The sequence below is a fragment of the Photobacterium sp. GSS17 genome (assembly GCF_028621875.1).
GTDB lineage: Bacteria > Pseudomonadota > Gammaproteobacteria > Enterobacterales > Vibrionaceae > Photobacterium > Photobacterium ganghwense.
Window position 1 is genome coordinate 345,757 of sequence record NZ_CP117518.1, and the last position, 57,671, is coordinate 403,427.

The 57,671-nt window shown below is 47.5% G+C and carries 49 protein-coding genes and 2 pseudogenes (2 of these 51 only partly in view); 31 read left to right on the forward strand and 20 right to left on the reverse strand.

The window, feature by feature from the left end; genetic code table 11:
* Positions 1–868 carry the 5' portion of a ribosome small subunit-dependent GTPase A gene (gene rsgA / locus PGW97_RS18005; RefSeq protein WP_273860333.1) on the reverse strand. It extends 182 nt beyond the left edge of the window, so only the first 868 of its 1,050 coding nucleotides appear in the window; it begins with the start codon at positions 866–868; its stop codon lies off the left edge, out of view.
* 601 nt (positions 869–1,469) lie between these two features.
* Here rsgA and PGW97_RS18010 point away from each other — a divergent pair.
* Together PGW97_RS18010 and PGW97_RS18015 are read left to right on the forward strand one after the other, a co-directional pair.
* Positions 1,470–3,266 carry an amidohydrolase gene (locus tag PGW97_RS18010; protein ID WP_273860334.1) on the forward strand — a complete coding sequence of 599 codons (1,797 nt, stop codon included), beginning with the start codon at positions 1,470–1,472 and terminating at the stop codon, positions 3,264–3,266.
* A 547-nt stretch (positions 3,267–3,813) separates the two neighbouring features.
* The gene (locus PGW97_RS18015; protein WP_273860335.1) at positions 3,814–5,391 is read left to right on the forward strand and encodes an alkaline phosphatase; all 1,578 of its coding nucleotides are present in this window, start codon (positions 3,814–3,816) and stop codon (positions 5,389–5,391) included.
* Between the two features lie 225 nt (positions 5,392–5,616).
* Here the strand turns inward: PGW97_RS18015 and PGW97_RS18020 are convergent.
* The 5 genes and pseudogenes from PGW97_RS18020 to PGW97_RS18040 form a co-directional block, all read right to left on the reverse strand.
* Positions 5,617–6,460 (reverse strand): annotated as a pseudogene (locus PGW97_RS18020) (SDR family NAD(P)-dependent oxidoreductase).
* 60 nt (positions 6,461–6,520) lie between these two features.
* Positions 6,521–6,827: pseudogene (locus tag PGW97_RS18025) on the reverse strand (DUF1330 domain-containing protein).
* Positions 6,828–7,062: 235 nt separating this feature from the next.
* On the reverse strand, positions 7,063–7,974 hold the full coding sequence (locus tag PGW97_RS18030; RefSeq protein WP_273860336.1) for a LysR family transcriptional regulator: 912 nt from the start codon (positions 7,972–7,974) through the stop codon (positions 7,063–7,065).
* A 57-nt stretch (positions 7,975–8,031) separates the two neighbouring features.
* The gene (locus PGW97_RS18035) at positions 8,032–8,352 is read right to left on the reverse strand and encodes a putative quinol monooxygenase (protein WP_273860337.1); all 321 of its coding nucleotides are present in this window, start codon (positions 8,350–8,352) and stop codon (positions 8,032–8,034) included.
* A 151-nt stretch (positions 8,353–8,503) separates the two neighbouring features.
* Positions 8,504–9,589 carry a zinc-binding alcohol dehydrogenase family protein gene (locus PGW97_RS18040; protein WP_273860338.1) on the reverse strand — a complete coding sequence of 362 codons (1,086 nt, stop codon included), beginning with the start codon at positions 9,587–9,589 and terminating at the stop codon, positions 8,504–8,506.
* Between the two features lie 361 nt (positions 9,590–9,950).
* On the opposite strand from PGW97_RS18040, the gene PGW97_RS18045 reads away from it, so the two are divergent.
* From PGW97_RS18045 to PGW97_RS18070, 6 genes are all read left to right on the forward strand, one after another.
* Positions 9,951–10,505, forward strand: a complete 555-nt coding sequence (locus PGW97_RS18045; RefSeq protein WP_273860339.1) for a Csu type fimbrial protein — start codon at positions 9,951–9,953, stop codon at positions 10,503–10,505.
* Positions 10,506–10,508: 3 nt separating this feature from the next.
* Positions 10,509–11,036, forward strand: coding sequence for a Csu type fimbrial protein (locus tag PGW97_RS18050; RefSeq protein WP_273860340.1), 528 nt, complete (start codon positions 10,509–10,511; stop codon positions 11,034–11,036).
* A gap of 21 nt (positions 11,037–11,057) precedes the next feature.
* Entirely contained in the window at positions 11,058–11,816 is a 759-nt protein-coding gene (locus PGW97_RS18055; RefSeq protein WP_273860341.1) for a fimbrial biogenesis chaperone, read from the forward strand.
* A gap of 118 nt (positions 11,817–11,934) precedes the next feature.
* Positions 11,935–14,289, forward strand: coding sequence for a fimbria/pilus outer membrane usher protein (locus PGW97_RS18060; protein ID WP_273860668.1), 2,355 nt, complete (start codon positions 11,935–11,937; stop codon positions 14,287–14,289).
* A complete protein-coding gene (locus PGW97_RS18065; protein WP_273860342.1) occupies positions 14,286–15,254 on the forward strand; it encodes a Csu type fimbrial protein in 969 nt (322 codons plus the stop codon). The genes PGW97_RS18060 and PGW97_RS18065 overlap by 4 nt, the downstream gene beginning before the upstream one ends.
* A gap of 255 nt (positions 15,255–15,509) precedes the next feature.
* Positions 15,510–16,058: a hypothetical protein gene (locus PGW97_RS18070; protein WP_273860343.1), complete on the forward strand. Its 549-nt coding sequence runs from the start codon at positions 15,510–15,512 to the stop codon at positions 16,056–16,058.
* Between the two features lie 97 nt (positions 16,059–16,155).
* Here PGW97_RS18070 and PGW97_RS18075 read toward each other — a convergent pair whose 3' ends face one another.
* Positions 16,156–16,914, reverse strand: coding sequence for a glutamine amidotransferase-related protein (locus PGW97_RS18075; protein ID WP_273860344.1), 759 nt, complete (start codon positions 16,912–16,914; stop codon positions 16,156–16,158).
* Between the two features lie 80 nt (positions 16,915–16,994).
* Here PGW97_RS18075 and PGW97_RS18080 point away from each other — a divergent pair, with 80 nt between their 5' ends.
* Positions 16,995–17,915: an AraC family transcriptional regulator gene (locus PGW97_RS18080; protein ID WP_443147133.1), complete on the forward strand. Its 921-nt coding sequence runs from the start codon at positions 16,995–16,997 to the stop codon at positions 17,913–17,915.
* Here PGW97_RS18080 and PGW97_RS18085 read toward each other — a convergent pair.
* Positions 17,894–19,318, reverse strand: coding sequence for an aminotransferase-like domain-containing protein (locus tag PGW97_RS18085; protein ID WP_273860345.1), 1,425 nt, complete (start codon positions 19,316–19,318; stop codon positions 17,894–17,896). The genes PGW97_RS18080 and PGW97_RS18085 overlap by 22 nt on opposite strands.
* Before the next feature lie 245 nt (positions 19,319–19,563).
* On the opposite strand from PGW97_RS18085, the gene PGW97_RS18090 reads away from it, so the two are divergent.
* Both PGW97_RS18090 and PGW97_RS18095 read left to right on the forward strand, forming a co-directional pair.
* Positions 19,564–20,547: an EamA family transporter gene (locus PGW97_RS18090; protein ID WP_273860346.1), complete on the forward strand. Its 984-nt coding sequence runs from the start codon at positions 19,564–19,566 to the stop codon at positions 20,545–20,547.
* A gap of 207 nt (positions 20,548–20,754) precedes the next feature.
* Entirely contained in the window at positions 20,755–21,657 is a 903-nt protein-coding gene (locus PGW97_RS18095; protein WP_273860347.1) for a DMT family transporter, read from the forward strand.
* A 117-nt stretch (positions 21,658–21,774) separates the two neighbouring features.
* Here PGW97_RS18095 and PGW97_RS18100 read toward each other — a convergent pair whose 3' ends face one another.
* Together PGW97_RS18100 and PGW97_RS18105 are read right to left on the reverse strand one after the other, a co-directional pair.
* Positions 21,775–22,428, reverse strand: a complete 654-nt coding sequence (locus PGW97_RS18100; protein WP_273860348.1) for a DsbA family oxidoreductase — start codon at positions 22,426–22,428, stop codon at positions 21,775–21,777.
* Positions 22,429–22,787: 359 nt separating this feature from the next.
* Positions 22,788–23,099: a hypothetical protein gene (locus PGW97_RS18105; RefSeq protein WP_047884669.1), complete on the reverse strand. Its 312-nt coding sequence runs from the start codon at positions 23,097–23,099 to the stop codon at positions 22,788–22,790.
* A 403-nt stretch (positions 23,100–23,502) separates the two neighbouring features.
* Here PGW97_RS18105 and PGW97_RS18110 point away from each other — a divergent pair, with 403 nt between their 5' ends.
* Positions 23,503–23,973, forward strand: a complete 471-nt coding sequence (locus tag PGW97_RS18110; RefSeq protein ID WP_273860349.1) for a putative signal transducing protein — start codon at positions 23,503–23,505, stop codon at positions 23,971–23,973.
* 97 nt (positions 23,974–24,070) lie between these two features.
* Here the strand turns inward: PGW97_RS18110 and PGW97_RS18115 are convergent, their stop codons facing one another.
* Both PGW97_RS18115 and PGW97_RS18120 read right to left on the reverse strand, forming a co-directional pair.
* Positions 24,071–25,504: a Na+/H+ antiporter NhaC family protein gene (locus PGW97_RS18115; RefSeq protein ID WP_273860350.1), complete on the reverse strand. Its 1,434-nt coding sequence runs from the start codon at positions 25,502–25,504 to the stop codon at positions 24,071–24,073.
* A 9-nt stretch (positions 25,505–25,513) separates the two neighbouring features.
* Positions 25,514–26,662, reverse strand: a complete 1,149-nt coding sequence (locus PGW97_RS18120) for a trans-sulfuration enzyme family protein (RefSeq protein ID WP_273860351.1) — start codon at positions 26,660–26,662, stop codon at positions 25,514–25,516.
* Positions 26,663–27,343: 681 nt separating this feature from the next.
* Between PGW97_RS18120 and PGW97_RS18125 the strand changes: the two genes are divergently transcribed.
* Positions 27,344–27,739: an H-NS family histone-like protein gene (locus PGW97_RS18125; protein WP_047884665.1), complete on the forward strand. Its 396-nt coding sequence runs from the start codon at positions 27,344–27,346 to the stop codon at positions 27,737–27,739.
* 151 nt (positions 27,740–27,890) lie between these two features.
* Positions 27,891–28,244 (forward strand): glyoxalase/bleomycin resistance/dioxygenase family protein, encoded by a 354-nt coding sequence (locus tag PGW97_RS18130; RefSeq protein WP_207104041.1) that lies wholly within the window; start codon positions 27,891–27,893, stop codon positions 28,242–28,244.
* A 234-nt stretch (positions 28,245–28,478) separates the two neighbouring features.
* On the opposite strand, the gene PGW97_RS18135 is transcribed toward PGW97_RS18130, so the two are convergent.
* Positions 28,479–29,456 (reverse strand): nucleoside hydrolase, encoded by a 978-nt coding sequence (locus PGW97_RS18135; protein WP_273860352.1) that lies wholly within the window; start codon positions 29,454–29,456, stop codon positions 28,479–28,481.
* A 252-nt stretch (positions 29,457–29,708) separates the two neighbouring features.
* Positions 29,709–30,428 (reverse strand): SDR family oxidoreductase, encoded by a 720-nt coding sequence (locus tag PGW97_RS18140; RefSeq protein ID WP_217392456.1) that lies wholly within the window; start codon positions 30,426–30,428, stop codon positions 29,709–29,711.
* 157 nt (positions 30,429–30,585) lie between these two features.
* Here PGW97_RS18140 and PGW97_RS18145 point away from each other — a divergent pair, with 157 nt between their 5' ends.
* From PGW97_RS18145 to PGW97_RS18185, 9 genes are all read left to right on the forward strand, one after another.
* Complete coding sequence (locus PGW97_RS18145) at positions 30,586–31,488, forward strand: LysR family transcriptional regulator (RefSeq protein ID WP_273860353.1); 903 nt, start codon at positions 30,586–30,588, stop codon at positions 31,486–31,488.
* The gene (locus PGW97_RS18150) at positions 31,466–32,113 is read left to right on the forward strand and encodes a hypothetical protein (RefSeq protein ID WP_273860354.1); all 648 of its coding nucleotides are present in this window, start codon (positions 31,466–31,468) and stop codon (positions 32,111–32,113) included. The genes PGW97_RS18145 and PGW97_RS18150 overlap by 23 nt, the downstream gene beginning before the upstream one ends.
* An 806-nt stretch (positions 32,114–32,919) precedes the next feature.
* Positions 32,920–33,768, forward strand: a complete 849-nt coding sequence (locus PGW97_RS18155) for a hypothetical protein (RefSeq protein WP_273860355.1) — start codon at positions 32,920–32,922, stop codon at positions 33,766–33,768.
* Between the two features lie 5 nt (positions 33,769–33,773).
* Positions 33,774–34,466, forward strand: coding sequence for a hypothetical protein (locus PGW97_RS18160; protein ID WP_047884658.1), 693 nt, complete (start codon positions 33,774–33,776; stop codon positions 34,464–34,466).
* The gene (locus tag PGW97_RS18165) at positions 34,466–35,644 is read left to right on the forward strand and encodes a hypothetical protein (RefSeq protein WP_273860356.1); all 1,179 of its coding nucleotides are present in this window, start codon (positions 34,466–34,468) and stop codon (positions 35,642–35,644) included. The genes PGW97_RS18160 and PGW97_RS18165 overlap by 1 nt, the downstream gene beginning before the upstream one ends.
* On the forward strand, positions 35,626–37,026 hold the full coding sequence (locus PGW97_RS18170; protein WP_217392460.1) for a hypothetical protein: 1,401 nt from the start codon (positions 35,626–35,628) through the stop codon (positions 37,024–37,026). Before PGW97_RS18165 ends, PGW97_RS18170 begins: the two co-directional genes overlap by 19 nt.
* 21 nt (positions 37,027–37,047) lie before the next feature.
* A complete protein-coding gene (locus PGW97_RS18175; RefSeq protein ID WP_273860357.1) occupies positions 37,048–38,349 on the forward strand; it encodes a hypothetical protein in 1,302 nt (433 codons plus the stop codon).
* A 10-nt stretch (positions 38,350–38,359) separates the two neighbouring features.
* Positions 38,360–39,112 (forward strand): hypothetical protein, encoded by a 753-nt coding sequence (locus tag PGW97_RS18180; protein ID WP_273860358.1) that lies wholly within the window; start codon positions 38,360–38,362, stop codon positions 39,110–39,112.
* A gap of 85 nt (positions 39,113–39,197) precedes the next feature.
* On the forward strand, positions 39,198–39,818 hold the full coding sequence (locus PGW97_RS18185; protein ID WP_273860359.1) for a hypothetical protein: 621 nt from the start codon (positions 39,198–39,200) through the stop codon (positions 39,816–39,818).
* A gap of 118 nt (positions 39,819–39,936) precedes the next feature.
* Here PGW97_RS18185 and PGW97_RS18190 read toward each other — a convergent pair whose 3' ends face one another.
* From PGW97_RS18190 to PGW97_RS18210, 5 genes are all read right to left on the reverse strand, one after another.
* Positions 39,937–41,214 (reverse strand): NRAMP family divalent metal transporter, encoded by a 1,278-nt coding sequence (locus PGW97_RS18190; RefSeq protein WP_084712518.1) that lies wholly within the window; start codon positions 41,212–41,214, stop codon positions 39,937–39,939.
* A 138-nt stretch (positions 41,215–41,352) separates the two neighbouring features.
* Positions 41,353–42,318, reverse strand: coding sequence for a biotin-dependent carboxyltransferase family protein (locus PGW97_RS18195; protein WP_217392464.1), 966 nt, complete (start codon positions 42,316–42,318; stop codon positions 41,353–41,355).
* The gene (pxpB, locus tag PGW97_RS18200; RefSeq protein ID WP_273860360.1) at positions 42,315–43,088 is read right to left on the reverse strand and encodes a 5-oxoprolinase subunit PxpB; all 774 of its coding nucleotides are present in this window, start codon (positions 43,086–43,088) and stop codon (positions 42,315–42,317) included. Before pxpB ends, PGW97_RS18195 begins: the two co-directional genes overlap by 4 nt.
* Entirely contained in the window at positions 43,085–43,840 is a 756-nt protein-coding gene (locus tag PGW97_RS18205; RefSeq protein WP_273860361.1) for a 5-oxoprolinase subunit PxpA, read from the reverse strand. The genes pxpB and PGW97_RS18205 overlap by 4 nt, the downstream gene beginning before the upstream one ends.
* A 35-nt stretch (positions 43,841–43,875) precedes the next feature.
* Positions 43,876–44,691, reverse strand: a complete 816-nt coding sequence (locus tag PGW97_RS18210; protein WP_273860362.1) for a putative hydro-lyase — start codon at positions 44,689–44,691, stop codon at positions 43,876–43,878.
* Between the two features lie 171 nt (positions 44,692–44,862).
* Here PGW97_RS18210 and PGW97_RS18215 point away from each other — a divergent pair, with 171 nt between their 5' ends.
* The gene (locus PGW97_RS18215) at positions 44,863–45,762 is read left to right on the forward strand and encodes a LysR family transcriptional regulator (protein WP_273860363.1); all 900 of its coding nucleotides are present in this window, start codon (positions 44,863–44,865) and stop codon (positions 45,760–45,762) included.
* A 259-nt stretch (positions 45,763–46,021) separates the two neighbouring features.
* Positions 46,022–47,008: a porphobilinogen synthase gene (gene hemB, locus PGW97_RS18220; RefSeq protein WP_273860364.1), complete on the forward strand. Its 987-nt coding sequence runs from the start codon at positions 46,022–46,024 to the stop codon at positions 47,006–47,008.
* Between the two features lie 186 nt (positions 47,009–47,194).
* On the opposite strand, the gene iolB is transcribed toward hemB, so the two are convergent.
* Positions 47,195–48,019: a 5-deoxy-glucuronate isomerase gene (gene iolB, locus PGW97_RS18225; protein WP_273860365.1), complete on the reverse strand. Its 825-nt coding sequence runs from the start codon at positions 48,017–48,019 to the stop codon at positions 47,195–47,197.
* Between the two features lie 434 nt (positions 48,020–48,453).
* Here iolB and iolD point away from each other — a divergent pair, with 434 nt between their 5' ends.
* The 6 genes from iolD to PGW97_RS18255 form a co-directional block, all read left to right on the forward strand.
* The gene (gene iolD / locus PGW97_RS18230; protein WP_273860366.1) at positions 48,454–50,388 is read left to right on the forward strand and encodes a 3D-(3,5/4)-trihydroxycyclohexane-1,2-dione acylhydrolase (decyclizing); all 1,935 of its coding nucleotides are present in this window, start codon (positions 48,454–48,456) and stop codon (positions 50,386–50,388) included.
* A 402-nt stretch (positions 50,389–50,790) separates the two neighbouring features.
* Positions 50,791–52,701 (forward strand): bifunctional 5-dehydro-2-deoxygluconokinase/5-dehydro-2-deoxyphosphogluconate aldolase, encoded by a 1,911-nt coding sequence (locus PGW97_RS18235; protein WP_273860367.1) that lies wholly within the window; start codon positions 50,791–50,793, stop codon positions 52,699–52,701.
* Positions 52,702–52,735: 34 nt separating this feature from the next.
* Positions 52,736–53,626 carry a myo-inosose-2 dehydratase gene (iolE, locus tag PGW97_RS18240; protein WP_273860368.1) on the forward strand — a complete coding sequence of 297 codons (891 nt, stop codon included), beginning with the start codon at positions 52,736–52,738 and terminating at the stop codon, positions 53,624–53,626.
* Between the two features lie 96 nt (positions 53,627–53,722).
* The gene (locus tag PGW97_RS18245) at positions 53,723–54,487 is read left to right on the forward strand and encodes a sulfite exporter TauE/SafE family protein (RefSeq protein WP_217392473.1); all 765 of its coding nucleotides are present in this window, start codon (positions 53,723–53,725) and stop codon (positions 54,485–54,487) included.
* 447 nt (positions 54,488–54,934) lie between these two features.
* Positions 54,935–55,921 (forward strand): inositol 2-dehydrogenase, encoded by a 987-nt coding sequence (iolG, locus tag PGW97_RS18250; RefSeq protein ID WP_047884645.1) that lies wholly within the window; start codon positions 54,935–54,937, stop codon positions 55,919–55,921.
* Between the two features lie 113 nt (positions 55,922–56,034).
* Positions 56,035–57,671, forward strand: the 5' portion of a protein-coding gene (locus tag PGW97_RS18255) for a solute:sodium symporter family transporter (protein WP_047884644.1). Its footprint extends 61 nt past the window's final position; only the first 1,637 of its 1,698 coding nucleotides appear in the window; the start codon lies at positions 56,035–56,037; its stop codon lies off the right edge, out of view.

Below are 57,671 nucleotides of genomic sequence, written 5' to 3' on the forward strand. Positions count from 1 at the left end.
GAAGTACCGCGCAGCCCGGTTCGCTCTGGTGCTGACAATCACTGAAGCGACATTGTTCTGCCAGTCTGTCGATATCAGCAAACAGTGCATTTAACCCGGCTTCACAGTCTGCAATTTGCAGCTCGCGCATTCCGGGGGTGTCGATCAGAATCGCGCCGCTTGGCATAAAATGCAGCGAGCGGGATGTCGTGGTATGCCGACCCTTGCTGTCATCTTCGCGAATGCCGCTGGTTTGCTGAATGTCATCTCCCATCAGGGTGTTCACCAAGGTGGATTTCCCCACACCGGACGACCCCATGAAAGCCACGGTTTTGCCCGTACCGCACCAGTTATTAAGGACGTCACAACTGGTCGGATCCAGCCCATTGACTGTTTCCACCATCAGAAGCGGATTCAGGCGCTGAACCTCCGCCCGTATCTTGTCATGGTCACCACATAAGTCTTGTTTTGTCAGGACGATCACCGGTTCAACACCGGTTTCACGTGCTAACGCCAGGTAGCGCTCAATCCGGCTGAGGTTGAAGTCATTATTCAGCGAACTGACGATAAATAGGGTATCTACATTGGCGGCGATAAATTGCTCGGCCACTTTGCTCCCGGCTGCCTTGCGGCTGAACAGCGACGAGCGTTCCAGCAGGCGGACGAATTGCTGATTCAGATCCAGCAGCAACCAGTCACCCACAGTCATGGGCGGCATGGCATGGTGCATCGGCAAGTGAACGTCACCCTGTTCGGTTTGGACACTATATCCGCTGCGATGATGCGCCAGTATTCGGCCAATGCGGGTCTGTTCTAAGTCTTCAAGTGTCAGTTGTTGTTGAAATACAGGCTGCCAACCCAGTTGGCTGAGTGTAATTTTGGAATTCATTACTTTTCCCTAAGCATGCAGAATCGCTCTGTATGCAGAAACAGAATATTGAGGGTCAAATGAATACAGATGAACCCCGGTTAAGAGCACCGGGCAAAGAGAAGGGCGTTGAGGGAAGTCAGAAAGTTATATTGGAAAAACGTCCGCTCAGCGATTCATCGTTGCCGGGTGGGTTTTGAATACAATCATCGTGTTCTCCTTATGTTGTAATGAGATAGTGCCGTAGTGAAATAGTGCTGTTGTCAATACGTGTTTTGGTGGTTTAAAACACGAATGTGATGAAGATACTAGCACAGAAAATATTCGGCGCCAGAGGAAAGATAGGCGTTTTGGCTCTGAGTCGTGTTTTTAGAGTTGGTCTTGCTTCACATACGGCGAAAGACCATGGTCACTTCTTCGTGTACCAAGTAGTGTGAATCGGCCATCAATTTCGTCTATGCACTCACATTAATAGTGGAATCTCGCCCTATACAATGAATATGTCTTACTCTGATAAAGAATCCTTCTCAGCAATTCGTTTCAGCGATACGTTGCGTTCGTGCCGTTGTATTTGCGCAGCGTAATGCCGTGACTTGTGTTTTTCATTATCTGGAGACCCCTTATGAGAATTGCTCCCATTGTTATCTCCTTGCTAGCAGCCAGTTCCGCTTATGCTGTCAGTCCTCCGAAGCCCACAGCACAAACCATCTATCTCGGCGGTGATATTGTCACTGTCAACGATAGCGCGCCATCAGTGCAGGCACTGGCGATTAAAAATGGTCGAATATTGGCGCTTGGTAGTGAAGCTGACGTGATGAAGTTACAAGATGAAGAAACTAAAATCGTCGATTTGCATGGAAAAACACTGATTCCGGGGTTCATAGATGCCCATGGCCACGTCTTTAATACCGGGATTCAGGCTTTATCCGCGAATCTGCTGGCTGAGCCTGATGGGTCTGTAGACAGCATATCTGCGTTGCAGGAATCATTGAACGCATGGGCATCAAAACCGCAAAACAAGCAGCATGGCATCATTCTGGGCTTTGGATATGACGACTCACAACTTAAAGAAGGGCGTCATCCTACCCGGCAAGAACTGGATGCGGTGTCAGCAGATCTCCCTGTGATCATCATCCATCAGTCGGGTCACTTGGCCACACTCAATAGCAAGGCGTTAGCCTTGGCAGGTATTGGGCCTGACAGCCAAGATCCTGAAGGGGGAAAAATCCGTCGGGAAGCTGACGGTAAAACACCTAATGGTGTTTTAGAAGAAACGGCTTTCTTTGGCTCGTTACTTCCCATGTTTGCCAAGCTGAGTCCGACAGAAAACGAGGCTATCTTCAAAGCAGGTATGGCACTGTACGCCAGCTTTGGTTACACCACCGCTCAGGAGGGGCGTGCCTCTACTTCTGCCGTTAAAACCATGTATGAGCTAGCACAAAAAGCCAAGTTGCCAATTGATGTGGCAGCCTATGCTGATATTCAGATAGCCCGTGATGTTATTGTTCCACCCTATTACGCCAGCGAATACACGAACGGTTTTCGCGTTGCAGGGGCCAAGCTTAATCTCGATGGCTCTCCTCAGGGTAAGACTGCCTGGCTGACCGAGCCGTATTTGGTTCCGCCAGAAGGACAAGAGGCGGGTTACAAAGGCTATTCCAGTATGAGTGATGAACAGGCCGGTAAATATATCGAACTCGCTCAAAGTAAGGGGTGGCAGTTGCTTACTCATGTCAACGGTGATGCGGCGATTGACCAGTTGATCAAAGGAGTCGAAGCCAGTGAAGAAAAACATGGCAAGCCGGACCGTGGTTTTGTGGCTATCCATGCTCAGACAGCTCGAAAAGATCAGGTGGAGGCGTTTAAACGCCTGGGTATTTTCCCGGCATTTTTCCCGATGCATACCTTTTATTGGGGAGACTGGCACAGTGATTCCGTACTGGGTAAAGAGCGGGCACAGAACATTTCTCCGACCGGGTGGGCGCGTGAATTAGGCATGATCTTTACCTCTCACCACGATTCTCCGGTGGCGTTACCTGACTCAATGCGAGTTTATTATGCTACGGTCAACCGTGTGAGCCGGACAGGTCGCCTTATCGGGCCGGATCAGCGGGTGTCATCGCTTGAAGGGCTGAAATCACAAACTCTGTGGGCGGCGACTCAATACAAGGAAGAGCAAAACAAAGGTTCACTTGAGGTCGGTAAATTGGCGGATCTGGTTGTTCTTTCTGCCAATCCGCTGAAAGTGGAACCTGAAAAACTGGCCGATATCCGTGTTGAAGAGACCATCAAAGAAGGGGTCACCGTCTATCGCAGCGATGAGCAAGCCAATAACGGAGGATGTATAGAATCCGCGCGGTGCAGTGCTGTTGCCACTACCGCGATGGTTGAATCTGGTTTGATGCATCATGCGCATTAGGTCGATGGTCTAAAGGCTTTGGTTAACAATACCTATCATCAAGGGCAAGCTATTGCCCTTGTTTTTTTCGGTTTTGCTTTTTGTTTTTTGGGAGGGGGTAATTTAGATATTCTGTGAAAGCCGCTTATTGGATAATGGAATGAGTTATGAAATTAATATTTAGATGACTCATTTGCGAGTTATTTTCCCATTCATGTCGTGGTATTCGAGCATCGTCTTTTTGTTAAGTTTGGTAGCTTGGTCGATATAAAAAGGCGAAAATTGAACGCCTTATTAGCCTTTCAAATCATAAAATAAGCGTAATGATTTCGATTTTTTCCTAACATTTTTTAGGGTAAGTGATTATTGATAAATACTTAATTATTAAGGCTTATTTTATTTTAAATCTGATGATGTTTGCTCCTGGCCTGATTTCAGAGCTGGTTGTTTAAATGATTGTTGATTGGATGCCGGTGATCGTTGTCCTTAGAAAAACTTTTGATGGCTGCAATAAAAACGTAAAAAAAGATTGGTTAACTAGCGCCGCATTTATACATTAGGAACCAAGATGAAACACTTAGTTAAACCTCTCGCTTTCGCTGTAGCCACTTCTACTATTTCCTTTTCAGCACTGTCGGCAGAGATAAAAAACGTTATCTTGATGATCGGTGATGGCATGGGCCCGCAGCAAGTTGGTCTGCTGGAAGCCTACGCAAAGAATGCTCCGCATTCAATCTACAAAGGCGACACTACCGCACTGTATAAACTCGCTCAGGATGGCGTGATCGGCTCATCCATGACGAACCCGGAAGAGTCGATTGTTGTCGATTCAGCCTGTTCAGCAACCATGCTGGCTACGGGCTTACCTACGGCTTCTGAAGTGATTGGCATTAACTCGAACGGCGATCATGTTGAAACCGTTCTTGAAAAAGCCAAACGTGTCGGCAAAGCCACTGGTCTGGTTTCCGATACCCGTCTGACCCACGCGACACCTGCGGCGTTTGCCGCACACCAGCCGCACCGTTCACTGGAAAACGACATTGCATCGGACATGCTGACTACGGGCGCGGATGTCATGTTGTCAGGTGGTCTTCGTCACTGGATTCCACAATCAACCAACGAGAAAGGCGACACTTATAAAGCGCTTGCAACACTGACTCACGGTGATGTGAAGCTGACATCGAAGCGTAAGGATGAGCGCAATCTGCTGACTGAAGCAAAAAATGATGGCTATAGTCTGGCCTTCAACAGAGAGATGCTGGAACAGGCACAAGGTAATAAGTTACTGGGTCTGTTCTCTGATTCAGGCATGAATGACGGTATTGCCTACAGCAATACGAAAAATGACCCGGAACGTACTCAACCATCACTGAAAGAGATGACTGAGAAGGCGATCAACGTACTTTCAAAAGACGAAGATGGTTTCTTCCTGATGGTTGAAGGTGGTCAGATTGATTGGGCTGGTCACAGCAACGATGCAGGCACAATGCTGCATGAAATGCTTAAGTTCGATGAAGCTGTAAATGCCGTTTATAACTGGGCGAAAGATCGTGACGACACGCTAATCATCGTTACGGCTGACCATGAAACCGGTTCCTTCGGCTTCAGCTATTCATCGGCTGATCTGCCAAAACCGGAAAAACGTTCAGGTGAAGCGTTCCAGAAGCAGGATTATGCGCCTAACTTCAACTTCGGTAAGTTTGATATTTTAGATGGTCTTTACAACCAGAAGCTCAGTTATGCTGCGATGTTCAGCGAATTCGATAAGCTGGACAAAAAACAGCAAACGCCTGAAAAACTCGCTGAAATCGTAAATGCCAACAGCGATTTTCCAATCACAGTGGCTCAGGCTACTGACGTTTTGAAGATGAAAAAGAATCCTTACCACGCAGATAACCACAGTTACCTGTCTGCTGAGGACGTACCAGCCATCAATGATTTTGATGCTTTCTTCCCGTACAACGACCGCGGCAACGTACTGGCGCGCCAGCATGCAACCGGTCAGAACACAGTTTGGGGGACGGGCACCCACACACATACTCCTGTCAACGTCTTTGCCTGGGGACCGCTGAAAGAGATTGTGCCGGTTTCAAAAATTATGCACCACTCAGAATTGGGTGAATACATCAAGGGCATGGTGAAATAAGCGTTTGTTTGTCACTTGTTTGCCACTTAGGCGAGCTTTGAATTAAGCCTGATGATGTAGAATTTAGCCTGATGATGTAATTGTGGCTAAGACTAACAGCCCTGAGCGTTTGCCCAGGGCTGTTTTGTTTGTGGCAAATGCATGAGTTTTTCAGTGTGTATTCTTTTTCTTTTTCCTTTGTCTTTGTCTCTTCTGTTTACCCAGCAGTCAACACTAATCTGTTGCTCACGTTAACTCTCTGATAAGCCTTTCAATGCTGTTGACCACTTGCTTTACCTTGTCATCGTTAAGCGCTTGACCGTGTGGTTCAGCAAATCGTTCTAGATCATTATCAAAGTACAAACCATGCGCATGGGCAAACTCTTCAGACAGGGTTGCTCGAACCAGAATATCAGCGCCGAGTCTGAGATCGCCGCCTGCGATGCCAAAAGCTGATTTGACCATCTTGCTGCCCAGTAATGATTTAGGGTTAACGGACACAATCATGGGCCCTTCCGGTTTGTATTTCTGTCCCAGATAGCGAGACCACATTGTCAGGGCCAGCTTGCTCTGCGCATAAGCATTGCTGTCACTCAATGCGTCAGTTTTGTTAGCTGACTCTGTCTTAGTTAGACCAGCCCGGCCTTCCAGTGCCTCGATGCTGACTGGCGCCTGAGCCGCAGACGAAAGATTTATCACTCGGCCTGTCTTGGGTAGCAGAGGCAGTAATGCAGTAGTAAGCAGATACGGCGCAATGGTATTTACAACAAAGCGAATGTCCAGACCATCCGGAGTGATCGTCTGAGGCGCATTGAATACCCCGGCGTTGTTTATCAGTACATCTATTTTGCCAAAGCGCTGTGTGATTTCTTCAACCATCGCGGTCACGGTTTTCAGATCAGAAAGGTCTGCTATGACCGATTCTGCTGTGCCTTCCCCTGCTATGTTGTTCAACTGATTAATCACAGCCGCAACTTTTGAAGGGTTGCGCCCATGAGCGATGACATGGTGACCGAGTGCTATCAGCATTTTTTGCAGTCTCAAAACCAATGCCATCCGTCGCGCCAGTAATCAAAATAACGTTTTGCATAACAGAAATTCCTTATCGATTCTGGTTAACGGTTAACGGTTAACGGTTAACGGTTAACAGCTAGCCCAGATCGTCTTTACCTTCAATCAAAGCGTGATGGCTAACAGAGCCCGCAGTCCGTGCTTTCAAATGGGGGGGGTATATTCCGGGTCATTCATAAAGTCGATCGCTGCCTTATGAGAAGGCCACTCGATAATAATACGCAGTGCAGGAGATTGAGCGTCGCCCTCAAGACGTTCATGACGTCGGTACGAGCTAAGTATTTCCCGCCATATTTTGCAACTAGTCGGTTGGCAGGGCCAATGTATTCTGGAATCCAGTCTTGCACTGTCGGGGTGACCTCCAGCCCGGAATAATAGGTAGACATAGGTGCTCTCCATATTGTTGAGGCTGTTAGATAACGTAACTACAGTCTACTTCATGGCTGAGAAATGATAATGAGGCCCATGCTGGAATGAGTTTTTAGATCTTGTTGATAATACTCATACGAATTAGAGAGAACGTAGCATTGGGTTAGTGAGTTTACGTTATTAAGCTGGTGCAGGTGCTTGGTTACTTTGACATCGCTACGTTGGCACATTTTTATAGTCTGGACCGCGACATTAACGCGGTAACTTCTCACACCGTATCCGCTGATTTTGACACTTCTCTGCCAGAAACTCCCTTAATATCCGTAACTCGGGGGTGAGCTGCCGCCTGTCCGGGCATACCAGATACAAAGGGGCCGGCTCGCCTTGCCAGTCAGTCAGCAGACGAATCAATTTTCCGGCCAATAACTCTTCGCTGACATCCAGTAGAGATTTATAACCAATGCCTTTCCCGGCAACAACCCAGCGCTTTACGACATCCCCATCATTTGCTTTACGGTTTCCGCTAACTTTGACTTCTGTCCAGTCTTGCCCCTGAAAAAAACGCCAGCGCGAATGGTTAGCACTGAATAACATGAAGCTAAGGCAGTTCAGGGCTTCCAGATCGGTAGGATGGCGGATATCTCTGCTGGTTTGCAGGAAATGAGGAGACGCACAAACGACGCGTTGGTTTTCCTGACAAATCGGCAGAGCCACCATGGTGGAATCACCAGGAATACCATAACGAATTGCGGCGTCTACCGGTTCGGTATACATGTTGGTGAGTGAGTCTGACAGCACGACGGAAATGCTGATCTGAGGATGTTGATCCATAAATTCGTCGATCCAGGGAAGGATCAGATTGCGTCCAATGTCGGATGGCATCGACAGCTTGATGTCACCTTGCAGCACATCTTCTTTTTGGTTCAGTAATTGAATGCCTTCTTCAATGGCGTCGACCGCGATCTGACATTTTTCCCGGAATCGCTCACCTTCAGCGGTAATTCGTAAGTTACGTGTCGAGCGCACAAACAGCATGGTATCGAGCTGGGTTTCTAAGCGTTTAATGGTGGCGCTGACAGCGGCTGGCGTCAGATCTAATACATTGGCGGCTTTAGAAAAACTGCCTTGCTTGGCTGTCTCCAGAAACACGTAAAAATCTTGCATGGTTTTCATTGGCAGTTACAGCAGCTGTTCGTGATGATTTTGACGTAAGGGTAGCATTTAGCCGATAAAACGTAAGTAGCTGAGTGTTGATTGTTTCACGAGATTATTCCGGGTGATAAGGTGCCGAAACGCTTCAAGGTGAGGGCTTTTCTGATGAGCATCAAGAGATGCTTGTGAGCACCAAACCTCTTGCATCAAAAACCGATCCGGTGCCTGAGTGTCCTGGTAGAGCTCGTACTGGCAGCAGCCCTCTTCTTGTCGTGTCGGCTCGAGCAGGTTTTGAAGGGCTATCTGCAAAGCGTCTCGTTTATCCGGGTTGGCAATAATTTCTGCGTGTAAATTGATCATGGTATTGGCCTTTTTGTTATTGGCGTTCATTCTGGTGCTCATCTTTTTGAATGGAAAGTGGCTGTGCTTATCCGAGTGTTTATTACTCACTCTGTTGTACATGTATGTGTTCCGTACTCACACCCGCCACTTTCCTGCTCTGTTCTGTCTGTTTTTGGTGTTTAATGTTTATGAATAAGCATTAAAAGCCTTCAAGAACAATTTTTCCTTTGGCCGTTTGAGATTCGATCAGCTGGTGGGCTTTGCGAAGGTTATCTGCATTAATCGCCCCCAAGTTGTTACCCAGCGTGGTTTTCAGTTCACCGTTGTCGATAAGGCGAGCGACTTCGCCCAGTAGTTGATGCTGCTTGATCATATCGTGAGTCTGGAACAGCGAGCGGGTAAACATCAGCTCCCAGTGCAGTGATAGACTTTTTAGTTTCAGCGGCATCGCATCCAGATTTTTGGGGTCATCAATCAGTCCGAATTTGCCCTGCGGCTTGAGTGATTTGATGATTTCCGAATAGTGTTCATCGGTATTGTTCAGGCTAACCACGTAATCAACGTTATCAAAGCCGATGGTTTGCAGTTCTTCGCTCAGCGGGTTGCGGTGATTAATAACATGGTGCGCACCAAGCTGTTCCAGCCACGCGGTGGTTTCAGGGCGGGAAGCCGTACCAATAACAGTCAGATCTGTCAGCTGACGAGCCAGTTGCACCATGATGGAGCCGACACCGCCGGCAGCGCCGATGATCAGAATCGCGGGCTTGTTACCTTCGATGTGTTCTGAACGTTGCACTTCCAGGCGATCAAACAACATTTCCCAGGCGGTAATTGTCGTCAGCGGTAATGCCGCAGCTTCAGCATCGCTAAGGCTAACCGGAGCCAGACTGGTGATACGCTCATCAACCAGCTGGTACTGAGCATTACTGCCGGAGCGAGATAAATCACCGGCATACCAGACACGATCACCGACTGAAAACAGGCTGACCTCATCGCCTACGGCTTTGACAGTGCCAACTGCATCCCAACCCAGCACTTTCCATTCGCCGTCTTGAGCGGACTGATGCTGGCGTATTTTTGTATCAACCGGGTTGACCGAAATCGCTTTCACTTCCACCAAAATATCGTGGCCGATAGCCGTTGGCATCGGCAGAGTGATGTCCTGAAGTGACCCCGCAGGATCTGAGACTTGATTGTTTGCTAAAACATCTGGCAGTGCGTGGGCGTGTTGGTAACCAATGGCTTTCATGGTGCTTTTCTCGTTTGCAGGTGATGGTACAGACATGGCTAATTCTCTCTAAAGCTGGTGTTAATAGTGTGGACAGAAAGAAGTGTAACCATCTGGTGATTTTGATAAATACGACAAAGCAAACAAGACTTTCAACGAAAAATTGAAAATCATGGAATGGCTTTCAGCTGAGGTAAAGTATCAAGGCGAATTTAGCGTGACTTTGCTGTTTGCAAATAGGCGATCTGGCTTATTGTTACTGTTGTTAATAGCCTCTGGTTTTGTTGCTTTGTGGAAGATGCACGATGTTTTTTACAATGAATATGCATCTTGTGGTCTATGTTCAACTATAACTATTACAGAAACTTAGCTTTAAGAGTGGGTGACACTTTTATCGCGGCAATCAATGGAGTTGAATATGGCCAAACCTTATCGTTTCACTGTTTTAACCGTGGCTTTGTTATGCTTGTCCTCTAATAGTTTCTCTGCGAGTGTCAGCGGTACCATTAATGTCAATATATCACTGGAAGCCGGGTGTGTTATTAATGGAAACAACACACTGGACGGTGACTCAGCTATTGACTTTGGTACGCTCAATTTTGGTAGTGTACCTACGGTTTTTGTCCAGCAAGATTCTGCCGTAACTGGTGGGGCCGCTAATGGAATCGCGGTGGTGTGTAGCAGTGGTGTTACGCCATCATTTGCAATTGCAAGCGGGAACAATGATGGCAGTATTGTTGGTGGCGTTGGAAATGGAAATCATACAATGAGTGATGGCTCTGGTAATTACGTTGATTACGCTATTTTCAGCGATCCCGCTCGAAGTAACAGAATCGAAAACAATACCTCAATTCTAATGGCAGTGTTTACGGATACAACACCACAAACCATTGAATTATATGGGCGTGCATATGGAACCAGCAATGTTGCCGGCAGTTATTCTGATACATTGAATGTGACGCTAAGCTGGTAGGCTGTGAAAATTAGTCATGCCGTATCCATCATTGCACTGTTTGTTTTTTCTGCACCAATGGTTACTGCCTCCTCGGATTCATTTAAGGTAACAGCAACCATTGATACCGGGTGTCTGGTGAATGGTTCAGTTAGTGGCTCGTCAACGACAGTCGGGCAAATGGGGGTGCTTGATTTTGGAAGAGTGGCAACTCTCTCTGCGACACAACTAGAGAGCACGGTGACCTACAATTCGTCTCTCATGTTAAGTTGTACTCCGGGAGTGGCAATGAATGTCGCATTGAATGGGGGCTTGTATCAAGAAGATGGGTTGCGGCAAATGAAGCATGTCAGCGAAGATGCCAAGGTGACCTATTTATTGTTCCAGGACTCAGCCAGAACAACAATTTTTGATATTGACGTTCTTTATCCGGTGAATACCACTGATTCACCAAATGATATTCAGGTTCCCATCTGGGGGCTGGCTACAATAACCGGCAATGAAACCACCGGCTTTTATTCGGATACTTTCACACTCACTTTAGAGTGGTAATGCATCAAAAGGAGAGTTTCGATGCGTACTATAGTAACAAGGATGTTACTTTCGACGGTCTTGTCTTTTGTTCTTATAGCTTCCTGTGTGGCTGCAAATTCATTATTACTTTGGCCAATCTATCCAACGATTACAGCAGATAAAAAAGCGACATCAGTTTGGATAGAAAATAAAGGCCGGGATGATGCCTATCTTCAAGTGCGGATATTTCGTTGGGAACAACATAATGGGCAGGATACGTATACCGTTCAAAACCAAGTCATCGCAACCCCACCTTTTGTTCAAATTCCTGGTGGGCAGAAACAATTAGTGAGGGTGCTGGTACAGGCCAATATCCCGGCTGGTCAGGAATCCGCATATCGAATCATCATTGATGAATTACCTCCTGCTCAACCACCAACGCAAGTTGAAGAAACAATGGCAATGGCCGTAAAAATCCGAATGAGATACTCATTGCCGTTATTTATTTACGGTAACGGTTTAGCGGTAAAACCGACCATGAATGCAGACGAAGATCACTGGAAAGATCTCCAGGCACAGTTTGTTACTGAGAATAAAAAGGTATTCATAAGGATTACAAATCGCGGTTTACGTACGGTGAGGCTGGTTGATGTTCAGCTCGAAACACCGGGGCTACAAACAACACCATTAATGCCGGGGCTAGCGGGTTATATCATGCCGGGCCAGTTTAAACAGTGGCCGGTATCGCGTCCCATTTCCGCTAAACCCAGTATTAGTGCCAGCATTGAAGGGAAACGCTACGCCATAGCTTTGTTATAAAATGGCTGAATATTTTTTGATTTTGAAGAACAGCCTAAACACCAGTCTGAAGCTCATTATTAAGGTCAGTTCGGGGGTAATTCTTAGCTTTTTTCACGCATCGGGTCACTGTGAACAAATGGCACAGCCGCTACAGAATTTGCCTGAACCGGAACACTACTCCGCAGAGTATTTTCAAAAGATGAATCTTAAATTGGAGCTGGTAATTAATCAGGTTGAAACAGGCGTGATCGTGGATGTGAAACGTAACGGACGCTCATATTTTATTGCTTCAGACGATCTGATTGCTGTGGGTGTTCTTGAGCAAGCTTTGCCTGATTCAGCGGGGATGAGATCGGCACTGCTGGACGTATCTAATTTGCAGGGAGTAAGTGTGAACTATCTTCAGCTCACACAGCAGTTAGCGATCAATGTGCCTGCTCACTGGTTACCGGTTCAGAATGTCTCGGCGCATGATGCTAATCGGTTCCGTCCTGCACAATATGGCCGGGGAGGGCTGCTGAATTACTCTGTTTTTGGTTTGAGCGGCAATGAGACGCATCAAACAAATTTTTCCTTGAATCATGATTTGCGAACATTCTCAGAGCTGGGGGTGTTGACGACCACAGGGTTGTATCAATTTGTTGTTAATCACAATTCTACAGAGTTATCTGACAGTCAATATACCCGTTTTGAGACACGCTATGAGTATGCGGATCAGGGGAGATTACTGCGTTTAGAGGCCGGTGACTTTATCGTCAGGCCACTGTCCTGGACGCAGCCTGCCCGCATGGCAGGGGTTCAGTTGTCACATGATTTTTCTATGAGACCTGATGTGGTAACCGCTCCGTTACCCGCGTTTTATGGGGAAACCACCGTTCCTACCACGCTGGACTTGTTTGTGAACGGTCAGAAAACGGATTCGATAATGGTCGGAGCCGGGCCGTACGTTATCAATAATATTCCGATGATCTCCGGTGCTGGAGAAGCAACCGTGATTGTGACGGATGCCCAAGGGCGTCAAACGGCCATTACCACACCATTCTTTCTGTCCCCCCAATTATTGAAGCCGGGTTATGCCTCTTACAACATTAGTCTTGGCGTACTGAGGGAAAATTATGGCAATGACTCAAATGACTACGGCGATGGTGCCCTGACGGCTGCATTGCGATTCGGATTAACAGAGCGTCTGACGGTTGAAACGCAAACGGAAATCACTGATAACCTGATGGTGTCTGGTGCAGGTGTGGTGATGAATGTTTTTGATTTGGGTACGGTTGATGCCTCGGTACGAGTGAGCAATGCTCATGACCGCGCTTATGCACATTCAATCGGTTATAGCTATCAATCCCGACGTTACAGCTTTGGTATTCGCACCCAGCAGGAAGAAGCCAGTTTCTCGACATTGGCGAGCACTGTTTTGCCAGCAGGTAACAGTAAACCTGACTCTTTTCCCGATAAGCCAAAACGTGTCACTCAAGTCAATGCGGGTGTTCGCCTAGGGGAGTGGGGATCGGTTTCTGGAGGTTACTTTGATATTCAGCAGCCTGATGCTCGCTCACGAACCCTGAATATCACTTACAGTTATCCCCTGCCGTTTAATATCAATATGTCACTGTCATTTAATTGTGATTTCGACGGTGAATCTGTTTCATTTTCGCAGTTTTCATTACCGCTCGGGACTGAAAACGGAAGTGTCGGGCTTACGGTTCGCAGGGAAGAAAAAGGCAATGTGAATGGCCGGTTAGGCTATAGTCGACTTGCGCCGTTAGATGGCGGCTGGGGGATTAGTCTTGCCCATGATCTCAATGAAAAACCTGACAATCGAAAGCAGGCCGACCTGACCTATCGAGCCTCCTGGGCTCAGTTTCGTACCGGGCTATCCGGAGTCAGCGGTGAGTATGATAAGTATGCAGAATTCACAGGCTCGATTGCCCTAATGGACGGGACGTTATTTCCTGCTAATCAGGTGAGTGACAGCTTTGTCGTAATCAGTACCGATGGTTTTAGTGATATTCCGGTTAAGTATGAAAATCAGGTGGTAGGGGTGACTAATGATAATGGCTATTTACTCATTCCCTGGACAACGGCCTATTACACCGCGAAGTATGAAATTGATCCTCTTAATTTGCCGGCCAATGCTCGGATTACAACCACAGAGCAGTTTGCATCTGTCTATGCCGGCTATGGTTACCTGATGCGCTTCCCCGTTAGTTTGCAGGTTGCGCTGAGCATGGTAGTTGTGGATTCACACGGCCAGTACCTCCCGCTTGGGACATATGGCGTTTCTGATACGGGGCTGTCCAGCCAAATTGGGTGGGATGGCTTTTCCTATTTCGAAGGGAGCAATCCCGGAGAGTTTATTACTTTTTATCCCCAGGATAGCTTACCTTGCCGAGTGGCCATCCAGTCTCTTTATCAACAATCAGGCCATGAGATACAAATGCTTGGTGAGCAAACCTGCGTAACTGAACATGGAGAGCGTTTGCAATGACAGCCACCCGAGTGTGTTGTGTTTGGTTATTACTGTTAATGGCAATGCCTGGCATAGCCTGTGAATTGACAGCTCCAACACCCCTTGTTCAGTTTGGTAGTGTCTCGTCACTGACAGTAAATACGGCACCGCAGCAAAGCTCCGCGCAGCCTCATGCGGGGATCACCTGTGATTTTGTTTCTGTTTTGTCGGTATTAAGCGGGGATAAAGTTTCAGTTAGGTTTACCAGTCATGGTGCCGGACAAATGAAAACTAAGGCGGACTCTGAATCGAGCCTTGCTTATCAGATTTTTGCGGACTCAGCCCTGAGCTTTAAGTACGAGTTTGATCAGACTTATAATTTCTTCGACGCTGGTTTGATCGAGCTATTTGATCTTTTTGGCAAATCGGCAGAGTTTCCGTTATATGTTCGCACCCAAGCAAACAGCAACCTGTCAGCAGGCGTATATACCGACCACATCACTGTTTCATGGGTGTGGGCCTACTGCGTGGTGAGTGTAGGCGAAATATGTATCGGTAGTAATAGCGGTTCGGCACAAAGTACCATTACCCTGGAACTGACAGTAACGCCTGATTGTATTATTACAGCACCAGACCTTAATTTTGGTACTGCCCCACTTGTAGCCGGCTTTGATCCTGTTAACCAAACCATTTCGTTAACTTGTACTAAAGGCAGCGTGTATACCGTTGGACTAAGCGATGGGCAGAACAGTGTCAGTGGTCAACGCCGAATGGCTTTTGGCAGCGATTACCTGGCCTATGAAATTTATAAGTCTTCAGGGACGGATAGATGGGGAAGTACAAACGGTGAACGGCGTGGTTCTGGTGATGCCGATGGTGGGGCGGGTTCCCCTAATGGAATAACACCACAGACATTTAATTACTCCGCAACTATTTTAACCGATCAAGCGACGCCTCCACCCGGTATTTATACGGATTCCATTGTGGTTGATGTTCAGTTTTAAGGCCCTTTATGACAACACAGCTGACTTTTGTTTGAATTTAAAGTGAGTGCAGCTGTACCTGAAGTGTTGAATGTTTGCTTTTTCATGCAAAAGTTATCCTTCGATTCTTAAAACTGTGAGGTCGAGCGTTTTAAGAACTTTTCCGAATGTTAAAAATGTGAATAATAGCTGCGAGGCTTGTTGCATATTAGGTTGTTATGTAATGGCTTGAATTTATTTTTAGAGTCTATTTCATGACAATTTAGGATGTGATGAATGAAAAAGTTTACGGCTGTATCTGCACTGCTATTTCTAATGTCTGGTTGTGCCAGCAATGATATTGAGACTGTTGTGAATGATGGTATTAATGGCGCAATTAGCGGTGTATTTGGATCATCACAAAAAGCAATAACAGCGAAAACCAATATCCCAGCATCAGGGGCGCCAAGGACCTACTCTGTTGAAGCAGAACATATAGCAACGTATGAGGCAAAAAAATCCTCACGTGATTACGGTACAATCAAGATTGCAAGACAGGAAAAGAACCCGAAAGGGCAGACCCGATTGGTTCTGGATTTTTGTGCTCACCCTGGAATTGGTAAAGTAAAATGTTCGGGGTCCATTTACCAAGTGACCTCTGAAGGATGGCTGGTTGATAAAGGTATTTACTTTGGTGGTAATAGTTCTTTCAACGAAATTGTTGTTCCGGCAGGCAGTTATTACCTGAAGGTTAGAAGTGATGGCGTAGGGAAAGAGTCTTATACAACCGGCACATTCTCAGTTTCGCCTTACAAAACCTCATACGTGCAGCTTGAACTGGAATAATCCAATCGTCTGAGTTTTATTTGGCAATGGATATAACAAGCCCGCCAAGACAGTAATCCGGCGGGCTTTTTATTGGTTTGTTACCCAGAAGTGACGGTCACTGCGTTTTTGTTTGTTCCTTTTTGTAGTCTGCTACCAATTTATCGAGAAAATCACCAAGCAGTTGATTCATGCGTGTCGTGTCGTAAGCCAGTATATCTGCCGGCATCTGGACAAAACGTGCCGGAGAGCGGGCGGTTTCCTGCTGACAAAAAACTGGTGCGTCGTGCTCAATCAGTGGCGGCAGTTGTTCCTGCAGAAATTCCAGATGACACTGAAAGCCATAAACCAGGTTGGAGTAGCGAACAATCTGTCGTGGGCAGCCTTCGCTGGTGGCTAGTATCTGGCTGTCAGCAGTCAGCCCCGGCATGTCGTTGTGCCAGTGGCCGACTAATTCTTCTGCCTTGAAGGTGGAGAGCTTGGGATCTGATTGCCCTTGATCCGACAGTCTGACAGGGAAGTAGCCGATTTCTTTCTCCGGGCTGGCTGAGTACGTTGCGCCAAGCGCTTCACCGATCAGTTGCGCACCTAGACAAACGCCCACGACAGCTTTTTGCCTGCTCATTGCGTCACGAATCAGTCGCTGTTCGGCATAAGTGTCAAAGTGTGGGCATTCATCTTGGGATGTGGCAGGGTTTTGAGGTCCTCCCAGGACGATTAACAGATCAAAACGACTTTGAGTCTCGTTATCTAAATCTGGCAGCGGCTCACCCAGATAGACCCGACTGGTAGACACGGTGTACTGGTGCTTCTGCGCCCACAGGCTAAAATAGCCTGGCCCTTCAAATGACTCGTGAATGATAAAATGAATGTGCATATTGGCCTCTCTACTTTGAAAACAAAGACATGTTACAATTTGCACTTGATGTCCGTATAAGGCTGTAAAGACACTAAACAATGCTAACCCGCCAAGATATGCCCGCGAATGAATTTATAGCCAGCCAGCCCGATCAGGTTGTGTGGGCTAAAGTGATAGGGATGCCGAAAGGCTGGGTAGACAGTTGGCATCACCATACCTGGCATCAATTGATTTTTCCGGTAAAAGGGGTCGTGCAGACTCAAGCAACAGATGTAACCTCAGTTATAAAATCAGCACAAATAACAGAAGCAACAAAAGCGACTGAAGCCGCCGGGTGCTCTTCACCTTTATCTTCATATCTGCAACAGAAACGGCAATTTCTGGTGCCGCATACGTCGGCGCTGTTTGTTCCGGCTGGGGTTCGTCATGAGTCAGTGGCGCTGACAGAAACACGCTTTATTGGCTTGTATATTAATCCGTCGTTTGGTCGCCGCTACAGTGATCGACTAAAACCAGTTTCGATGACGCCGTTTTTGAAGTCGCTGATTCTGCTATTACATCAGGAATGCCAGAAGTGGGACAACGGGTTACACTCTCAGAACGATGAAGAACGCGATAAGCGGCTGCGTTTACTGGATATGCTATATGATCAGGTTCATCAGGAAGAGTCATATTCCTACAGTTTGCTCATCCCCCAAGACAGGCGAATCAGACAGATTTTTGACCAGTTAACTGACGCCCCTTCTCTGGACTGGTCGTTGGCCAAATGGGGGGCGGTTGTTGGCGCTTCAGAGCGGACACTGTCTCGTCTTTTTGTAAAAGAATTCAATACTTCTTTTGCCCTGTGGCGACAGCAGCTGCGTCTGATTTATTCCTTATCCTTGCTAGATGTCGGTGTGCCGGTACAGGCTGTGGCACATCAGGTCGGGTATCAGAATGACTCATCCTACATCAAAGCATTTAAGATCCGATTTGGAATAACCCCCGGCCAGTTTTGTCAGACGTCTGAGGTAATGTGACGCCGAATAATCGCGATCAGTGTCTGCAATTCTTCTTTGACCGCCTCATTGAGCGGATATCCGATATTAATCCGGAGGCAATCCTGATAGAGCGAGAGCGAAGTAAACAGCGGCCCAAGGCGAATGTCGACCTTGTGTTTTTGGAGATCCTGCTCCATTGCCTTTACATCCAGCCCCGGGATTTGTAACCAGAGTACAATGCCGCCTTGCGGTTGGCTGATACGGCTGTTTTTCGGCAGGTGCTGGCGAAGGAAGTCGCTGTATCGCTGCTTTTGGCCTAAAAGCTGAATCTGTTTTTTCCTGAGCAGACGAGTGTAGGCACCGGTTTCGATAGCATCTGCAATCGCCAGCTGGATTTGAGTGGCAACGCCAAACGATCCGGCAGAAAACTTGGCCAGATATTTTTCAAGATACCTTCCCGGCAGACACCAGCCCAACCGGTAGCTAGGTGACAAGGTTTTAGACACCGACCCACACCACAGAATATACCCCTCGTCGTCATAATATTTGGCTGGCAGGACAAACTCACCCATGTGCGATAACTCCAGGTAGACATCGTCTTCAATAATGGGGGTTTGGTAGTGATTCGCGAGTTTTGCCAGGTGCTTTTTTTGCTCAACGGACATGGTGATGCCCTGCGGATTCATAAATGTTGTGCTGAACAGCCCCGCCTGAACATTTCCCGCTTTCAGATGAAATTCCAACTGTGCCAAGTCAATGCCTTCGTCCAGTGACGGGATTTCGACAATGTTCAGTGACATTTGCGCCAGCAACTCCAGCAGGCCATTGAAACAGGGGGAGTTGATGGCTACGGCATCACCAGGCCGGGTACAGGTTTCCAGTGCGGCTTTGATTGCCGACAGGCAGCCATGGCTGATGACCAGCTCTTCAGCCTGAAAAGGAAAGCCTTGCTGGGTAAAGTGGTTGGCCAGTGCCTGACGCAGTGAGATTTCGCCCTGATAGTCGGGGTAGCGGGACAATCGGTCGCCGATCCGTCTTATCGCACGGCGAAAGCTGATTTCCATTTCACGTACCGCTTGCTCATCCAGTGGAGAAAACGAGACGCCGAGAGGACCATGTTCAAAGACGGTTTGTGCCGGTTTTGGGGTGGAAACCTGGCTGACAAACTGGCTCCATTGCGGATAGGGATGCGACGAATCTTGGGGTAATTCGGCTGAGGAGATGTAAAAGCCAGACTGAGGACGGGCTGAAATCCAACCCAATGACTTGAGTTCTTCATAACAGCTGACAGCCGTCGAGATGCTGACCTGCTGTTGTCGGGCAAACTGACGTAGCGAGGGCATTCGGGTTCCCGGCTTTAAGCGTCCGGCATGAATGTCGGCAACAAACTTGTTAGCTAACTGCTTGTATCTCGGTGCCTTTGCGCCTGATTGTTCATTCATTACGTCACTCATCACGTGTTTTATCCCTATCTCATCATGTTTGCTTTGGCGTGTTTTTTGCCGCGTGCCAGGTAGCGGCAACCAGTGCGTCGCCCGTTCGTTGTCATGGAAGTACATCCTGGTTTTAGTGCACGGTTTGGTAACTGTACTGGTTTTGTTTTTAAAAATTGTATCTGTACCGCTTGATATGAACAAGCCACACTACCGTTATTCCAACAATAAAAATGCAGAGAAAGGGAGGGAGTATGGCTCGTAAAGATTTAGGTTTGGTGGTGTTGGTAATGCTGATATGGGGGTTCAACTTCTCCATGATCAAAATGGGGGTGACAGATGTTGATCCTTTGCTGGTGGTGGCCGCGCGTTTTGCGTTGGCTGTGTTTCCAATCATCTTTTTTATTCCCAAGCCAGATGTCTCGTGGCGGTATTTATTCAGCTACGGTGTGGTGTTTGGTGTGGGTGTCTGGGGAATGGCGTCGTGGTCAATCACGGCCGGCGTTTCTTCTGGCATGACATCGGTACTTCTTCAGTCCAACGTGCTGTTCAGTATTTTGGTTGGGGTTCTCGTCTACAAAGAGTCCATGAGTCGTAACAAGGCGATTGGAAGCGTATTGGCGATGGCGGGATTGGTGATATCCATTATCGGGACTCAGGGGAATATCACCCCATTTGGTCTGGCACTGGTATTAATGGCCAGTATCTCCTGGCCTATCGTCAGCATGATAGTGAAGAAAGCCAATGTGAAACAGGTTTTTGCTTTTAATGTGTGGGGGATGCTGTTTGCGCCGCTGCCGTTGGTCGGGCTCAGCATCGGATTAAACGGTACTGATGTTCTGGCTCAAGCCTACCAGGCGTGGGATGGTTCGACGACAGTGGCTGTGTTGTTTCAGGCTTACCCGACAACCTTGTTTGGTTACTGGTTGTGGAACAGGATGCTGCTGAAATATCCGATGAGTACAGTGGTACCGCTGAACTTATTGGTGCCGGTGTTTGGTGTGCTCAGTGGCTGGCTGATCTATGACGAGGTGTTGTCGGTAACACAAATTGCGGCGTCGTGCGTATTCCTGGCCGGTATTCTGTTGATCACCCTTAAGCCAAAAGCAGCAAGGACTGTTCCGGCTAAAACGGATGACGACATGGCTATTTATAACAAGGCTAGTAATGACAGAGCTAGTTATGACAGAGCCAGTTGCGACAAGACCAGCCTGGCGCAAGCCATCGCCCGTGATTAAGCAATGTATAACTGAGCGTTTCCCGGTGTCTTTGCCGATGCCGGGAAACTGGACGTAAGACGCTGCGAACACAACGGATTTGAACATTACCCCGTGAGCATCGGGTAATGGATAAAAAACAATGATGATAATGAACAAATGCTATTTTCGAAGCGTCGTGACTCAGTAGGAAATCGGCATCAAGGCAGATCAGACAGGGAAGAAAAGATGAAAGTATACGGTGCGTTACTGGCGGTGCTGGCGGCCATATTGAATGGCACAGTGGGTTTGTTCAGTGTCAGTTTGTTCCAAATGGGGATGCCGTCAGAAGCGGTGGCTTTTTATAAATGCTTGATTGCATTGATAACCATCGGGTGTCTGCTGTTGGTCACCGGTCAATTCCGAGCTTGGTTACGGTACATCAGACAATACTGGAAGCACACGGCAATATGCGCGTTTTTTGGATTTTTTGTACTCTACTACTTTGAAACGGCCGCCTACCAGTACATCAACGTCGCGGTAGTCGTGTTCTGTTTATTTGGCGCGTCTACAGTTGCAACCTTCTTGCTTAATGCTGCGATGGAACGTCGTTGGATTAACCGACATGAAATGATAGCGATGTTACTGGCAATTTTGGGGCTGTATCTTGTGTTTGTTGATACTCGGGCGCTGGCAGAGCATGGGGAATATGGGTTATTTCTCGCGGTAGTCGCGGGGCTGGGGTATGCCTGTTTTCTGGTTCTGACCAAAAAACTTGGCTTAGGCGGTGGCCTGATACCGGTAGGTACGTTACTGATTTTCGGTGTGATGTACCTGTTTGTTCCTTTTACGTTGCAAGGCTGGAGTCTTCCGACAGGTTCAGGGTTGTATTTCCTGATGATGCTTGCACTGCTACCGACGATTGGCGGCTTTTGGTGTACCACACAATCCCTAACGTTGATCGGCAGTCAGTCTGTTCAGCTGATTGAACTAACTGAGCCTATTTTTGCACTAATCATTGGTTTTATTTTTCTGGGACAACTGGTCACCGGACCACAAATGTTGGGAGGCGGGTTGATTCTTTTATCGATTGTCATCCATGAATGTAAAGTGCTCGATATCTGGCGAAGTACCCGGGCAAGTCAGCTCTAAACCAGAAAGAAAGGGCACTGAATACCATGGGTTATACCGTGGTTGCCCTTTCTGATAAATACGGTGAGCGCGTTGCTTTTGGCTCGGGATATGAAGCTGTTGGTACTGTTAAAGCCGTTAATACTCTGAAGTTGACAGGAATTCTTCGAGCAACTGCTTATAGACCTCAACCGGCTGCGCGCCAGTCAGGGCATCGGTTTGATTAAATACCACAGTCGGGACTGAAGAAACACCAAGTTGACGGAGCTGCTCCACAGTGGCCTCCAGCTCATTGATACTCTGTGGGTCATCCAGCTTTGAAAGAGCCGAAAGGGTATCCAGACCAACAGCGGTGAGTGCTTCGCTTAAAACTGAGCGGTTAGAGATATCTTTGCGTTCGGAAAAGAAGGCCGAAAACAGGCGCATTGCCAACTCCGTCTGTTTGCCGAACTCGCTGGCATAGCCCAGCAGGATATGTGCGTCGCGAGTATTCACCGTTTTCATTTCATCAAAGTAATCAAACTGAAAACCGACTTCTGCTCCCAGTTGGGTTAGGTGACTACGGGCATGCACACTTTCCGCCGTGCTGGTCCCATATTTTTTGGCCAGGTGTTCACGCAAGTTTTCCCCTTCCGGCGGAATATGCGGATTAAGCTGAAAAGGTTGCCAGACGATGGTGACCTTATCCTCAGCCCCCAGCTCTTCTATAGCCCGTGTCAGGCGTTGAAAGCCGATGATGCACCAAGGGCAAACGACATCGGAAATGATGTCTATCCGGAGTTTTTCAGCCATTTAATACGATTCCTTTATCTTATTGGGAAGGGGGCAGGGTCTCGGTGACCTGTACATGCTCGCAACATAAGCGCTACGCGGATAAGCGGGACCCCTTTGTCTTTGCTATATTAGTTTTTCTGTTTTGGCGTTGAAATACGGGGTTGCCATATTGTTACACCATCATGCCTGTAACGACATAAAATTGAAAGGATCACTTGATGTAGGCGAATGGATTCTGGGCGGCCTAAAGAGGTTCAAAAAACAAATAAATTGTTCAGCTTAGGTTAAGATTTTATCTTATTAATCCCATTTTATATTAGGGTTAATTGCGCCTTTTCATCCATGAAAAGGCATATTTACAGGCGCTAACATCATGATTATTTTTTATTTACGCTATGGAAAGCCGTTCGGGTATATTCATTACCATCTGTGGTCACAGCTTTAAATTTCACTGAGCTTGAGTGGTTCATGGCAAGTGGAATAAATACGCGACCCGTTTCATCGGTATTGAATGATGAAAGACTTTGTGGTTGGTTTTCTACCGAAATCACTGAATTTGCAGCAGGTTTTCCATTTTCGGTGACTTTAATCCAGGCGCCGTTTTCGCTATCTGTCACCTGAATGTCAGCATAAGACAGTGATGAAACAGACAGTAATACAGCAGCAAGAGTTAGGCTAACTTTTTTCATAATAATTTCTCCAATATTGCTTTAGGTTATTATATTCAGCGAGTGTTCAGAATGGTTGAGTTTATTCATTCTCATATCGCTGTCTGAAATTTATATTATTCCTGTTTGTCGCTGTGATAAAGGTCAATATTTGAATCAAGTCGTTCTGAATTTTTGAACAATAATATTGAACGTAGGGTTAATCACGTTTCATAATTTCATATGAAAATCATTTAATCGTTGTGAATCTGATAGTTAGAGAAAAATAAAGGTTCACGGAAAAATGCTGGTTACGCCGTAAACATAATGTGACCGAAAAAGTAGGGGCAGAACCTCGTTAAAGTATAAGCGGACAGATATCCTGTGTGTCAGCAGTAGATCCCTGATAAGCTTACGATTAGTCATTTCGGCACGGAGAAAACCAATGAAAGTGGTTGCCCGTTTTTCATTTCCTCATGAAGCCCACCTCGCAAAGACGAATCTGGAGGCGGCTGGCATAGAAAGTACCCTGGCAGATGAGCATACGGTTAATATGCAATGGCTTTATTCTGACGCCATTGGCGGGGTTCGCTTGTTAGTGGAAGATTCTGACGCCAATGCGGCATTGACCATCTTACAGGCTGATTTTTCTGAATGTTTGGATGATGGAGCAAATGCGTTTGAGGCTGATGCATCTGGTGTTACGGCGGCCGGGGTAAGAGCTTCAGGGCAGAGGGTGTCAGATGAACGTGACAGCTGCCCCTGTTGTGGCAGCACTCAGCTTGTTCCATACACTAAAGGTAAAAAACCGGCCTTTGTCGTTTTTCTGTTGTTAGGATTTCCGCTTTTCTTCTATCAGCACGGTTATCAATGCAAGTCTTGCGGGGCGTTCTCAAAGGTCTTGGATAAGTCATAAAAAAGCCGCTCTCTATGGAGAGCGGCTCTGCAACGTGAGTTCTGCCCTATATCTGCATGTAATACTGCAATCCATCGACATCTGCCAAATTCGGTGGCTACCCGAGCGATATCCAGCCAAATACCGCAAAGCAGAGGGTAGCGGCCATACCGGTCAACAGCACATAGGGGAATTGAGTTCTGATGTGGTCGACATGGTCATTACCGGTCGCCATGGATGAAACAATCCCGGTGTCACTGATAGGGGATGTCATGTCACCAAAAATGGAGCCTGAAATCGCCGCGCCTATCATCAGATGTGGGTCGATACCGGTTGCAGCACTGATCTGCACGCCGATAGGAATCATTATCGCGAACGTACCCCATGACGTGCCAGTTGCCAGCGACATCAGTGCAGCAATCAGGAATACAAAGCTGGCCGAAAAGCCCGCAGGTAGTACTCCCTCTATGCTCTGAGTGATGTATTGCCCGGTGTGCAGTTCGGCTGACAGATTACCCATCAGAAAGGCCAGTGTCATGATCGCACCCAGTGGCATCATCGAGGAGTATCCGGCCAGCAGGTGTGTGAAAAACTCATCCACAGTCAGGATGTTACGGCAGAGGAAGTAGACAAAAGATACTGCCGTTCCAGCCATGACTGCCCAGAAAACCGCCGTTGAACCTGAACCATGGGCAATATTACCATCACCGGTGATATATAACCCAATGGGTAGCATGATGATGGTGGTGGCCAGTGGAATGACAAAGTTCAGTGGATGGCCACGGCTGTCTGACGTTATAAGTTCCACGTCATCGTGCCCGGCAATCGGAAATGCACCATCTCGCAGGGCTTTGCCGCTGGCAGCACGGCGGTCGGCCACGGCCATTGGCCCCCAGGATTTCTGACTGAAAATGTAAAACAGAACGCTGGCCAGTGAAAACCACGCCATCAGGTTATACGGGATGGAATGCAGGAGAATGTTGAAAGGTTCACCTTGCAGGAAACCGTTGCTGATCTGCACCCCGATAATGGCCATCATAGCGGCACCCCAGCCATTCATCATGACACTGGAGCAGCTCGATACACAGGATGACTGAATGATATACGCCATTTTCTCTCGGGAAATGTTATATCGGCTGGCGAGATCCCGCGTAACAGTGCCTGCTGACATCAGTGATATGGAGCTTTCAATGAAGATCAGCATTGTGGTGATCATTGCCAGTAGCTGGACAGCGTAGCGGTTATTGATGACATTGGCCTTCTCTGTCAGCCAGTGCACCATGCCTTGTGTACCACCGGTTACCTGAACCAGCCGAATAATGCCGCCAACCATGAAACAGAACAATATGGAGCGTGTATTTCCGGCAGATGCAAACACATCAATGATATTGTCCAGGGTATGCTGAACGCCAACCAGCGGATTAAAGTCCGCCATGACGGTATAGCCGACCAATGCCCCCGCCAATAACGAGAGAATGACCTGACGGGTTAACACTGCCAGGGTAATGGTTACCAGTGGGGTGATAACGGTCCAGATTCCGTAATCTTGCATGACTTACCCTCAGCGCAGTGCGCTTTCAAGATCAGCCAGCAGATCCTGAATATCTTCAATGCCGACCGACAGGCGCAGAGTGGTGTCATAAACGCCAATGGCTTCTCGCTCTTCCGGTGTCATTGAGCCATGGGACATGGTAGCTGAATGGTTCAGCATGCTTTCCACACCTCCGAGTGACTCTGCCAGCACGAAATACTGCAGTTTACCAATAAAGTGTTTCGTTGTTTCCACATCGCCTTTCAGGCGTACTGTGACTACGGCACCACCGGATCGCATTTGTTTCTTGCACAGTGCATGCTGAGGATGGCTTTCCAGCCCCGGATAATGTACATCCGCCACCTTTGGGTGAGACTCCAGAAAACGAGCAACCTCCAGCGCATTGCTGCATTGACGCTCCATACGCAATGCCAGGGTTTTCATACCACGCAGTGCCAGATAGGCATCAAACGGTGAGGCAATGGCCCCGACGGTGGTTTTGATGAAGTCCAGTTCTTTCGCCAGATCGTCGCGGTTGGTAATCAGGGCACCGCCAATCAAATCCGAATGTCCGCCAATGTACTTGCTGGTGGAAAGCATCACGATATCCGCACCCAGCGTCAGTGGCGTTTGGTTCCAGGCACTGGCAAAGGTGTTGTCGACGCAGGTTAGCAGATCATGCTGTTTAGCCAACTGGCATACAGCTTCAATATCAACCAGCTCTAGTAGTGGGTTGGTCGGGGTTTCAATCCAGATCATTTTTGTTTCAGGGCGAATGGATTGTTTGACCTGATCCAGATCATTCAGGTCGATATAGTCAACACTGAGCTGATTATTCTGTTTGCGCAGTCGCTCAAACAAACGATAGGTGCCACCATAAACTCCTTTCATTGCAATAATGTGGGAACCATGAGGCAGGAGTTCGATGGCCAGCGCGGTTGCCGCCATCCCTGAAGCCGTAGCCGTGGCATAGCAGCCTTGCTCTAAATCAGCCAGCGCGGTTTCGTAGGCATGACGGGTCGGGTTACTGACACGAGAATAGGCGAATTCTCCCCCTTCGTGCAGGTTTGGCTGAATGAAGCTGCTGGCTGTATAAATGGGTGAGAATAAAGCGTTATGACCAGCGTCTTGTTGATGGCCACCATGGACCGCGAGGGTAGAAATATGTTTACTTTTCATGACTGGGAAACCTGTGTGTTTGAATCTTATTCGATTGCGAGAAACGGAGTTGTCGCCACGGACAACGATAAGCAGTTAGGTGAGATATTCAATCATATTATTTTGAACATCAAGGGCTTAAATAGCATTTTGTTCTAATATAGAAAGTAATCAGTATGCGTTCAATTATCACACAAATATGGGGTTTTATGAACGTAAGGGAGTATCAATTCCGTTCTGAGAATGTGATGTTAAGCCACTTCTGAATTAAGAAAAGCAGGTGCAGAAACTATCAACTTGATTTTTGTCCATCAGAATGTCTGAGTTCAATAGGGAAAGCACTTGTTTTTTCCTTTGAACGATGGTGTTTTTCTGGGGCTTCATTCAGCATGTAAGCGAAAGTGAACTCCGCAAATTTTATTCCATGCAGACTTTGTATAGCTCAACTGACATCAAGGAGCATCTGCAGTAGTTCGGAACCGACGCATCAAGTCATTTAATTGGTAAGGTGGTGGAATCCATTGTGTCCTGAACAAAGAGAAAACGGTTCAACGGCAACGTGAGAAGATCACACATTAATAGTTCAGAGAATAATGAAAAAATAATGGGGAAATTTAATTAACGGTGAAATGAAAAAGATAATAGTCGTCAGAGTGAACTATCGTTATAATACCATTTTCCTTTCTGAAAGAATTAATAATAATGAGCGACGTTATCCAAACATTGTTAAACCTGCGTTCCCTTCGTGCGACCGCTCGTGAAATGACCTTAGAAGAGTTACAAGAGGGCCTACAGAAGCTTCAGTCTGTTGTCGCTGAGCGTGAAGAAGCGGAAGCGGAAGAGCGCGCAAAAAATAAAGAGCGCGAGCAGAAACTGCAAGCGTACCGCGATATGCTGGCTGCTGAAGGTATTTCTCCTGAAGAGCTTCTGGCAATGCTGGACGAAGCACCAAAATCAAAGCGTGCGCCACGCCCTGCAAAATACAAATTTATGGTTGATGGCGAAGAGCGTACCTGGACTGGCCAGGGTCGTATGCCAGCACCACTGAAAGAAGCAATCGAAAAAGAAGGTAAGTCGCTGGACGATTTCCTGATCTAATTTCATAAAGCCCCTTTCTCAGGGGCTTTATTCTATTGTCTCGTTGCATATACTTTAGTACCTACACAGGTAGTAGACGGTGCAATCACGCCTTTTTAAAACTTGATTGTTTTTCTATTTGAATGTTGTCCTTAGCGTATTAAGGAGAATCATGATCCCTTCAGCTTTATTAATTCATGTTCCGGATGTTCAGGCCGGATTAGTCTGGTATCAACAGGCGTTTCCCGAAGCAGAAATGATTTATTTACCCGAATTTGACTTTACGGTACTCAACCTGGGCGGGTTTTCTTTGGAAATTGTGCAAGCGGATGAAAAAGTGGGGAATGGAAAAATGGGAACCGTACTCTATTGGCGCGTTTCTTCACTCAATGAGGCGATTGCACATTTTACGTCGTTGGGGGCGACTGTGTATCGGGGACCAATGTGCATTGAAAACGGATTGTCGATGTGTCAGGTGCTGGATCCATTCGGGAATTTGATTGGTTTACGTGGAACACTCAGTTGATTTAGTGCCTTAGTTTTACTCTCTTCGTTGGTCATCATGCGTTTTGAAACGGCAGACGAGAAGGGAAAGAGGGATGAAAGATAAGAAGTGATACTGAGAATAGGGAAAGGTGAAAAGAGAAACCGGCGGATAATAGAAACAAATGAAAATAGACACCGCAGTTAAGGCGATGCTTGATATGGCAGTAAAGTAAAACAGGGAACCTATGTCCCCTGTTGAACGTGATTAGCTCTGCTATCCCAGACGATTGTTTTCATAGCCAATAATGGCTTCGCGGTATAGGTTTAACAGCGCTGGTTCATTGACTCCAATGCCTACGTTCTGATTCGGCATGTCTTTCCAATCATCGGTTTGATAACGGCGACCATCAAATTTTTGCAGTGTCATTCCTTCGCCCGGACCTTCTGTCATCACCCGAATCGGTCCTTTGCGTAACGTGAAAAGCTCAGGCTGAATCACATAGGCAATCGCCGAAGGGTCGTGCACGTGGCAGCCATTGAGCCCCAGTTTATTGGCGTAGAAACGCAGGTAATAACGGCTGACATCCCAGATAAATTGACCCACCTCACCGCCTTCATCCCTGAGTGCATCCAGGTACTCAGCGGAGAAAAAGCTTTCTTCGGTGACATCCAGCCCCAACACGACCACTGGCCAGTCGGCTGTCATCACTTTATCCGCAGCATGCGGGTCATCGTGAATATTGGCTTCAGCGAACGGGGTGACATTACCACGGTGATCGTTCATTCCAAAAGCCCCACCCATAATGACTACTTCTTTAACCAGGGTGGTGATTTCAGGCGCGGCATCCAGTGCTAAGGCGAAGTTGGTCAAAGGGCCGACTGCGACCAGCGTGATTTCTCCCGGGGACGCTTTTACGGTATCAATGATGTACTGATATGCTGGACGAGGATCGGCCTTGGTATGTTGAGGCTCGCTGGCATTCAGATCCCCAAATCCTGTTTCACCATGAACCACAACTGTCGGACCCACAGGTGGACGAACTAAAGCTTTTTCTGCGCCTTTGGCGACATCGCAACGGAAACCAAATCGCTCTTTCAGGTACAACGCATTACGGGTGCCGTTTTCGATAGTAGCATTACCATAAACCGTTGTAATTCCGATTAAATCAATATCAGGATGCGCTTCGGCAAACAGGATGGCCATTGCATCGTCGATACCCGGATCGGTATCTAGAATGATTTTCTTACTCATAGGAGATGTTAGCTTTTATGTTCAGGTACAGAGAACGGCATGGTATCGCGTTTATCGGGGTTATCCTGTGATGATGGTCACGTGGCTGTGATAATTTGTGAAAATGGATGTGGGGATTTGTGAAGCTTTCGATGAGATAAACGCAGTATCTTCTGTTATCTATCAGAGTGACACCGGGTTAGATTTAGCATGAATCATGACTACAAAGGCTCTGGCATACCAATTAAAGGCTGCCAGAGCGCAGATTTGTGTTTAAGGCTGTTGTTTCGTTGGTGCCAGTGCTATCTCACGGATACAGACATTTTGTGGCTGTTGATAAGCAAACAAGACAGCTCGAGCCACGTCATCGGCCGCTAAAACGCCCCCCATTTCTTCCTTCCACGCATCATAGTCGTCTTTGATCGACTGTGAGGATGTATGTGACAGCAACTCGGTTTCAACTGCGCCTGGGGCGATTGTTGTTACGCGCACATTGCTGGCGGCGACTTCTTCCCGAACGTTTTCTGAAATGGCATGAACAGCGAACTTCGTGCCGCAGTAGGCAGCATGATCTGGGAAGGTTTTCTTACCGGCAATGGAACTGATATTGATGATGGTCCCTCTGCTGCGGGCTTTCATAGGAGCAAGCACCGCCTGCATACCGTTCAACAGACCCAGAACATTGACATCAAACATGCGTTTCCATTCAGATGCGTCCTGTGAATCAATCTGGCCAAGTAACATCACGCCAGCGTTGTTGATTAAAGCATCTGCCGGTCCATACTGCGCTTCTGCCTTTTGAATAGCAACCTCGAAACTGGCTTGGTCAGTGACATCTACCTGCTCGCAGAGGGTATGTGGCAAGCCCATGGCCTGAAGCCGTTCAACACGACGAGCCAGCAACAGCAATGGGTGCCCCTGTGTGCTGAAGTGGCGAGCGATAGCTTCACCAATACCTGAACTTGCGCCGGTGATAACGATCAATGCTTTCATTAAATGTCCTTAATCATTTTGATGTTTTATCAGCCTGAACAGCATGTTGGCTGCAATAAATGAAGTGTAGATAAATCATCATTGTTGATATATATCGCATAGGTTGAAACACTGTTGTTCAGCTGCAACAATCAGAGCAGTTAGGGAGTATCTTGAGATGATCAATCACATTAATCTGGCGGACATTCGATCCTTTGTGCTTATTGCACAGTTGGGGAACTTTACTAAGGCGGCAGAAGTGCTGAATGTTTCCCGGTCGCATGTTTCCCGGCAAATCAGTCAGCTGGAAACAGAGATGGGGGTGACATTACTTATCCGGACAACACGTACCCTCAAACTGACTGAGGCAGGACGGCATTTTTATCAGCAATGCGAAGGGGCGCTGAACAACATTGATCAGGCACTCTTGGCTGCGGTTGATGATGTCAACGAAGTTAAAGGTAAAATCCGAATCAACTGTGTCGGGGGGTATCTCGGAGAAGATGTCATCGCGCACATTGTGTCAGAGTTTATGCTGCTGCACCCGGATGTGGATATTCATCTGGATTTCAGCAGTCATCGCGTAGATTTGATTGAAGATGATTTCGACATTGCGTTTCGGATGGGAAAACTCGACGACGCCGGTTTTGTTGCCAGAAAATTACTGGATGTGAGTATGAACACGCTCGCTAGTCCCGAATATATCCGCCAATATGGTCGCCCAACGCACCCTAAAGATTTGATACATCATCGTTGCCTGATCGGTACCGTAAAGCGATGGAGCTACGTTAGACTCGATACAGGACAGCAAACTGAAGTGACGGTCAATGGTCCGCTATTGTGCCGGAACGGGCGCGTCCTGGTGAAAGGAGCATTAGCCGGTAATGGGATTATCCGTGTCCCGAGTTGCTATTGCCAGCGGGAGATTGATGCCGGAAAGCTGGTGGAAGTGTTTGATAAGTGGACGATTCCGTCGGTGGAGTTTTCTGCTATTTATCATCAGGACAAATATCAGCCTACACGGCTGCGGGCATTTATTGCGTTTACCAAGTCGTACTTTGAACGCCATCCCCTCTTGTAATGCCACTTTTAGGAGACCAGCAAAAGGAAACCGAGAACACGAGGTCAGGCTATACTCTCAGGCATCAGGAGAAAAAACAGAGGGTTGCCCTTTGATGCCGGAAGACAGCCTCGCAGTGCTTTATCAACATGCGCGTCAGGCGCTGGATGATGAGCTGAAATACCAACTGCACCTGGACAAGAAAGCCGCAGGATTGTTGGGGGTGCACTCCGCCGTTATTGCAGGTTTCACTGTGCTGGTGTTTTTGGCTGCAGCGGTCTTCTTTCCTCCATCCGACGTATTAAGTTGGGTGGCCACCATTACGGTTGTCTTTACCTATGCGGCACTGCTTTCAGCATGGAGCTTTTTGTTTCGCACGCTCAGGCCGAGATGTGATTATGGCTTAGATCTACCACCAACCTGGCTGAACGAAATTAAGCAATATGGTTATGAGGCCAATGCTGAGTTAGCGCTGGCTCGTTGCTATGAAGTTTGGCAGCAAACCCGGAAAGGCAATGCAGCACGCATGCAATTGCTGAATATGGCGTATCACGAAATTGTTTTTTCAGCATGGCTGATTGCTATCTCACTACTGTTTTTGCTGGTGACCAATTTCTTTGACCCGTTTATATCTTCGGGTCAGTGAGTGATATAGCTACCTATTCATACTTTTTTTCAGTGGATTTTTATTTTATCAGCATGCAGTCATGGCCGGTTCCCTCAGCAAGGGAAAACTTGCGATGGCTTTGTTTACTCACCGGCACATACTCAGAGTCTTGGTCTATTCTCATGGTTTTTCTGTTCTGTATCGAACATATTATTCACTGTTAAATCCGATTGTTAATGGTAAGTAGCTGGCATGATGGTTAGAAATAGGTGTTGTGTGAAGAACAAATTTAAATTTACCCCATAGGAAAATTAAAAGATGGGTAGTGCAGAACTATTATCGGATAATTTTTGCCCGTTTATTTAATGATGAATCGTAAAATATTAGACATTTTCTTAAAGCATCTTACTTAAGCTGTACTTTATTTAATCTTTTGAATGATGTTTTTTTGATTAAAGTAAATTTAGATCACAAAAATGATTTATTCAATAATAAGCCTATACCCTAAGTGGTATTCATAAAGTTGCGATTAACTTTTAATGAACATAGTTTTTATTGTCACGATGAAATATCACTTAAAGCCGCTTTTACTCTGTGCTGAGAGATGTGAATGACGTGGTTTGACCTCTTGGTTATGGGAGAGATGTCAAACTTTTGGCGTTTGTTGGTGAATGATTATGCTGATTATCTATTGATAATCATGAAGATAGTTGTTTGCAGTGTCGTTGAATATTAGGTACATTTTTCTGCGGCTATCTCCTTGAGTAATAATAATTGTGAAGCATTTAATAAAGCGGCTATTTCTGCCGTTAATTTCTTTATGCCTCCTGGGTACGAATACACCGGTGATCGCAGATGACTATTTGTTCGTGAAAGGTATAGGGGAAACTGAGAAAGAAGCTATATCAGATGCAAGGGAGCAATTAGCTCTTCAGGTCTATAGCCAAGTTGAAGTTGCAGAGCGAAATACTCAGGTGAAACTGAACGATGTGGTTGAAAGCAGTTATGCTTTCGAATCCAGTGTGAAGTCATTGCCTGTCCAAATTGGTTTAATGCAAGTTATTAATAAGGAATGCGATAACTTGGGTTGTGAGTACCAATATAAAGTTAATAAGACGCAGTGGATAAATGCCTTAGAGCATGAAGTTGCCGCAAACCATGTGTTAATCCGAGACTTTTTAACTGTAAATGACAACCAGTTATGGTCGTCATTATTGCGTATTAAACATGCACAGGAAAAGTTACAGCAAACTAAAATGTGGTTGAAAGTACTGGGGTCGCTGTCGGGGAATACTTCTTTGCCGCTTCTATCCGACCAGTCGGAACTGACTCAGCTTTCTTATGAATTAGAAAAACGAATTCCGGTCGAAATTCGTTCCTCAGCAGATTTATTATCTGTACAGGCAGCAGAAACACTGTCGCAGCTATTGGAAGCTACAGGCAAAGGAAAACTGATTGTTTACATTAAAAGTAAGCAAAAGCAAGGGCATAAAAATAATAAATACATGGCCAAGCTAGCGCTGACTTTTCAAGTTTTTGAAGCCAATAACCCTGGAGTGGTTGTTGGGCAAAAAACGCTGACGGAGATAGGTGACTCTCCGCAGAGTGTTGAGCATGCCATTCGCCATGCCCGACAAAAACTGATGATACAAATAAAAAATAACTCAATATATTCACTGTTACACAAAGGATAAAGGTAATGTTCAAAAAGACATTAGTGGCTGGTTTTATGGTTTCGGTTCTGGCGGGTTGTTCTTCAATCCCGGGTTTTGAAACAGCAACGGTAGACCGCACAAAGCTGAATCAGGAACTGAAAACAAACTGTAAAGAGCTGGGTAAAGATTTCACTAAAGTCTCTTATGCCGTAGATAATGTCTCTAAAGTCATGGTGTCTATTCAGGAGCGCCAGTGTGATGTGCTGTCTGACTACCGCACTATGGCGAACAAGCACGGTGATGTAGCGGGTTTCCTTGAAGTGAATGCAGATAAATCTGATGAAGAACTGCGTGTAGCAATGGATGAGTTCGACAAAGGTAAACCTCAGCGTAAGAAAATCCGTCCGCAGGTTGAAGCATACAAAAAAGCTTCTGATGGTATCTTCAGAAAGAACGTAAAACTGGCGGCAGATATTGCCCTTCAGGCTGGTGAAATTGCGTTGATCGCAAAAGATCACGCGACGCTGATTGCAAAAGAGTCAGGTACAAGTGTTATTACGAACCTGATGTCAGCAGCAGAAGAGGCCGAAGTTGTTCCTGTAGTCGAAGCTTACAATGAAATGAAAGCGCGTATGGATCTGGTTGTTGATGCTAACAAACTGATCATGATGGATAAGAGCACTATCGATCAACTTGAGAAACTGGATAGCGTGGTAGCTGACAAAGCGAGATCGTAATGAAAGTGACCAAACTAGCAGGTTTGATGACAGTAGCGCTCGCTTTGGCCGGCTGTCAGACTAACCAGGGAAGCCAGAGTTATTCGGTCGAAAGTAATGCTGGTAATTCTTCGTTGATCATTGGTAAATCTGCGCACGACTTTACTGACAGCGATATTGAAGTCCCTGCTTTTTTCAACACGCAGGGGCTGCAGTTCTGCACGTATGAGGCGACTGAAAAAGACAGTCGCTGCCCGTTAGCCAAGAAAACTATCCGTATGTATTTCGGTGATGTGAAAACAGACGTGAGCGCAAGTTTGCGCGGCAAGTCTGCTGATGTGTTTAATAGTATGCACTCAAACATTGCCAAATTCAGTTCAAAGGCGCTGGAAAATACACTGGAAAACCAGTTTGCTGGCGTGAACCGTTTTCGAATTGTGACGCGTGACAACGATGCGGTAAATCTGGCTATGGAAGAAATTCTGGCTGATGAAGGGGCGGCGAATGTTGCTCGGAAAAAGTCAGCTCTCGGGCGCTTGTCGACAGATTATTTAATAAAAGTGGATGTACTGAAAACCGGTGACATGTTGTTTGGTTCGACTCAATCACTGTTTCAGACATCCATGGAAATGTCGACGGGTGTGATTGATCCTTATACCAAAGAGAAGGTTAGTTACCCGAACCTTGGCAAAATCCGCGTTTCTAACTTTGACGTTCGCGATCGTGACAGCTATACCACCGTCATTGCAAATGGTAGTTACTATCGCGGCTTCAACTACGAAAGCGGTAAGGATGTCAACGCAGTGATGAATGAAATGGCCTCTCGTGGCTTTGATATCATGCTAACGCGTTTGCTTAAAGAGATGCCGGCTACTGCGCAGGTTATGGGCGTGAAAGGGGATCGTATTTCTCTGGATCGTGGTCAGAATGCGGGTGTACTGCCAAATGAAACCATGGTTGTGTTTGAGTACAGCGCCGGTTTTGTTGAGCCTATTGGTGTGGCAACTGTTAATCCGAGCAAGCAAAGTGCCCAAGGCAAAATGGTGCGTTGGAAAGACAGTGATACCGCTGATGATGTTCGGGACTCAGCAGAAAAAGGCATCTATCGCCCAGACCGTCAGCGTCGATTGTTCGCTGTCAGCGTGGGTGTTCCAATGGAATTCATGAAGGAACGTAGTACATGGGCACCAAAAAGCTGACGCAAGGCTTTGCCCTGAGTAGCTTATTTGTGTGCATGAGTACCTCTGCGATTGAACTTGATAAGAGCCAGTCTACACTGGCTCTTATTGAAACGGGCTGTGCCTATGGGCGCGGCGCGGCGGCGGTTGAAGCCGCAAAAGCAGATGGCCTAAACCAATTACGGCTGTTTCTTCAGGGTGAATCTTCCCTCTCTCTATCATCTTCTGATAATGAACTGTTTAATGACAGTTACAGCGAATCTCAGCGCGAAACACTGGTCTCTGGAATTTCTCAGGGTCTTGTTAAGGCGAACTTTAGTCAGCCTGAAATTCAGGGCGATGATACCTGCGTGACCGTTCGTATTGCACCGACAGCGTCTGAAAATGAGGATGATTTTGGCGATGATGTTGAATGGTCTGACGCACCAACGATGTCAGTTGTTGTTACCGGCGAAGGGCAGCATGATGCTCAGACTGGACTGACAGCAAGGCAAGTGGCAGAGCAGGATGCTTTTCGGCGCGCGATTAGTCAGGTGCTGGGCGTTATGGTGAAGTCCGGGTACTTACAACAGTCTTATTCCGAGATGTCGGCCACATCTGCTAGTGATGATTTCAACCTTGTTGAAGTGGCGCGCCAGTCTTTGTCAATGCAGTCGCAGGGAATGATCACTGGGTGGAGCGAGATTTCACAACAGCGTTTAGCGAATGGAACGGTCACTGTAACGCTGGATGTGACTGTGGAACGTGAACAGGTTGAGAGTCGTATCGCTCGGTTGATCAGTAGCCTTGGGCGTCCGTCAGTCTACATTAATGCTCGGCTGCCGGTGGTGAAAACGACCTTTAGCACAGCGTTAGCCGATATGGGGTTTAATCTGTCGTCACAGCCTGCTCAGGCCAGCATTATTCTCAATGTGAGAGAGCAGGAGAAAGTCACCCCTTCAGGTTTACAGCTCGAAATGGCTGCGTCTGTCGTAGACAGGGCCGGTAATCAGTACAGTTCCTGGCGAAATGATCCGACATTTATGACCTTGCCCAATAAGCCCGGCATGCTCAATGAACTGGCAGCAATTCATCTGGCAGCGGAAGACAATCAGCATGCGCTTAAAGCACAGTTGCATCAGGCCGTGCAAAAAATGGCCATGCAAGGTGGGCCTGTACGTGAGTTGATTTTCTCTCAAAAGGCTGCTGGTCAGCAAGGCAGACTCTACAGCTTGTTAAGTGCGATTCATGGTGTGTCTGATGTGAAGCTAAAAAGTCAGTCCGGAAAGGTGGTGGTTCAGTTGCGTTCAATGAGCGATGCCGGGGACTTGGCTCAATATATAGAACCGTCATTACAAACCCATCAGCCTGGTTACCAATCCCGAATGACCGTTCTGAATGAATATCAACTCAGTGTGCTGTGATGTAATCACACAGGATTAATCATGTTTAAAAAAACGTTTTTGTCACTGGTAGTGGCAAGTTCAATGAACTTTGCCAATGCCAGTGTAGATTTTGATCTCGACGATTTGGTACCGGCGACAGCTTCAGCAGAAGCTACTCAGGCGGTTGATACCAGTGACGTAAAAGACGTTGCTGGGGTGATTGTTGCTGAAAATCCTAAGGCTGCTGTTTTATTGGCGCACCAGAGCCTAATCGAAGATGAGGAAGACGGTGTGAAAATGATCGCTGTCAGCTCAGGTGTGGGCATTTTGTCAACCGGTTCTGCCAGTTACGAAACGTATGAAAACCGTAATGCGACTTTGTTGTCAAAGCGTGCCGCGTATATGAAGGCATTTCAAATTGCGAAGAAGCAACTGGTAGAGAACATGGATGGCATGAACAACGCATGTGCGACTGCCATGACTGACGTTACTGATGCCATTGATACGGCGACTGAAAGTGTTGCAAATACCACCGGCCTGTCCAGCGATAATTGTGCAGAATCGGTGCAAGGGGCACTGGCCGGATATGTCACGTTTGATGTTTATGACGATCCCACTGAAAAATTGGTACGAGTCAGTTTGATTTCGACACCAAAAACTCGGGAGCAAACAAAGCGGAAGGTTGGAGCATTAACGCAGACTACTGAGCCGAATGCCATCTTCAAACAAATCATTGCTGATCTGCAGGCTGGAGTGATGCCACCTGTTGGTGCCAAAGTTATTACTAATGTGGAAACTGGTGAGTCTTTTGTGCTTGGGTTTGGCTCATCCATTATTCGCGAAAACAAGAACAAGTCCGTACAACGTAAGCTGCTGGGGGTTGCGAAATCTCAAGCGCAGGCAAAAGCCCGAAATGGCCTGATTGCGGTGATGAAAGGTGAGCAAATTTATTGGGAGGGTGGGTTTACGGAAAATCAGCTGGAGCAGAATGAACAGTTTGAATATCCGGTAGACAGCGTTAACCCTGCTGATGCCAAAGTGCTTGCGGAAGACAAACACACGTTCATGAATAACCTAAAACATGCAGAATCTTACAAGTCATTTGCCGCCGGTAAAGTGCCGCCGGGTGTTTCGGTGAAAACCTTTAAGAGTACTGATGGTGACTGGATGTTGGCGGTTGCTGTGTATGCGCCATCACTGGAGGCCGTTGCAAAAAAAGCGGCGGCAGAAAATGACCAGCGAGTCCGCGAAGGTAAAACCGTTGGCACGACCCACCGTATTCAATCATCCGGTGGTTTAACAGAAGATGGAAACCATTCTCAAGGGCCATCAGGTCAGGTTAGTCGTGTAAATGATCTGTAATCCCCGAATCATGTTGGTAGGCATTTTGTGCCTGCCGACATGGCTTAGCGCTTCGCCTGATTTAAGTGAATCCTCTTGGCAGTTTGCGGGCACCCGTTACCGTGTTTTGAGCAGCAATGAAAAGGTGTCTGTGATTGCGCAAAGAGAGTTCGGTTTAGCGATTGATCAAATGAAATCGTTGTGCCGGAAAGGGTTAGGGTTACCGCTCAGGCAACGGTATGAAGCGCAATTGTTGGCAAAGGGATTAATCACTGAAACGCTAAGCGATTGGCCAATGGCGAATCTCAGCTACCGCATCTCCGACATTCACTATCAACAGGTATCAACCCAAATGGCGGGCTGCTCTGCGACGGTAGCGGATACCGGCGAAGGGGTAAATTTGCATCTGACGGCACTGAACTATGCTTTTGTGTATTTTCAGAGCCATCAATCTGAATCTTTATACCGATTGCTGCCTTATCTGATGGAACAACCTGATGTCTCAATGGATGCGGCTAGCTTGGTAGCACTGGCACTAAGCAAACATGATCAGCCGAAAGCCGTTCACTACTTTGAAAAATATGTTGACGTTTCTGCTATGAAAGATGACCGGATACAGCTTGAGCTGGCATCCTGGCTTTTTCGGAATGAGAACTATGATGTTGCACTGGAGATTACAGAGCAATGTCAAAGCACGCACTGTCGAGAACTGTCGTTGGATATCGAAGAACGGCTACTCGAAAAAGAACAGGCATCAGCGGCTGATCTGTCTTCTTATTTTTGACTTTGAACTGGCGGGTGAACGATAAGTTCAGCCATGCCTGCTTTCTAAAGATTTACTGACGGCGTATTACTTTTAGGAACACAATATGAACAAAACAAACGTATTTGCCACAGCGGTACTGGCGATGACTCTGGCAGGCTGTGCTTCAAATGATGCTAATCAGGCAAATAACAGTAACATCACGAATATGCCTGAATGGGTGATGAACCCGGTATCGGCTAATGGCTTTGCCGCTTCTAACTGTGTCGTAAGTTCTGGTAACTTTTCTATTGATCGTAACCATGCGATTTCGTTGGCTCGAAATACCCTGGCGCAGAATATGCAGTTGAAAGCCAGCGTACTTGAAAAGTCATACCAGAAGATGGAAAGTGCATCTGGCATGACAACATCCGGTACTTCGTTTGAACAAGTTGCGAAACAAGTGACAAGTGTTTCACTGACAAAAAGCCAGGTTGAGAAAGTCGCTATCGTGAACATTGCTGGCAAAGATCAGGTTTGTGCGCTGGTGACAATTCCGAAAGTAGAAGCTGAACAACAGTTTAAAGCTGCAATGATGAAAGTTCCGGGCATGAATCCAATGACTCAGGATCATTTGTATAAAGAGTTTGTCAGCCAGAAAACAGCAAAAGAGCTGGAAGCTCAAGTAAAATCACTGTCCAGTAAACAGGCAGTTTCTGCAGTACAAAATATGTCAGCTGAAGGGTAATGACATTACTTAGTAAGAAAAAACCGCTCTAATGAGCGGTTTTTTTCTATGCAACACCTGATTATCATGACGCATTAGACGATTTGTTTTTAATGTGTCCAACGTCCGGTATGCAGCGTTATTTGATGAACATGTTGTAAAGCGTATACAGGCTCATGGCGGCCATCATTGCCGTAATCAACCAGCCCACAACCGACATCCAGACTGGATGTTCATAGTTGCCGATGATGGCTTTCTTACGAGCGGCAACCAGCATAGTGCCAAGGGTAACGGGCAGAATGAAACCGTTCAGCGCACCAGCAATAATCAGTAGCGCGACCGGTTTGCCCACAAAACAGAAGATCATGGTGGAAGTCACAATAAAACCGATGATGCAGGCGCTTGAGTGTTTTTCAATAGCCGGGTGCAGGGTCTTGAGGAAAGATACAGATGTATACGCCGCCCCGATAACCGAGGTGATGGCTGCCGCCCAAAGCACCAGACCAAACAGTTTGTACCCGACATTACCTGCAGCATGCTGGAACATAGAAGCCGGTGGATTGCTTGGATCCAGTGTCACGCCCTGGCTGATGACGCCCAGCGCGGCCAGAAACAGGACGATACGAACCAGAGAGGCGAGGCTGATTGCTGAAATCGAGCCACGGTTGACCTGTGGCAGGGCTTCCTGACCGGTGACTCCGGCATCAATCAGGCGGTGTGCGCCGGCAAAAGTGATATATCCACCAACCGTACCACCCACTAGTGTAACAATAGCAATCACATCCACATTTTCTGGCCAGACAGAGCGATACAGCGCTTCACCCACAGGCGGTTCGGTGGAGAATAGCACGTACAGTGTCATGGCAATCAGTGCACCACCCATCAGAATGGTAAAGCGGTCCATGATTTTACCGGCGTCTTTCAGCAGGAAGATAGTTACCGCAATAACAGCACTGATTGCAGCGCCGACAATCGGTGACAGGGAAGGGAATAGCACATTCATGCCCATTCCTGCACCGCCAACGTTACCGATGTTGAATGCCAGTCCACCCAGGGCAACGGCACCTGCAATAGCAAAACCCAGTCCCGGTAGCAGCTCATTGGCAATATCCTGAGCCCGTTTTCTGGCCACAACGATTACCCGCCAGATGTTAAGTTGTGCACCAATATCGAGCAGGATGGAAACTAAAATGACGAAGGCAAAACTGGCCCCAAGGGTTTGGGTAAAGACGGTAGTTTGGGTCAGAAAGCCGGGGCCAACGGCAGAGGTTGCCATCAGGAAAGCGGCGCCCATGATGAGCGACCAGTTAAAACCGGAACGTGATTCTGAACTTGATCCTGAACGTGGTTTGGCAGTGGCAGACATCGCTGATGCTGACGATCCGCCTGTCTGAGTGATCACTTTTTCTGATGCCATAAGTCTACTCCTGTATTGAAAAGCCCGTATCCGCTGGGCAATGTATGTCTTGTTGATATGATTGTTATGATGTTTATCTTTGCGTGCGTCTCCCTGTGGTAAGTGATCTCACTTACCACCGACAGTTAGGGGATTCTTTTACTTCGCTTGATTCAGTAGTTGTTCGGCATGTTTTTTACCGACGTATCCGCGAAAAAAATGATGCTCAATCATGCGCTCGGCTTCGGCTTGATAGAGATCCTTTTCAATAAAACGAACGGTCGCTCCCGGCTGGCACTGGGCAAGCTTGCTCAGATCCCTTGCCGTGACACAGCCGATTTTGGGATAGCCTCCGATCGTCTGACGATCCCTCATCAGGATGATCGGCTGTCCGTCGGCGGGGATCTGGATTGCACCCAGCGCGATCCCTTCAGAGATCAAACTGGTGGTTTGGCATGCAATGGCAGCCCCGGACAGGCGATAACCCATGCGATCAATCTGCGGTGTTACTGTAAATTCACTGCTGAAAAAACGCTCGCGCTCGGCTTGGTCAAACAGATCGTACTGGTAGCCGGGAATGACGCTAAGGGTAATTGACTGACCATAGTCGGGAATGAATTGCTCCGGTACCCTGCGCGTTGGCATTGGGGTAGTCACGTTATACCGCAAGCGATCCTGTGCCATCAGCTTGTCACCTTGACGGCTGAAACCGCCCAGCCCGTCACGCATAACCGTTGCACAGCTGTCGAGAACGCCAGTGACTTTAAATCCCTCTTTAACGGCCAGGTACGAACGAATACCGTTTCGTGCACCGCGCAATGACAGCTGATCACCGGAACGAACGCGGAGGCTTTGCCAAGAGGCAACAGGTTTTCCGTTAAGGCGGGCATTCATATCTGCTCCGGTCAATGCAATCGTCGTATCAGCATGAAACTCGCAACTGAATTGCCCCATCGCAATCTCGATTTGTGCTGCATTTAACGGGTTATCCAGCAAACGGTTTGCCCATAAAAAAGCATGTTCATCCATTGGCCCGCCAGGGCTGACGCCAATATGCTGATGACCGTGGCGACCCAAATCCTGCACCAGACTCAATGGCCCCGGTGTTAATATACGTAATGTCATGCCACCTCCCTGACCGGTTCAGCCGCTGCGCGCATTTCTGCGCGGCGATATTCTTCCTCTTCAATGACCCCACCCAATGCCAGAAACTCATCTCGGGTAATCGGGGTAAACTTGACCTTGGCACCCATCTCGAACACGGTCAGATTTTCCCGCTGAAAATCGATCAAATCGATTGGGGTACGACCTATGATCTGCCAGCCGCCCGGGGAGGCTTTCGGATAGATTGCAGTTTGTTGATCAGCCAGTGCCAGACTGCCTTTGGGAACCTTGGCGCGTGGCGTTTGCTTGCGCGGTATATGAATGCGTGAGTCCGTATTGCCTAGATAAGCAAATCCTGGTGCAAAACCGATCGCATAGACTCGGTAAATCGTGTTGGCATGGATCGAGATGATCTGATCAAAATCCAGTCCGGTGTGGCGGCAGATCTCATCGGCATCAAGTGAAACTTCCGGCCCATAGTAAACAGGCAGCTCGATCATGGGGCTTAATTCGGTCTCGGAATGCCGCTGTTCAGCGGTTGACAGCACCTGTTTGAGAAGGGCTGTGAAATCACGCTGGCCAATAGCCATCAGATCGAATGTCACCAGGATGGAGGTATACGAAGGGACAAGATCAACCAGATATTGTCCTAACTCTGCACGTAACACTGGCAGCACTGCGGCGATATGATCAGCGGTTTCCGGACTGGCCTGATTGGCAAAGTACACCATCAAAGAGCTTTCATTAACTGGCGTGATAGTCATTGAGGTGATAGCCATCGAGATAGTCATAAGGCGCCTCCGTATGGGTTACTTGGCGGTAATAAATCGCGAAGCAGCTGGGCGGTGGGCAGTGCCAATGGACCATCCCCATGGATACACAAGGTGTCGGCATGTACAGGGATAACCTGACCATCAAGGGTGGTAACGCTTCTTTCCTCGATCATCTGGCGAGCCTGACGGCGGATCTGGTTCAGTTCGTGATAACTTGAGCCCGGCACAGTACGTGGTACCAGTCGCCCATCCTGATCATAAGCACGATCCACAAAGGCTTCAAACCACAGCTGAATGCCGTAATCAGCGGCAAGGGCTTGGTATTTCTCATGATTGGGTACCGCCATAACAACCAGTGGCAGAGACGGAGCGACTTTACTCATCGCTTTAACCAGAGTGATAAAAACCTCATCGTTTTTCATCATGGTGTTATAAAGTGCACCGTGAGGCTTTACGTAATCGAGAGAGACAGATTCACCTTGGCAGATGGCTGCCAGAGCTCCAACCTGATAGATGAACAGGGCAGACAACTCATCTTGGCTCATTGCAATTTGACGGCGACCAAACCCTTGCAGGTCAGCATAACCGGGATGCGCCCCCACACTGACCTGATGTTGCTTGGCCAGCCTGACGGTATTGAGCATTACCGTGGGATCAGATGCATGCATACCGCACGCAATATTCGCCATATCCAGATAAGGCATGACTTGCTCATCGCTGCCCATTTTCCAGATGCCAAAGCTCTCGCCCATATCACAATTGATTTTCATGCGGTTTCCTCCCTGAATTGACTGTTTGACGTGTGTTAAAGCACTGACAGTGCATTATTCAGCAAATCAGTAATCAGCATTTTGCCCGGCGCATGAGTGATGCAGATCGGTGGTTTACTTTGGCGAATGACATTCTGTGGCGTTACTCCACAAGCCCAGAACACCGGTACTTCACCGTCGAAGATATCAACCGCTTCCCCGTAATTTGGCGTGTTGATGTCTCTGATGCCAATGGCTGCCGGGTCGCCGAAGTGAACAGGCGCACCGTGTGCCTTCGGATAACGGCTAGTGATTTGAATCGCTCGGATCGCGTCTTTAGGCGTGAACGGGCGCATAGAGACCACCATGTTGCCCGAAAAACGACCGGCAGGCTGGCAGGCGATCTGGGTGTCATACATTGATACATTGCGACCCTGTTCGATGTTACGAACGGTCAGACCAGACTGAATAAGGGCTTCTTCGAAAGAGAATGAGCAGCCAAGAACAAAAATTACCAGATCATCACGCCAGTGATCGCTCAGATCCGAAACCGAGGTTTCAAACTGGCCGTTATAAAACACATGGTATTCCGGTACGTCACGGCTGATATCGATATCGGCTCCGATTTCGGCCAAAAACGGACTGCCGGGTTCTGTGACCCCAATTAGTGGACAAGCAACCGGGTTTTTCTGGCAAAACAGCAGAAAATCATTCGCCCAGTCAGCTGGCAGCATGACCAGGTTGGCCTGCAGGTTGCCGGGCGCCAACCCGCTGGTTGAGCCGGTATAAGCATTCACGCGTATTTTCTGGCGCAGCTCGGCCAGGGAAAGCGTTTGCAGGGTAACGGACTCTTTTTCTCCTGAGATTAACATCTGGACCACTCCTTGGTTCTTATTATGTAAATACTTGGTAACAATAAGGCTTCCTGCGATAATGTCTATTCTTGATTTTTTGGCTTACCTGATAAATAAAATTTATAGGTCAGAGATTTATTCTGTATTTACTTGTTACTGATAGGGATTTTGCGCGAAGGAGAAGCGGCTATGTTGAACCTGAAACAGCTAGAAACATTTGTATGGATTGCAAATCTCGGCAGTTTTCGACAGGCGGCGGAGCATCTGTGTACCACACAACCGGCCATTTCTACCCGGATTGCGAATTTGGAGCAGGCGCTGAATACCACGCTGTTTTATCGTGAAGGCGGAGTGGTGTCGCTGACAGCAAAAGGAAGAGAGTTGCTGCCTCTGGCAGAGAAAATCCTCGCCAACACTGAAAAGCTGAAATACAAAGCTGACTCGGCAAAAGCGTTATCCGGTATGCTGCGTATTGGGGTGTCTGAGACGCTGGTTCATACCTGGTTGCCGGATTGCCTGAAGCTAATACAACAGCAGTTACCGGATGTGGAAGTCGAGCTGATTGTCGATGCAACGGTGAATTTGCGCAAAGAATTGCTGGCACGCAATGTGGATATTGCGCTGTTACTTGGGCCCATAGCGGAGCCTTCTGTTATCAATCAGGTGATTTGTGATTATCCGCTTTACTGGGTGGCCAACCCTGATTTGCTGACTAGCCAGCAGGCTACAGCAGAAGATTTTGCTCAGTGGCCAATTATTACCTACGCCCGCAATACTGCCCCCTACCATGAAATATCGCGTCATTTTAAGCAAGATGAGGGGTTAGCCGTGCGTTTTTACTCTGCCAGCTCGTTGTCAGCCAGTGTACGGTTGGTCGAAAAAGGGGTCGGTATTGCTTCACTGCCTAAAGAAGTGATCTGCGATCAACTGGCCAGTGGTCACTTAGTGCTGCTTGACGCTGACTGGCAACCCAGTCCGTTGCGATTTACGGTATCGTATATCAATGCCCCTGCCAGTTTGCTGATTGAGCAGGCCGTAAATCTGGTTATTCAGGCGCGCGATGAGTATGAGCAAACCTGCTCGGGCTAATGGTTTTGTTGGTTTTTATCTGTATAAATTTCAGTCATGTACCGTGATGCTGATAACCGGTCAGGCAGGCAGCCAGAGAGGCGATGATATTGCCATTGGTATTTTAAGCTATTAAAATCAATGGTTTGTTTTTCTTTGTGTGGGCGGTGACGCCGAGCGCCATAACTCCCGCGACAAAAGTGGGGAATATTCCCTAAACTTTTGTGCCAAACAGTGATAAGTTTTGTCACACAAAATGTATCCAATGGGAAAGACGTCCATGACAACCCTTCCAACTCCGTTTAAGCGCCTGCGTCGCTTACGTCATACAGCAAACATGCGCGAACTGGTCCGTGAGTATGATTTCAAACTCACCGATTTAATCCATCCGTTGTTTATCGAAGAAGGCATCACGGCACCGGTTGAAATTTCGACCATGCCAGGTATTGTCCGCTTACCGGAAAGCCAGTTGGCTGAAGAAGCAAAAGCTCTGTATGAATTAGGCATTCGTTACGTGATGCCATTTGGTATTTCTCACCACAAGGATGAGGAAGGGAGCGATACCTGGAGCGACAATGGCCTATTGGCGCGGATGATTCGAACGATTAAAGAAGCCTGCCCGGATATGATGGTCATTCCTGATATCTGTTTCTGTGAATACACCTCGCACGGCCATTGCGGCATTGTCCACGACAACTGTGTCGATAACGATGCAACACTGGAAAATCTGGTGAAGCAGAGTGTTACTGCTGCGAAAGCCGGCGCTGATATGCTGGCACCTTCCGCGATGATGGATGGTCAGGTGAAGGCTATTCGTACCGGCCTGGATGCCGCTGGTTTTGAACACGTGGCGATTCTGGCGCACGCCGTAAAATTTGCCTCTTCGTTTTATGGCCCTTTCCGCGCGGCTGTTGACAGTGAACTGGACGGCGATCGTAAAGGCTATCAAATGGATTACGCGAACGGCCGTCAGGCGCTGGTGGAAGCGCTGCTGGACGAAGAAGAAGGCGCCGATATTTTGATGGTAAAACCGGGTACACCTTATCTGGATGTACTGGCTAACCTGAAAAAAGAAACTAACCTGCCGTTGGCGGCCTATCAGGTCGGGGGCGAGTATGCGTCCATCAAATTTGCGGCAATGGCCGGTGCGCTGGATGAGAAAGCGGTCGTATTTGAAACTCTTACCGGCTTTAAACGTGCCGGTGCCAATCTGGTTGTCAGTTATTACACCAAACAGGTGGCAAAATGGCTGTCTGAAAGCCGCTAACTCCCTACCTTAAAGTCGCAGTGTTTTTGTCGGTTTAGAAACCGCGTGTGAAAATCCATTTTCAGCCCAGCCGTTCGGATGGGCTGATTTGTTTGGTGTTAAGGCATGCTGAAGCAGACAAAAAAAGCCCTGCTTGAGTGAGGTCAAACAGGGCAATAATATCCAATAAAGGCAAAGAGAACTCGGTTAACGGTGTTTTGCAGCGTACTCTTCGCTGTTTATCCAGCTATGTTCTTTTTCCCAGGTAAATAACCATTTACGGGTCGGGCCGGCCATAACATTTAAGTAGTAGTTGTCATATCCAGCCATGGTTGCTACCGGATGATAGCCTTTAGGAGCCATGACCACATCTTTGTTATAAACGGCCATCGACTCATCCAGTGAGCGGTCATCGGTATACACGCGTTGTAGGCAGAAGCCTTGAGGCGGGTTCAGACGGTGGTAATAGGTTTCTTCCAGATAAGTTTCATGTGGCTCATTATCTTGATCGTGCTTATGACTTGGATAGGAACTCGTGTTCCCCTCATTGGTATACACCTCAACAACCAGCAGACTGTCAGCCTCTTTATCATCTGGCAATATATTGTGGACATAGCGTTGGTTATTCCCGTTACCACGGTGTTCTGCATTAATATCTGCCGGAGCAATCAGTCGGGTCGGGTAACTCCCTTTTCCCGGAGCCTGACAAATGGCGAGCTCAAGTGCGGTGTTTGCCACCACGCAGTAGCTTTCTCCTTGGGTAACGTAAACGGCATAAGGTTTCTTGCGTTCAAAAGGATCCATACGATCGCCAATGTTTTCGAACGTGGCTGTTGGCGTTGAGACGGTGGCTTTACCGGCGACTAATACCAGACAAACTTCATTTTCAGAGGCTGGCATTTCAACACGCTGACCAGCTTCCAGTTCAACGACCTGAAAACCCACATACTTCCAACCGGCTGATTCCGGAGTGATCTGCTGTGTACGGTGATGTGCGTCAGGCGCATGATATTTTGAAAGTAGCTTTGACATCCTAGACCTCTGCTTATGATGACACCCGCCGGTGTCTTGCATCCTGTGAAGTAAAACTCTATTGATTTTTAACTTTCATTAAATCTATCACGTGAAATTTTTATTTCAATAGTTTCATTCTGTTTGTTCCTCTTTTCGTGTTTTGTGATGACAGGGGTTATTGGCGGCAGGGCTCTTCTATATAGATTGGTGTATCTATATGATTTTAATTAATTAAAAAGGATGTCAGGATAATTGGCGCTGTTTATGAAACGCTGTGGATTTATACCAAGATCACAAAAGACCATATCGTTTCATAATTGTCTTGAAATGAAAAAAATGTTCCATATATTATTTTGTAAGACTAAAACCCCTTAGGGTGGGGCAGATATAAAGCGACACATTCAATAAGAATGGATTCTGCAACGGCCTGCTTGATTGGAGAGACAGTGGTTATGAGCACCTTACGAATGACAACCGCCCAGGCGCTGGTGAAGTTTATGAACCAGCAATACGTCGACGTCGATGGTGAACAGCAAAAATTTATTCATGGTGTGTTTACTATTTTTGGACATGGCAATGTGGTTGGTTTGGGTCAGGCTCTGGAGCAGGATGCTGGTGACTTGGTGGTTCATCAGGGGTGTAATGAACAGGGAATGGCTCACATTGCCATGGGTTACGCCAAGCAGCAAAAGCGAAAAAAAATCTACGCGGTCACATCTTCCGTTGGTCCTGGCGCGGCAAATATGGTGACAGCGGCTGCTACCGCCACTGCTAATCGTATCCCTGTTCTCTTTTTGCCTGGTGATGTATTTGCCTCGCGTCAGCCCGATCCTGTGTTGCAGCAGGTTGAGCAGTATCATGATTGTTCTATCAGTACGAATGACTGTTTTCGTCCGGTATCCCGTTACTGGGATAGAGTTTCCCGTCCTGAGCAACTGATGAGTGCGATGATTAATGCCATGCGTGTGCTCACCGATCCGGCTGACACTGGTGCTGTCACAATCTGTTTGCCTCAAGATGTGCAGGGCGAAGCGTACGATTTCCCAGACTATTTTTTTCAAAAACGAGTACATCGGATTGAACGTCGTCCGGCTTCCGCAGCCATGATTGAAGACGCCGTGAGGCTGATTCGCAGCAAGAAAAAGCCAATGTTGGTGTGTGGTGGTGGGGTTCGTTACAGTGAAGCTCATGAAATGTTTCGTCTGTTTGCTGAACGCTTCAATATCCCGTTTGGGGAAACACAAGCGGGTAAAAGCGCTGTTGTTTATGACCATGTATTGAATCTGGGGGGTGTCGGCACCACGGGTTGTCTGGCTGCTAACCTGATTGCCAAAGAAGCGGATCTCGTGATTGGGGTTGGTACCCGCTTTACCGACTTTACGACGGCCTCGAAATCCTTATTCCAGCATCCGGATGTTGAGTTTCTGACGATCAATGTTGCTGAGTTTGATGCTTATAAACTGGATGCTTCTGCGGTCGTTGCTGATGCCAAAGAGGCATTGATTGCGATTGGCGATCAATTGGAACAGGTGGGATACCGCAGCGGGTATGTTGATGAAATCAGGCTCGCGAAGTCAGCATGGAAAACAGAGCTGGAGCGACTGTTTGCAATTGAATATCAGGACGGATTCTCACCTGAAATTGCTGGTCATCTCGATGATAAGTTGTCGGAGTACAGCGACGCACTTCAAACTCGTCTGACTCAGACTCGCGTATTGGGGCTGTTGGATGAGCACCTTGAAGATCATGCTATCGTGGTTGGTGCCGCTGGCTCGTTACCGGGGGATTTGCAACGTGTGTGGCAGCCAAAGCAGCCTGATACTTATCATATGGAATATGGTTACTCTTGTATGGGTTACGAAGTGGCGGCGGCAGTCGGAGCGAAGCTTGCCTGCCCTGAGCAACCGGTGTACGCGATGGTCGGAGACGGCTCTTATATGATGCTGCACTCGGAGCTGCAGACCGCTATTCAGGAAGGGCTGAAGATAACGGTGCTCTTATTTGATAATGCCGGATTTGGCTGTATCAACAATTTACAGATGAGCCAGGGGATGGGAAGCTATGGGACAGAGAATCGCTATCGAGACCCTGCGACAGGCGGGATGACCGGTAACTTAGTGAAAGTCGACTTTGCCAAGAACGCAGAAAGTTATGGTTGCAAGGGGTACACGGTACACACCGAAGCGGAACTACTCGCCGCATTGGAAGATGCTCGTAAGCAGGCGGTTTCCTCGCTTATCGATATCAAAGTATTGCCGAAGACAATGACTCATGGTTACGAGGCATGGTGGCGTACCGGTACTGCGCAGGTTGCTGATGATCCAAGAATTGTTGAAGCGGCTGACGATATTAAGCGAGTGCTTTCCGCGCAGGTAAGACAGTACTAGCGGTCAATTACTCCAGAACTCGCAAGATTCTTACTTTCAAAGCGACAGCCCTGTATGCATTGTACAGGGCTGTTTTTTTGAAATGAAAATTTCATTTCAGTTTTAACTCATATCAATGAAACTCATTTCTCCTCCCTGTTCACATTTGATGACAGGCAATCTTGCTCAACGAGCTGTGGCGCTATTCCCCTGTCTTTAAAAGGAAACTCTGCGGAGATCACATAATGAAATACTTGTTTTTATATTAATTGAAAATAAAACAAATATTTCGTATAAATGAGTTATCGAAACAAATGGTGCTTTGCAGTCACCCAGCGTGAAACAGAGGCAACTTCATTGCTTGTTCTGATAGGCATTCAATATTTCACATCGCTGGTGTAAGGCAGGAGCTGGTAAGGAGCTATGGAAGTGAATACTGAAAAGAAATTTGATGTGATATGCATGGGTCGTATCGCGGTCGATTTATATGGCCAGCAAATCGGTGCTCGTCTGGAAGATATGGGATCATTCCGTAAATATCTGGGTGGCTCATCAGGGAATGTTGCTTACGGAACAGCGCGTCAAGGATTGAAGTCTTCAATGCTGGCAAGAGTTGGTGATGAGCACATGGGGCGCTTTTTGCGTGAAGAGCTGACTCGTGTTGGCTGTGATACCAGTCATTTGATCACCGATAAAGATCGTCTGACCGGATTAGTCATTCTGGGTATTAAAGATGAAGAGACTTTCCCACTGATCTTCTATCGCGACAACTGCGCGGATATGGCGATAACCGGTGATGACTTTTCTGAAGAATATATTGCATCGGCACGCTGCCTGGCGATCACAGGTACTCATCTTTCACATCCGAAAACACGCGAAGCTGTACTCACTGCTCTGAAATATGCCCGTCGAAATGGTGTGAAAACAGCCCTTGATATTGACTACCGTCCGGTGCTTTGGGGACTAACGTCGTTGGGTGATGGCGAAACCCGTTTCATCGAGTCTGACAGCGTCACCGAACAATTGCAGGAGGTTCTGGGGTTGTTCGATCTGATTGTTGGGACAGAAGAAGAGTTCCATATTGCTGGTGGTTCGACGGATACCGTCGAAGCCCTGCGTAATGTGCGTAAAATTTCTCAGGCGGAATTTGTTTGTAAGCGTGGGCCGTTGGGTTGCTCTGTCTTTACTGATGAGATCCCGGAAACACTGGATGAAGGTATCACTGTTCACGGAGTGAGAGTCGATGTACTTAACGTACTAGGCGCCGGGGATGCCTTTATGTCCGGTCTGTTGCGCGGCTACCTTAATGGTGATTCCTGGGAGCAGTCATGCGCGTACGCCAACGCTTGTGGTGCACTGGTGGTCTCTCGCCATGGGTGTGCACCTGCAATGCCGACAAAAGTTGAACTGGATAATTATCTGGCTCGAGCGAACGCTGTACCTCGCCCAGATGTGGATTCAGAGTTGAACCATCTGCATCGAGTGACAACGCGTAATAACGTGTGGGAAGAACTATGTGTGCTGGCCTTCGATCATCGCATCCAGTTTGTCGATATGGCACGAGCCGCAGGGGCGGATATATCCAGAATCAAACCACTGAAGAAACTTATTCTCAAAGCCAGCCAGGAAGTGGCGGAAGAAGCGGCCCTGAACGGCAAAGTTGGCTTGCTGTGCGACAGTACGTTTGGTCAGGATGTACTGAATGAAATTACCGGGCAGGGGTGGTGGATTGGACGCCCTATTGAGCAGCCAGGCTCACGCCCGTTGGAGCTTGAACATGGCAATATCGGCTCACAGTTGATCGACTGGCCGTTGGAACACATTGTGAAATGTCTGGTTTTCTTCCATCCGGAAGATGACCACCCGACACGTCTGCGCCAGGAAGCGAAGGTCAAAGAAGTCTACGAGGCATGCTGTAAGTCAGGTCATGAACTGTTACTTGAAATTATTCTTCCTGCCGACATGGAGATTAGTGATGCCCTGTATCTTCGTGCCATGAAACGTTTCTATAACTTGGGCGTGAAACCCGACTGGTGGAAACTGCCGCCACTATCAAGCCAGAGCTGGAGCCAAGCGGCGGCGTTGATTGAAGAGCGCGATCCTTATTGTCGGGGAGTTGTTCTGCTTGGGCTCGATGCTCCACAGGAAGAATTGGAAGCTGGATTCGCAGCGGCAGCAACCCAATCCATTGTCAAAGGTTTTGCTGTCGGTCGTACCCTGTTTGGCCAGCCATCCCGAGAGTGGCTAGCCGGAAAAATAGATGATGAAACATTAGTGAAGCACATCAAGGTCAACTACCACAATCTGATTACCTTATGGCGTCAGCGCGGCTAGTACCAACACTATTTATGGATTAAGGAGTATCACAATGGCTGTTCAACTTGGAATCAATCCTCTTACCTGGACTAACGATGATCTGCCAACTCTGGGCGCGGAAACACCGTTGGAAACTTGCCTGACGGAAGGTAAACAAGCCGGTTTCGCTGGCTTTGAGTTAGGTAATAAATTTCCGCGTGAAGCAAGTGTGTTGGGACCAATTTTGGCAAAGCATGATTTGAAACTGGTATCGGGCTGGTATTCGCTGGAATTGCTGACACGATCTGTAGAAGAGGAAATTGAGGCAGTACAGAGCCACTTGACCCTGTTGCGTGAATTGGGTGCGACCGTCATGGTGGCTTGCGAAGTGACCAACTGTATTCATGGGGCACAGGAGACACCCGTGCACCTGCGTCCTGAGTTTCCGGCAGAGCGCTGGGAGGAGTACGGTAAGAAACTGACAGAGTTTGCTCGTTACACACAAAGCCAGGGAGTGCAAATTGCCTATCATCACCACATGGGAACAGTGATTGAAACGGAACAAGACGTTGATAACCTGATGAAGCACACTGGTCCGGAAGTGGGATTGTTGTTAGACACGGGGCACCTGACGTTTGCTGGTGCTGATCCGATTGCGGTCGCTGAACGTTGGGCAGAACGTATCAATCACGTTCACTGTAAAGATATCCGGGCGGATGTATTGGCCGACTGTAAGAACCGTAAGTTGAGCTTCTTAAATTCTGTCTTAAATGGTGTGTATACCGTGCCTGGTGATGGTTGCATTGACTATCCAGCGGTGTTCAAAGTGCTGAAAGCGGCGAACTACAGTGGGTGGTTAGTTGTAGAAGCTGAGCAAGACCCAGCTGTGGCTCACCCGCTTACATACGCCACAATGGGGTATAACAACCTGCATAAATTTGCCTCAGATGCTGGTCTGCTGTAAAAGGGCGACAATTTGAACTGTGCATGAAAGCGCCCGTATGGGCGCTTTTTTATTATTTCTGAACGTTGAACAATCTGTATATCCGGTGGGGGAAAAATGATAGTGACTGACCCATGGTTTTATGTCGCAGCGGTTCCCGCGGTATTGATTTATGGTATCGGAAAAGGTGGGTTGGGTGGGGCTCTGGGCATTGTGGCCGTCCCTCTGATGGCGTTGACCATTCCCCCTGTGCAGGCCGCTGCCATCATGATGCCCATTTTGTGTGTGATGGATTTTTTCGCCGTGCGGGAGCACTTTCATCATGCAGATCGTCGTCAACTCAAACTCATGCTGCCGGGATCAATCATTGGCGTTACACTGGCTGGGCTACTGATGGGGTATGCATCTGAAAATGTGCTGAAGCTGCTGATTGGCTCTTTATCACTTTTGTTTTGCCTACAGTACCTCCTGAATCGTGAAAGTAAACCAACTCGCTCTAGCGGCTGGAGAGGTCTTGGTCGCGCTGGATTCTGGAGTCTATTGTGCGGGTTCTCCAGTACCACCATTCATGCCGGAGGAGGACCCGCCAGTATATATTTGCTGCCACTGAGGTTGGAGAAAGTGACCTTGATAGCCACTATGGCAGTGCTGTTTGGCTTGATTAACCTGGCAAAATTAATCCCTTTCACTGTATTAGGTAAGTTTGACACAACGAATATGCTTACTGCTCTGGTCCTGATCCCCCTCGCTCCTATAGGTGTCAAACTTGGGATCTGGTTACTGCATCGGGTGAGCCAAATCTGGGTATATCGACTGTGTTACGTATTTCTTTTTTTATCCGGCATGAAATTGTTCGCTGATGGCATGATAAGCGAGCTGTAACCTTCAGTGTTCTCGGTGAAATACATTTTTACGTTGTATTTCTCTTCTCATCTCTTCTTATCTTTACCTCGCTTATTATATTTTGAAACGTATGATTCAGTTTGGCGAACTTATTGTTGTTTTTGTTCGTCGATAAACGGTTCTTCGGTATCCAAATTTCCCTCTACTCTCAATGTTTTTGTGATGTTTCACATTGATTTATTTTCAATCTCTGAATTTATTGAGAATTTTGTTACACAGCAAGCAAAAATGAATATTTCGTTTTTGTTTTTCATGAAATAAAAATTTCTTGTGGTATATTTTTTCTATCAACTGATGCATCACCAGCATTCATATGTAATGAAGTGAGTTCAGCGCGGTTCAGCCTATGGCATAGCTGTCTGGCACTGAGAGGAGCCGGTGATGAAACGGACAACACAAACTGGGTTCTGTTTAAAAGGAGTAGTTATGTACAACATCGCATTGTTCGGCGCAGGGCGTATTGGGCAGGTTCATGCTGTGAATATCGCAGATCATAAGGAAACTCAACTGTATTCTGTCATTGACCCATTCTCTCAAGGAACCGCAGCGCTTGCAGAAAAATACGGCGCCAAACAACAGAGTACTGAAGAGGCTTTGGCTGATCCAAATGTACACGGTGTGCTGATTGCGTCAGCAACGGATACACATGCTGAATTGATTGAATTAGCTGCGAAAGCCGGTAAAGCCATCTTCTGTGAAAAACCTGTTCATCTGGACATTGAGCGAGTTCGCAGTTGCCTGGCTATCGTCGAACAGTATCAGGTTCCGTTGTTTGTCGGGTTTAACCGCCGTTATGACCCTCAGTTCAGAAAAGTACGTGAAATGCTGAGTGCGGGTAGTATCGGCAAAGCAGAATCGTTACTGATCACCTCTCGTGACCCATCTCCACCACCTGCCGAATATGTAAAAGTATCTGGTGGCATGTTCCGAGACATGACCATCCATGATTTTGATATGGCGCGTTTCATTATGGGGGAAGATCCTGTCTCCATTTATGCTCAGGGTAGTAATTTGGTTGACCCTGCAATTGGCCAGGCCGGTGACATTGATACCGCATTTATTGTGATGAAGTTTCCTTCTGGTGCAATGGCAACAATCACCAATAGTCGACGTTCTGGTTACGGTTATGACCAGCGTATTGAACTGCATGGTGAAAAAGGGCTGCTGACTGCGAAGAACATTCACGAAAATGCTGTTGAGCAATGGGGCGAAGCTGGCTGTGTGGCTGCCAAACCAGAGCATTTCTTCCTGCAGCGCTATGATGCTGCATATAAAGCAGAATGGACACATTTCGTCGATGTGTTGGCTGGCCGCGCACAACCAGAATGCAGTGGGTACGATGGTGAACTTGCGTTATTGATGGCTGATAAAGCCCTTGAATCGCTGAAGACCGGTAAAGAAGTCAAATTATAACTCTATCAAGCGGGCTGCTTTTCGTAGCTCGCTTTTTATTTTGCTATCCAATAACACCAGTGCCAACGGATTCTGGCTCTGGAAAAGCGTGTAATACAAAGTTTGGAGGTATCATGCTAGCTTTTCTTTCGTTTGTTGGGTTTACCTTGTTTGTGGCAGGGTTTGCCTACTATAAAACACGAAATGCGCACCTTACGGATTCAGCCGAAGGTTATTTTCTGGGAGGTCGTTCTCTGACGGGCGTATACATTGGTGGCTCTATGCTTCTGATGAACCTGTCAACTGAACACTTGGTGGGGTTGAATGGGCTGTCATTCCGAACCGGTTTTATAGTGATGGCGTGGGAGGTAATGGCTGCGATGACCATCGTGCTGTTTGCGATGTTCTTTCTGCCGCGTTACCTGAAATTAGGTATTTCCACTATACCGGAATACCTTGAAAGACGTTTTGATAAGCAGACTCTGACCATTACTTCCATCCTTTTCCTGAGTATGTATGTCATCTCGCTGTTACCTATCGTGCTCTATACCGGTGCAATTGCACTGGAGAGCTTGTTCCAGGTTTCTCATGTATTCAACGTCGATAAAGATACGGCAATGTGGATCATGGTATGGGGTGTTGGTGGTATGGGGGCGCTGTATGCCGTCTTTGGTGGGATCAAGGCGATCGCTGTAGCTGATACGATCAACGGGGTAGGGCTGATTACCGGTGGTTTGATGGTGACGCTGTTTGCGCTGGCCTACGTCGGTGATGGAAATGTATGGTCTGGCCTTCTCGAGGTGTATGAAAGTAATCCTGACAAGTTTAACTCGATTGGTGACAAAGACTCATTGGTTCCTTTCTCGACGCTGTTTACCGGGCTGATCATTTCCAATATGTTTTTCTGGTGTACTAACCAGTCGATTGTACAAAAAGCGCTGGGAGCGAAAAACCTGGCGGAAGGCCAGAAAGGGGTATTGCTGTGTGCGTTCTTCAAGCTGATGATACCTTCCATTATCATCCTGCCCGGCATTATCGCGTTCCATGTGTTTCAGGGACAAATTGATAACCCTGATCATGCTTATCCGAACTTGGTACAACTGGTTCTGCCTGAAGTACTGGTGGGTTTCTTCGCCGCTGTGGTTGTGGGGGCGGTTTTCTCTACATTCAGTGGTGGCCTGAATTCATCCGTCACGCTATTTACGGTCAATATTTTCAAAAAATCACTAAAGCCTGACGCAACAGAGGCACAAACCGTGAAAGTCGGTAAGTTCCTTGGGTTGGGATTAGCTCTGGTATCAATGATTGTTGCTCCATTGGTAGCGAATGCCCCGGATGGCCTGTTCTATCTCATTCAACAGCTACAGGGTATTTTCAACTCGCCAATTCTCAGCGTGGTGCTTGTCGGCCTGTTAACGAAGCGTGTGCCAGCAATTGCTGCCAAGCTGGGTCTGGTCTTTGGTATGTCAGCGTATATTCTGTTCAATTTTGTCATCAAGATTGATATTCACTTCTTCCATTTGGTCGGGATGTTGTTTGTCATCAACGTTGTCTTCATGTTGGTCGTTGGCTACTTCTATCCACAAGAAGCGTATCAAGAAGTGTATACCGAGCAAGTTAATATTGAACCTTGGTCTATGTCCCTGCCTGTGTCGGTTCTTATCACGCTTGGTTCTGTCTCAATGTACATTTACCTTGCGCACAATGTTCCGGGGTGGCTAATGACGGGTTACTACGTGTTGGCAGCTTCTGCTCTCGGCTATGTGTTCTG

Bases quoted from the DNA above. Each gene is read 5' to 3' on its own strand.
- PGW97_RS18010 (WP_273860334.1), top strand. From the start codon at position 1,470: ATGAGAATTGCTCCCATTGTTATCTCCTTGCTAGCAGCCAGTTCCGCT.
- PGW97_RS18015 (WP_273860335.1), top strand. From the start codon at position 3,814: ATGAAACACTTAGTTAAACCTCTCGCTTTCGCTGTAGCCACTTCTACT.
- PGW97_RS18030 (WP_273860336.1), bottom strand. From the start codon at position 7,974: ATGCAAGATTTTTACGTGTTTCTGGAGACAGCCAAGCAAGGCAGTTTT.
- PGW97_RS18035 (WP_273860337.1), bottom strand. From the start codon at position 8,352: ATGAACGCCAATAACAAAAAGGCCAATACCATGATCAATTTACACGCA.
- PGW97_RS18040 (WP_273860338.1), bottom strand. From the start codon at position 9,589: ATGTCTGTACCATCACCTGCAAACGAGAAAAGCACCATGAAAGCCATT.
- PGW97_RS18045 (WP_273860339.1), top strand. From the start codon at position 9,951: ATGGCCAAACCTTATCGTTTCACTGTTTTAACCGTGGCTTTGTTATGC.
- PGW97_RS18055 (WP_273860341.1), top strand. From the start codon at position 11,058: ATGCGTACTATAGTAACAAGGATGTTACTTTCGACGGTCTTGTCTTTT.
- PGW97_RS18060 (WP_273860668.1), top strand. From the start codon at position 11,935: ATGGCACAGCCGCTACAGAATTTGCCTGAACCGGAACACTACTCCGCA.
- PGW97_RS18065 (WP_273860342.1), top strand. From the start codon at position 14,286: ATGACAGCCACCCGAGTGTGTTGTGTTTGGTTATTACTGTTAATGGCA.
- PGW97_RS18070 (WP_273860343.1), top strand. From the start codon at position 15,510: ATGAAAAAGTTTACGGCTGTATCTGCACTGCTATTTCTAATGTCTGGT.
- PGW97_RS18075 (WP_273860344.1), bottom strand. From the start codon at position 16,914: ATGCACATTCATTTTATCATTCACGAGTCATTTGAAGGGCCAGGCTAT.
- PGW97_RS18080 (WP_443147133.1), top strand. From the start codon at position 16,995: ATGCTAACCCGCCAAGATATGCCCGCGAATGAATTTATAGCCAGCCAG.
- PGW97_RS18085 (WP_273860345.1), bottom strand. From the start codon at position 19,318: ATGAATGAACAATCAGGCGCAAAGGCACCGAGATACAAGCAGTTAGCT.
- PGW97_RS18090 (WP_273860346.1), top strand. From the start codon at position 19,564: ATGGCTCGTAAAGATTTAGGTTTGGTGGTGTTGGTAATGCTGATATGG.
- PGW97_RS18095 (WP_273860347.1), top strand. From the start codon at position 20,755: ATGAAAGTATACGGTGCGTTACTGGCGGTGCTGGCGGCCATATTGAAT.
- PGW97_RS18100 (WP_273860348.1), bottom strand. From the start codon at position 22,428: ATGGCTGAAAAACTCCGGATAGACATCATTTCCGATGTCGTTTGCCCT.
- PGW97_RS18105 (WP_047884669.1), bottom strand. From the start codon at position 23,099: ATGAAAAAAGTTAGCCTAACTCTTGCTGCTGTATTACTGTCTGTTTCA.
- PGW97_RS18110 (WP_273860349.1), top strand. From the start codon at position 23,503: ATGAAAGTGGTTGCCCGTTTTTCATTTCCTCATGAAGCCCACCTCGCA.
- PGW97_RS18115 (WP_273860350.1), bottom strand. From the start codon at position 25,504: ATGCAAGATTACGGAATCTGGACCGTTATCACCCCACTGGTAACCATT.
- PGW97_RS18120 (WP_273860351.1), bottom strand. From the start codon at position 26,662: ATGAAAAGTAAACATATTTCTACCCTCGCGGTCCATGGTGGCCATCAA.
- PGW97_RS18125 (WP_047884665.1), top strand. From the start codon at position 27,344: ATGAGCGACGTTATCCAAACATTGTTAAACCTGCGTTCCCTTCGTGCG.
- PGW97_RS18130 (WP_207104041.1), top strand. From the start codon at position 27,891: ATGATCCCTTCAGCTTTATTAATTCATGTTCCGGATGTTCAGGCCGGA.
- PGW97_RS18135 (WP_273860352.1), bottom strand. From the start codon at position 29,456: ATGAGTAAGAAAATCATTCTAGATACCGATCCGGGTATCGACGATGCA.
- PGW97_RS18140 (WP_217392456.1), bottom strand. From the start codon at position 30,428: ATGAAAGCATTGATCGTTATCACCGGCGCAAGTTCAGGTATTGGTGAA.
- PGW97_RS18145 (WP_273860353.1), top strand. From the start codon at position 30,586: ATGATCAATCACATTAATCTGGCGGACATTCGATCCTTTGTGCTTATT.
- PGW97_RS18160 (WP_047884658.1), top strand. From the start codon at position 33,774: ATGTTCAAAAAGACATTAGTGGCTGGTTTTATGGTTTCGGTTCTGGCG.
- PGW97_RS18165 (WP_273860356.1), top strand. From the start codon at position 34,466: ATGAAAGTGACCAAACTAGCAGGTTTGATGACAGTAGCGCTCGCTTTG.
- PGW97_RS18170 (WP_217392460.1), top strand. From the start codon at position 35,626: ATGGGCACCAAAAAGCTGACGCAAGGCTTTGCCCTGAGTAGCTTATTT.
- PGW97_RS18175 (WP_273860357.1), top strand. From the start codon at position 37,048: ATGTTTAAAAAAACGTTTTTGTCACTGGTAGTGGCAAGTTCAATGAAC.
- PGW97_RS18180 (WP_273860358.1), top strand. From the start codon at position 38,360: ATGTTGGTAGGCATTTTGTGCCTGCCGACATGGCTTAGCGCTTCGCCT.
- PGW97_RS18185 (WP_273860359.1), top strand. From the start codon at position 39,198: ATGAACAAAACAAACGTATTTGCCACAGCGGTACTGGCGATGACTCTG.
- PGW97_RS18190 (WP_084712518.1), bottom strand. From the start codon at position 41,214: ATGGCATCAGAAAAAGTGATCACTCAGACAGGCGGATCGTCAGCATCA.
- PGW97_RS18195 (WP_217392464.1), bottom strand. From the start codon at position 42,318: ATGACATTACGTATATTAACACCGGGGCCATTGAGTCTGGTGCAGGAT.
- pxpB (WP_273860360.1), bottom strand. From the start codon at position 43,088: ATGACTATCTCGATGGCTATCACCTCAATGACTATCACGCCAGTTAAT.
- PGW97_RS18205 (WP_273860361.1), bottom strand. From the start codon at position 43,840: ATGAAAATCAATTGTGATATGGGCGAGAGCTTTGGCATCTGGAAAATG.
- PGW97_RS18210 (WP_273860362.1), bottom strand. From the start codon at position 44,691: ATGTTAATCTCAGGAGAAAAAGAGTCCGTTACCCTGCAAACGCTTTCC.
- PGW97_RS18215 (WP_273860363.1), top strand. From the start codon at position 44,863: ATGTTGAACCTGAAACAGCTAGAAACATTTGTATGGATTGCAAATCTC.
- hemB (WP_273860364.1), top strand. From the start codon at position 46,022: ATGACAACCCTTCCAACTCCGTTTAAGCGCCTGCGTCGCTTACGTCAT.
- iolB (WP_273860365.1), bottom strand. From the start codon at position 48,019: ATGTCAAAGCTACTTTCAAAATATCATGCGCCTGACGCACATCACCGT.
- iolD (WP_273860366.1), top strand. From the start codon at position 48,454: ATGAGCACCTTACGAATGACAACCGCCCAGGCGCTGGTGAAGTTTATG.
- PGW97_RS18235 (WP_273860367.1), top strand. From the start codon at position 50,791: ATGGAAGTGAATACTGAAAAGAAATTTGATGTGATATGCATGGGTCGT.
- iolE (WP_273860368.1), top strand. From the start codon at position 52,736: ATGGCTGTTCAACTTGGAATCAATCCTCTTACCTGGACTAACGATGAT.
- PGW97_RS18245 (WP_217392473.1), top strand. From the start codon at position 53,723: ATGATAGTGACTGACCCATGGTTTTATGTCGCAGCGGTTCCCGCGGTA.
- iolG (WP_047884645.1), top strand. From the start codon at position 54,935: ATGTACAACATCGCATTGTTCGGCGCAGGGCGTATTGGGCAGGTTCAT.